The sequence below is a fragment of the Pseudomonas arcuscaelestis genome, assembly GCF_016881005.1.
In the GTDB taxonomy this organism is placed as follows: domain Bacteria; phylum Pseudomonadota; class Gammaproteobacteria; order Pseudomonadales; family Pseudomonadaceae; genus Aquipseudomonas; species Aquipseudomonas arcuscaelestis.
The window spans coordinates 229,335-285,504 of record NZ_JACOPV010000007.1; the positions used below are offsets into that span (position 1 = coordinate 229,335).

Annotated in this window: 58 protein-coding genes (2 of these 58 only partly in view); 32 read left to right on the plus strand and 26 right to left on the minus strand. The window is 58.9% G+C overall.

All coding sequences use genetic code 11. The annotated features are described in order from the left end of the window. From murA to H8F21_RS12955, 7 genes are all read right to left on the minus strand, one after another. On the minus strand, positions 1-104 hold the 5' portion of the coding sequence (gene murA / locus H8F21_RS12925) for a UDP-N-acetylglucosamine 1-carboxyvinyltransferase (protein WP_203476335.1). It extends 1,162 nt beyond the left edge of the window; 104 of the gene's 1,266 nt are visible here — the first part of the coding sequence; its start codon is at positions 102-104; its stop codon lies beyond the left edge, outside the window. Positions 105-128: 24 nt separating this feature from the next. Next, positions 129-368 carry a BolA family protein gene (locus H8F21_RS12930; protein ID WP_028942843.1) on the minus strand — a complete coding sequence of 80 codons (240 nt, stop codon included), beginning with the start codon at positions 366-368 and terminating at the stop codon, positions 129-131. A 115-nt stretch (positions 369-483) separates the two neighbouring features. Further along, positions 484-789 carry an STAS domain-containing protein gene (locus H8F21_RS12935; protein WP_203476336.1) on the minus strand — a complete coding sequence of 102 codons (306 nt, stop codon included), beginning with the start codon at positions 787-789 and terminating at the stop codon, positions 484-486. Continuing rightward, a complete protein-coding gene (locus H8F21_RS12940) occupies positions 786-1,436 on the minus strand; it encodes an MlaC/ttg2D family ABC transporter substrate-binding protein (RefSeq protein ID WP_203476337.1) in 651 nt (216 codons plus the stop codon). The genes H8F21_RS12935 and H8F21_RS12940 overlap by 4 nt, the downstream gene beginning before the upstream one ends. A 9-nt stretch (positions 1,437-1,445) precedes the next feature. Further along, positions 1,446-1,913 (minus strand): outer membrane lipid asymmetry maintenance protein MlaD, encoded by a 468-nt coding sequence (gene mlaD, locus H8F21_RS12945; RefSeq protein ID WP_136477964.1) that lies wholly within the window; start codon positions 1,911-1,913, stop codon positions 1,446-1,448. Further along, positions 1,913-2,710 carry a lipid asymmetry maintenance ABC transporter permease subunit MlaE gene (gene mlaE / locus H8F21_RS12950; RefSeq protein WP_136477965.1) on the minus strand — a complete coding sequence of 266 codons (798 nt, stop codon included), beginning with the start codon at positions 2,708-2,710 and terminating at the stop codon, positions 1,913-1,915. Before mlaE ends, mlaD begins: the two co-directional genes overlap by 1 nt. Further along, a complete protein-coding gene (locus H8F21_RS12955; RefSeq protein WP_136477966.1) occupies positions 2,710-3,519 on the minus strand; it encodes an ATP-binding cassette domain-containing protein in 810 nt (269 codons plus the stop codon). Before H8F21_RS12955 ends, mlaE begins: the two co-directional genes overlap by 1 nt. A gap of 245 nt (positions 3,520-3,764) precedes the next feature. On the opposite strand from H8F21_RS12955, the gene H8F21_RS12960 reads away from it, so the two are divergent. The 10 genes from H8F21_RS12960 (at position 3,765) to H8F21_RS13005 (ending at position 10,767) form a co-directional block, all read left to right on the plus strand. Continuing rightward, positions 3,765-4,739: a KpsF/GutQ family sugar-phosphate isomerase gene (locus H8F21_RS12960; RefSeq protein WP_203476339.1), complete on the plus strand. Its 975-nt coding sequence runs from the start codon at positions 3,765-3,767 to the stop codon at positions 4,737-4,739. After that, positions 4,740-5,264 (plus strand): KdsC family phosphatase, encoded by a 525-nt coding sequence (locus H8F21_RS12965; RefSeq protein WP_203476341.1) that lies wholly within the window; start codon positions 4,740-4,742, stop codon positions 5,262-5,264. It begins immediately after the preceding gene. Between the two features lie 8 nt (positions 5,265-5,272). Beyond that, positions 5,273-5,845, plus strand: a complete 573-nt coding sequence (gene lptC / locus H8F21_RS12970; RefSeq protein ID WP_203476343.1) for an LPS export ABC transporter periplasmic protein LptC — start codon at positions 5,273-5,275, stop codon at positions 5,843-5,845. After that, positions 5,832-6,356: a lipopolysaccharide transport periplasmic protein LptA gene (gene lptA, locus H8F21_RS12975; protein ID WP_203476346.1), complete on the plus strand. Its 525-nt coding sequence runs from the start codon at positions 5,832-5,834 to the stop codon at positions 6,354-6,356. Before lptC ends, lptA begins: the two co-directional genes overlap by 14 nt. After that, positions 6,357-7,082, plus strand: coding sequence for an LPS export ABC transporter ATP-binding protein (gene lptB / locus H8F21_RS12980; protein ID WP_133217061.1), 726 nt, complete (start codon positions 6,357-6,359; stop codon positions 7,080-7,082). It begins immediately after the preceding gene. A 178-nt stretch (positions 7,083-7,260) separates the two neighbouring features. Beyond that, entirely contained in the window at positions 7,261-8,754 is a 1,494-nt protein-coding gene (locus H8F21_RS12985) for an RNA polymerase factor sigma-54 (protein WP_203476348.1), read from the plus strand. Between the two features lie 77 nt (positions 8,755-8,831). Next, complete coding sequence (gene hpf / locus H8F21_RS12990) at positions 8,832-9,140, plus strand: ribosome hibernation-promoting factor, HPF/YfiA family (protein WP_028942831.1); 309 nt, start codon at positions 8,832-8,834, stop codon at positions 9,138-9,140. A 12-nt stretch (positions 9,141-9,152) separates the two neighbouring features. Next, entirely contained in the window at positions 9,153-9,617 is a 465-nt protein-coding gene (gene ptsN, locus H8F21_RS12995) for a PTS IIA-like nitrogen regulatory protein PtsN (protein ID WP_203476350.1), read from the plus strand. A gap of 2 nt (positions 9,618-9,619) precedes the next feature. Beyond that, the gene (gene rapZ, locus H8F21_RS13000) at positions 9,620-10,474 is read left to right on the plus strand and encodes an RNase adapter RapZ (protein WP_203476352.1); all 855 of its coding nucleotides are present in this window, start codon (positions 9,620-9,622) and stop codon (positions 10,472-10,474) included. A 20-nt stretch (positions 10,475-10,494) separates the two neighbouring features. After that, a complete protein-coding gene (locus H8F21_RS13005) occupies positions 10,495-10,767 on the plus strand; it encodes an HPr family phosphocarrier protein (protein ID WP_203476354.1) in 273 nt (90 codons plus the stop codon). 17 nt (positions 10,768-10,784) lie between these two features. Here H8F21_RS13005 and H8F21_RS13010 read toward each other — a convergent pair whose 3' ends face one another. From H8F21_RS13010 to pmbA, 6 genes are all read right to left on the minus strand, one after another. Continuing rightward, positions 10,785-11,678, minus strand: coding sequence for a ZIP family metal transporter (locus tag H8F21_RS13010; RefSeq protein ID WP_203476356.1), 894 nt, complete (start codon positions 11,676-11,678; stop codon positions 10,785-10,787). A gap of 11 nt (positions 11,679-11,689) precedes the next feature. Continuing rightward, complete coding sequence (locus tag H8F21_RS13015; protein ID WP_203476358.1) at positions 11,690-12,301, minus strand: superoxide dismutase; 612 nt, start codon at positions 12,299-12,301, stop codon at positions 11,690-11,692. A 2-nt stretch (positions 12,302-12,303) separates the two neighbouring features. Then, on the minus strand, positions 12,304-12,765 hold the full coding sequence (locus tag H8F21_RS13020) for a hypothetical protein (RefSeq protein ID WP_203476360.1): 462 nt from the start codon (positions 12,763-12,765) through the stop codon (positions 12,304-12,306). Positions 12,766-12,785: 20 nt separating this feature from the next. Then, positions 12,786-14,162, minus strand: a complete 1,377-nt coding sequence (fumC, locus tag H8F21_RS13025) for a class II fumarate hydratase FumC (RefSeq protein WP_203584460.1) — start codon at positions 14,160-14,162, stop codon at positions 12,786-12,788. Beyond that, the gene (locus tag H8F21_RS13030) at positions 14,155-14,556 is read right to left on the minus strand and encodes a FagA protein (protein WP_203476364.1); all 402 of its coding nucleotides are present in this window, start codon (positions 14,554-14,556) and stop codon (positions 14,155-14,157) included. Before H8F21_RS13030 ends, fumC begins: the two co-directional genes overlap by 8 nt. 176 nt (positions 14,557-14,732) lie before the next feature. After that, positions 14,733-16,079 (minus strand): metalloprotease PmbA, encoded by a 1,347-nt coding sequence (gene pmbA, locus H8F21_RS13035; RefSeq protein ID WP_203476366.1) that lies wholly within the window; start codon positions 16,077-16,079, stop codon positions 14,733-14,735. A 108-nt stretch (positions 16,080-16,187) separates the two neighbouring features. On the opposite strand from pmbA, the gene yjgA reads away from it, so the two are divergent. Further along, on the plus strand, positions 16,188-16,709 hold the full coding sequence (gene yjgA, locus H8F21_RS13040; protein ID WP_203476368.1) for a ribosome biogenesis factor YjgA: 522 nt from the start codon (positions 16,188-16,190) through the stop codon (positions 16,707-16,709). A gap of 42 nt (positions 16,710-16,751) precedes the next feature. Here yjgA and tldD read toward each other — a convergent pair whose 3' ends face one another. The 8 genes from tldD to mreB form a co-directional block, all read right to left on the minus strand. After that, the gene (gene tldD, locus H8F21_RS13045) at positions 16,752-18,191 is read right to left on the minus strand and encodes a metalloprotease TldD (RefSeq protein WP_203476373.1); all 1,440 of its coding nucleotides are present in this window, start codon (positions 18,189-18,191) and stop codon (positions 16,752-16,754) included. Between the two features lie 2 nt (positions 18,192-18,193). Further along, positions 18,194-19,045, minus strand: a complete 852-nt coding sequence (locus tag H8F21_RS13050; RefSeq protein ID WP_203584461.1) for a carbon-nitrogen hydrolase family protein — start codon at positions 19,043-19,045, stop codon at positions 18,194-18,196. Between the two features lie 14 nt (positions 19,046-19,059). Next, a complete protein-coding gene (locus tag H8F21_RS13055; RefSeq protein WP_203584462.1) occupies positions 19,060-22,869 on the minus strand; it encodes a YhdP family protein in 3,810 nt (1,269 codons plus the stop codon). A gap of 85 nt (positions 22,870-22,954) precedes the next feature. After that, a complete protein-coding gene (gene rng, locus H8F21_RS13060; RefSeq protein ID WP_045184755.1) occupies positions 22,955-24,412 on the minus strand; it encodes a ribonuclease G in 1,458 nt (485 codons plus the stop codon). A 76-nt stretch (positions 24,413-24,488) separates the two neighbouring features. Continuing rightward, entirely contained in the window at positions 24,489-25,094 is a 606-nt protein-coding gene (locus tag H8F21_RS13065; protein WP_203476377.1) for a Maf family protein, read from the minus strand. 34 nt (positions 25,095-25,128) lie between these two features. After that, positions 25,129-25,617: a rod shape-determining protein MreD gene (gene mreD / locus H8F21_RS13070; protein WP_136477985.1), complete on the minus strand. Its 489-nt coding sequence runs from the start codon at positions 25,615-25,617 to the stop codon at positions 25,129-25,131. Further along, positions 25,617-26,624 (minus strand): rod shape-determining protein MreC, encoded by a 1,008-nt coding sequence (gene mreC / locus H8F21_RS13075; RefSeq protein ID WP_413242970.1) that lies wholly within the window; start codon positions 26,622-26,624, stop codon positions 25,617-25,619. Before mreC ends, mreD begins: the two co-directional genes overlap by 1 nt. 214 nt (positions 26,625-26,838) lie before the next feature. Next, positions 26,839-27,876 (minus strand): rod shape-determining protein MreB, encoded by a 1,038-nt coding sequence (gene mreB, locus H8F21_RS13080; RefSeq protein ID WP_008371426.1) that lies wholly within the window; start codon positions 27,874-27,876, stop codon positions 26,839-26,841. A gap of 203 nt (positions 27,877-28,079) precedes the next feature. Here mreB and gatC point away from each other — a divergent pair, with 203 nt between their 5' ends. The 6 genes from gatC (at position 28,080) to H8F21_RS13110 (ending at position 33,250) form a co-directional block, all read left to right on the plus strand. Further along, positions 28,080-28,367 carry an Asp-tRNA(Asn)/Glu-tRNA(Gln) amidotransferase subunit GatC gene (gatC, locus tag H8F21_RS13085; protein ID WP_136477987.1) on the plus strand — a complete coding sequence of 96 codons (288 nt, stop codon included), beginning with the start codon at positions 28,080-28,082 and terminating at the stop codon, positions 28,365-28,367. 16 nt (positions 28,368-28,383) lie between these two features. Continuing rightward, positions 28,384-29,835, plus strand: a complete 1,452-nt coding sequence (gene gatA, locus H8F21_RS13090; RefSeq protein ID WP_203476381.1) for an Asp-tRNA(Asn)/Glu-tRNA(Gln) amidotransferase subunit GatA — start codon at positions 28,384-28,386, stop codon at positions 29,833-29,835. Between the two features lie 11 nt (positions 29,836-29,846). Beyond that, positions 29,847-31,292, plus strand: a complete 1,446-nt coding sequence (gene gatB / locus H8F21_RS13095; RefSeq protein WP_203476383.1) for an Asp-tRNA(Asn)/Glu-tRNA(Gln) amidotransferase subunit GatB — start codon at positions 29,847-29,849, stop codon at positions 31,290-31,292. Between the two features lie 92 nt (positions 31,293-31,384). Beyond that, positions 31,385-31,756 carry a septal ring lytic transglycosylase RlpA family protein gene (locus H8F21_RS13100; RefSeq protein ID WP_203476385.1) on the plus strand — a complete coding sequence of 124 codons (372 nt, stop codon included), beginning with the start codon at positions 31,385-31,387 and terminating at the stop codon, positions 31,754-31,756. Between the two features lie 62 nt (positions 31,757-31,818). Then, positions 31,819-32,862 (plus strand): calcium/sodium antiporter, encoded by a 1,044-nt coding sequence (locus tag H8F21_RS13105; protein ID WP_203476459.1) that lies wholly within the window; start codon positions 31,819-31,821, stop codon positions 32,860-32,862. A gap of 10 nt (positions 32,863-32,872) precedes the next feature. Continuing rightward, a complete protein-coding gene (locus H8F21_RS13110) occupies positions 32,873-33,250 on the plus strand; it encodes a carboxymuconolactone decarboxylase family protein (protein WP_136477992.1) in 378 nt (125 codons plus the stop codon). Between the two features lie 24 nt (positions 33,251-33,274). Here H8F21_RS13110 and H8F21_RS13115 read toward each other — a convergent pair whose 3' ends face one another. From H8F21_RS13115 to H8F21_RS30005, 4 genes are all read right to left on the minus strand, one after another. Then, a complete protein-coding gene (locus H8F21_RS13115) occupies positions 33,275-34,648 on the minus strand; it encodes an amino acid permease (RefSeq protein ID WP_203476386.1) in 1,374 nt (457 codons plus the stop codon). A gap of 51 nt (positions 34,649-34,699) precedes the next feature. Then, on the minus strand, positions 34,700-35,641 hold the full coding sequence (locus tag H8F21_RS13120) for an AEC family transporter (RefSeq protein WP_203476387.1): 942 nt from the start codon (positions 35,639-35,641) through the stop codon (positions 34,700-34,702). Between the two features lie 107 nt (positions 35,642-35,748). Continuing rightward, positions 35,749-36,309: a response regulator transcription factor gene (locus H8F21_RS13125; protein WP_136477995.1), complete on the minus strand. Its 561-nt coding sequence runs from the start codon at positions 36,307-36,309 to the stop codon at positions 35,749-35,751. Continuing rightward, a complete protein-coding gene (locus H8F21_RS30005; RefSeq protein WP_413242971.1) occupies positions 36,309-36,698 on the minus strand; it encodes an ATP-binding protein in 390 nt (129 codons plus the stop codon). Before H8F21_RS30005 ends, H8F21_RS13125 begins: the two co-directional genes overlap by 1 nt. Before the next feature lie 1,069 nt (positions 36,699-37,767). On the opposite strand from H8F21_RS30005, the gene H8F21_RS13135 reads away from it, so the two are divergent. The 13 genes from H8F21_RS13135 to H8F21_RS13195 all read left to right on the plus strand — a co-directional run bounded on the left by H8F21_RS13135 (position 37,768) and on the right by H8F21_RS13195 (position 53,344). Beyond that, positions 37,768-38,481, plus strand: a complete 714-nt coding sequence (locus H8F21_RS13135; protein ID WP_203476391.1) for an SIMPL domain-containing protein — start codon at positions 37,768-37,770, stop codon at positions 38,479-38,481. A gap of 315 nt (positions 38,482-38,796) precedes the next feature. Beyond that, entirely contained in the window at positions 38,797-40,422 is a 1,626-nt protein-coding gene (locus H8F21_RS13140) for an ABC transporter substrate-binding protein (RefSeq protein ID WP_203476393.1), read from the plus strand. 251 nt (positions 40,423-40,673) lie between these two features. Continuing rightward, positions 40,674-42,266: an ABC transporter substrate-binding protein gene (locus H8F21_RS13145; RefSeq protein WP_203476395.1), complete on the plus strand. Its 1,593-nt coding sequence runs from the start codon at positions 40,674-40,676 to the stop codon at positions 42,264-42,266. Between the two features lie 222 nt (positions 42,267-42,488). Next, the gene (locus H8F21_RS13150) at positions 42,489-43,814 is read left to right on the plus strand and encodes an OprD family porin (RefSeq protein WP_203476464.1); all 1,326 of its coding nucleotides are present in this window, start codon (positions 42,489-42,491) and stop codon (positions 43,812-43,814) included. A gap of 74 nt (positions 43,815-43,888) precedes the next feature. Continuing rightward, positions 43,889-45,484, plus strand: a complete 1,596-nt coding sequence (locus H8F21_RS13155) for an ABC transporter substrate-binding protein (RefSeq protein WP_203476396.1) — start codon at positions 43,889-43,891, stop codon at positions 45,482-45,484. Between the two features lie 74 nt (positions 45,485-45,558). After that, positions 45,559-46,569 (plus strand): ABC transporter permease subunit, encoded by a 1,011-nt coding sequence (locus H8F21_RS13160; RefSeq protein ID WP_136478001.1) that lies wholly within the window; start codon positions 45,559-45,561, stop codon positions 46,567-46,569. Between the two features lie 10 nt (positions 46,570-46,579). Beyond that, on the plus strand, positions 46,580-47,509 hold the full coding sequence (locus H8F21_RS13165) for an ABC transporter permease subunit (RefSeq protein WP_211201858.1): 930 nt from the start codon (positions 46,580-46,582) through the stop codon (positions 47,507-47,509). 10 nt (positions 47,510-47,519) lie between these two features. Beyond that, positions 47,520-48,488: an ABC transporter ATP-binding protein gene (locus H8F21_RS13170; protein ID WP_203476398.1), complete on the plus strand. Its 969-nt coding sequence runs from the start codon at positions 47,520-47,522 to the stop codon at positions 48,486-48,488. Next, positions 48,488-49,456 carry a peptide ABC transporter ATP-binding protein gene (locus tag H8F21_RS13175; RefSeq protein ID WP_203476400.1) on the plus strand — a complete coding sequence of 323 codons (969 nt, stop codon included), beginning with the start codon at positions 48,488-48,490 and terminating at the stop codon, positions 49,454-49,456. The genes H8F21_RS13170 and H8F21_RS13175 overlap by 1 nt, the downstream gene beginning before the upstream one ends. Before the next feature lie 99 nt (positions 49,457-49,555). Further along, positions 49,556-50,365: an AraC family transcriptional regulator gene (locus tag H8F21_RS13180; RefSeq protein ID WP_203476468.1), complete on the plus strand. Its 810-nt coding sequence runs from the start codon at positions 49,556-49,558 to the stop codon at positions 50,363-50,365. Between the two features lie 63 nt (positions 50,366-50,428). After that, on the plus strand, positions 50,429-51,835 hold the full coding sequence (locus H8F21_RS13185; protein ID WP_203476403.1) for an NAD(P)/FAD-dependent oxidoreductase: 1,407 nt from the start codon (positions 50,429-50,431) through the stop codon (positions 51,833-51,835). A gap of 33 nt (positions 51,836-51,868) precedes the next feature. After that, positions 51,869-52,210, plus strand: a complete 342-nt coding sequence (locus H8F21_RS13190; RefSeq protein WP_203476405.1) for a cupin domain-containing protein — start codon at positions 51,869-51,871, stop codon at positions 52,208-52,210. A gap of 54 nt (positions 52,211-52,264) precedes the next feature. Next, a complete protein-coding gene (locus tag H8F21_RS13195) occupies positions 52,265-53,344 on the plus strand; it encodes a polyamine ABC transporter substrate-binding protein (protein ID WP_203476407.1) in 1,080 nt (359 codons plus the stop codon). A 98-nt stretch (positions 53,345-53,442) separates the two neighbouring features. Here the strand turns inward: H8F21_RS13195 and H8F21_RS13200 are convergent, their stop codons facing one another. Continuing rightward, a complete protein-coding gene (locus H8F21_RS13200) occupies positions 53,443-55,026 on the minus strand; it encodes a peptide chain release factor 3 (RefSeq protein ID WP_203476409.1) in 1,584 nt (527 codons plus the stop codon). Positions 55,027-55,359: 333 nt separating this feature from the next. Here H8F21_RS13200 and H8F21_RS13205 point away from each other — a divergent pair, with 333 nt between their 5' ends. Beyond that, a complete protein-coding gene (locus H8F21_RS13205; RefSeq protein WP_136478009.1) occupies positions 55,360-56,073 on the plus strand; it encodes an ABC transporter permease in 714 nt (237 codons plus the stop codon). A gap of 14 nt (positions 56,074-56,087) precedes the next feature. Continuing rightward, positions 56,088-56,170: the beginning of a glycine betaine ABC transporter substrate-binding protein gene (locus H8F21_RS13210; protein WP_136478010.1), read on the plus strand. Its footprint extends 826 nt past the window's final position; the window shows 83 of its 909 coding nt (coding positions 1-83); it begins with the start codon at positions 56,088-56,090; its stop codon lies beyond the right edge, outside the window.

A 56,170-nucleotide genomic window follows, 5' to 3' on the forward strand; every position in this document is an offset into this window, starting at 1 on the left:
CAAAGCAGAGTACCGGCAAGAATCGGCAGAGCCGCGTTCTTGGCACCGGAAATGCGGATTTCGCCATCAAGGCGAACACCGCCAGTAATAATCAGTTTGTCCATTTCTGTCTCGCCGCCAATTTAGGCTCAGTTGCGCTCAGCCCAGGCTGCGCTGCTGAAAAATTTCATGGTTACCGCATGGATGCTGCCATCGGTGATCCACGGATTAAGATGAGCATAGATCTGCTGCTGACGCTTGACCGGGCTCAGGGCCGCCAACTCGTCGCTGATCACGTTCAACTGGAAGTTGCAGCCTTCGCCTTCAACTTCGACCCGGGTTCCCGGCAACTTTTCTTCAAGGAAGTTCTTAACTTCTACGGCCTGCATGCTCAACCTCAATCGGCGCCCTGTGCGCGCGGGTCGGCCATCATACAAAAAAGCCCCTCGCCTGCGAACCCCGTAAACGGAGACTCTGACAGAGGGGCCAGTTATTGGCTGGCGATCATTGACCGACCAGCACCTCATCGAGGTCGTAAACCTCGGCGATTTCACGCATGTCCTGTGGCATCGCACGCAACTCGACAGCCTTGCCGGCCGCTTTGCCATCGCGCATGAACGCCAGCAACAGCGACAGTCCGACGCTGCTCGATTTCTCTACCCTGGAACAATCGAGCACCAGGCTTTCAGCCTTGCAAGCTGCAATCAAAGCCTCGCCTTCCTTGCGCAAGGCTGGACCGCTGCGGTAGTCCAGTACCCCGGCCAGGCTGAGCACGCCGGGCTCGCTCATGGTTACGGCGCTATCACTCATTGTGCTTGCTTCTCGACTGCGTCGTCGGCAGTTTCCTTGGCCTTGGCCACTTCACCTGCCCAGCCATTGATGGTCTTGTCCAGGTCGTTGCCATTACGGTTCATGGCATCGGCGAATTGGTCACGGAACAGTTTGCCGATGTTGATGCCGTTGACGATGACATTACGCACTTTCCATTCGCCACCCAGCTTAGTCATGGTGTAGGACACCGGATAGACGGCGCCATTATTGCCCTTGACCGTCATGTCGACGCTGGCACGATCATCACCGTCAAGCTTGGCATTGCCGACGGTAATGCCCTGGTTGTTGTACTCGAGCAGGGCGTTGCCATAGAACTGCATCAGGCTGCGCTTGAAGTTTTCCTGGAAGCGCTGCATCTGCTCCGGGGTAGCCTTGCGCGAATACTTGACGGTCATGATGCTTTTCGAAATACCGTCGGCGTCCACAACCGGACCCAGGTTGGCATTGAGCGCATCGTAGAACGCACTTGGGTTGGCCTTGTACTGCTCCTTGTTGGCCTTCAGATCAGCCAGCAATTGATTGGTGGTGCCCTGAATCACCTCTTTGGGTGACTGGGCAGCCGCGCCAGCCATCAACGGCAGCGCCGCCAAAATAACCAGCAAACCGCGTCGCAGGATAGAAATCATGGAAACCCCTTATTTAGCTTCTTTGCCAACGGTATTGAGCAGGAACTTGCCAATCAGATCTTCCAGCACCAGCGCCGACTGCGTGTCATGGATGGTCGAACCATCCTTGAGTACTGCATCTTCGCCGCCCACGCTGATCCCGATGTACTTCTCGCCGAGCAACCCAGCGGTGAGGATAGATGCAGTGGAGTCGGTAGGCAGGTTGTCTACGCGTTTTTCCAGTTGCAGCGTCACTCGACCGGTATAGGTGTCACGGTCCAGATCGATGGCTGTGACCTTACCGATGGTTACACCGGCCATGGTCACTTTAGCTCTGACCGTCAAACCGGCGATATTGTCGAAATTTGCATAAACTTTATAGGTATCGCTGCTCGGGCTCGCCGACAGGCCACTGACACGCAGGGCCAGCAGAATCAGCGCCAGGATCCCGGCCAGGAGGAACAGGCCGACACCGATTTCCAGGGTGCGGTTTTGCATCAGAAATCTCCAAACATCAAGGCGGTCAGAATAAAGTCCAGACCCAGGACTGCCAACGAGGCATAGACCACGGTCTTGGTAGTGGCACGACTGATCCCCTCTGACGTGGGCTCGCAGTCATAACCTTGGAATACGGCAATCCAGGTAACAACGAAGGCAAAAACAATACTTTTGATCACGCCATTGAGCACGTCATCGGTAAACGACACGCTATTTTGCATGTTCGCCCAGAACGAGCCTTCATAGACGCCCAGCCAGTCGACTGCCACCCACGACCCACCCCAGATTCCCACCACGCTGAAAATCAGCGCCAGCAATGGCAGCGAGATGAAGCCAGCCCATAGCCGCGGGGCAACAATGTACTTGAGCGGATCAACACCGATCATTTCCAGGCTGGACAACTGCTCGGTGGACTTCATGTTGCCGATTTCGGCGGTAAGCGCCGAACCGGCCCGCCCGGCGAACAACAGCGCAGTGACCACCGGACCCAGCTCTCGCAGCAGGGTCAAGGCAACCATCTGCCCCACCGCCTGTTCCGAGCCGTACTTGGTCAGAATACTGAAGCCCTGCAGCGCCAGCACCATGCCGATGAACACACCGGATACGACGATAATCGCCAGCGACAGGACGCCGACCGAATAAAGTTGCCTGACCAGCAGTTGAAAACCGCCGCCAGTCCCACTGCGCCCTACCAGAGAATGCAGGAGGAACAGGAACGAGCGGCCGAGTATCGCCAGCACATCGATGGCCGAACGGCCAAAGCGGCGAATACGTTCGAGTAAAGATTTTCTGCGCATCAACGCTTCCCCAGAAGATCGGCGCGGTAATCCGGCGCAGGAAAGTGAAAGGGCACCGGGCCATCCGGGTCGCCTTTCATGAATTGACGAATGCGCGGGTTATCCGACCCCATCAGCTCATCCGGTGTACCCTGACCAAGCACCTGGCCATCACCCACCACGTAAATGTAGTCGGCAATACTGGCTGTTTCGGCCAGATCATGGGACACCACGATGCTGGTAATGCCCAACGCATCGTTGAGCAAACGGATCAGGCGCACCAGAACGCCCATGGCAATCGGATCCTGACCGACGAAGGGTTCGTCATACATGAGGATTTGCGGGTCCAGAGCGATGGCACGCGCCAAGGCCACACGACGTTTCATGCCACCGGACAGCTCGTCAGGCATCAATTCGATTGCACCGCGCAAGCCGACGGCCTGTAGCTTCATCAAGACGATATCGCGAATCATCTCGTCAGACAGCTTGGTGTGCACCCGCAGCGGAAACGCGACGTTCTCGAATACATCGAGATCCGTAAACAGCGCACCACTTTGAAACAGCACCCCCATTTGCTTGCGCGCATCGAACAGATCGCTGCGCGACAGCGTCGGCAGATTCTGACCGGCAACCCAGACTTCACCGCTGCTCGGACGCAGCTGTGCGCCCATCAGACGCAACAGTGTGGTCTTGCCGCACCCGGAAGGACCCATGATGCCGGTAACCTTGCCGCGGGGAATGCGTATATCGACATTATTGAAGATGCTGCGCGAACCGCGCTTGAAGGACAGGCCCTTCAATTCGACCGCGTAGGCGTTATCAACGCTCATCTAAACTCCTTGCGATGCACCCTTTTCACTCAGACGCGCGCCCCCTTCATGGAGGCACGAACGCCCGGAGCGGGCCGAACAGGCGGCGAACTATAGCATCGCTGATAGCGGCGCCCCAAGGCCGCCGCTGTGCTTGTTCAGCTACGGTTAAGGTTAATGAGCGAATGTATGACAATCACAAGGTGAGGGTTTTGCGCATTACCGCTATAATCGCCGCCTTTTCATCAGGCAATCCGATTTTCGACATGAGCCAATCCAGCGACCTGATCCAATCCGCGCAACGCACCATCCGTTTCGAACTCGAAGCGGTTGAGGGCTTGCTGGCCCACATCGACGCCGATTTCGTCAAGGCCTGCGAGCTGATCCTGGTCAGCAAAGGCCGAGTGGTAGTGGTCGGCATGGGCAAGTCTGGGCATATCGGCAACAAGATCGCCGCCACCCTGGCAAGTACTGGCACCCCGGCATTCTTCGTGCACCCGGCTGAGGCCAGCCACGGTGACATGGGCATGATCACGCGTGACGACGTCATCCTCGCCCTGTCCAATTCCGGATCTACCGCCGAAATCGTTACCCTGCTGCCGTTGATCAAACGCCTGGGCATCCAGCTGATCAGCCTCACCGGCAACCCGGACTCGCCCCTGGCCAAGGCTGCGGAAGTCAATCTTGATGCTCGCGTCGCCCAGGAGGCCTGCCCGCTCAATCTTGCACCGACGTCCTCGACGACCGCCGCGTTGGTATTGGGCGACGCCCTGGCCATTGCACTGCTCGAAGCGCGCGGTTTCACCGCTGAAGACTTCGCGTTCTCACACCCGGGCGGCGCCCTGGGGCGGCGACTGCTGCTGAAGGTCGAAAACGTCATGCACGCAGGCGAGGAATTGCCCCATGTGCAACGCGGTACCCTGCTCAAGGACGCGCTTCTTGAAATGTCTCGAAAAGGTTTGGGCATGACGGTGGTGCTCGAAGCCGACGGACGGTTGGCCGGGATCTTCACCGACGGTGACTTGCGCCGCAGCCTGGATCGCAGCATCGATGTGCACACAACCCTGATCGAAGACGTCATGACTGCTCATGGCAAGACTGCCCGCGCCGAGATGCTCGCTGCCGAGGCACTGAAAATCATGGAAGACCACAAGATCAGCGCCCTGGTGGTGATCGACAAGGACCAGCGCCCGGTTGGCGCCCTGAACATGCACGATCTGTTGCGTGCGGGAGTGATGTAAATGAGCCAGGACCTGCTTCAACGTGGCAAAGCCATCAAGCTCGCCGTATTCGACGTTGATGGTGTCTTGACCGATGGGCGCTTGTATTTCCTCGAAGATGGCAGCGAGTTCAAGACATTCAACACCCTCGACGGCCAAGGCATTAAAATGCTCATGGCCTCGGGCGTTACCACCGCAATCATTAGTGGGCGCAAGACCCCAGTCGTCGAACGCCGGGCCAAGAACCTCGGTATTCCTCACCTGTATCAAGGCCGCGAAGATAAAATGGTGGTGCTGGACGAACTTCTTGGCCAACTCAACCTAAGCTATGAACAGGTCGCCTATCTGGGCGACGACCTGCCCGACCTGCCGGTGATCCGGCGCGTCGGCCTGGGCATGGCAGTGGCCAATGCCGCAGCCTTCGTACGCGAGCACGCCCACGGGATTACCAAGGCCCGTGGCGGTGAAGGCGCCGCCCGAGAGTTCTGTGAGTTGATCCTGCAAGCCCAGGGCAATCTCGATGCGGCCAATGCCAATTACCTGTAGAGCGACACATGTTCAGTAAAAAGATTCGAACCATTGCGCTGTTCAGTGTGATAGCCGCCTTGCTGGTGGCGGTCGGCTACTGGAACATCAGCCCCGAAAGCTTCCTCGACAAGCCCCAGGCGACCGTCGACAAGAATGCAATCGATTACTACGCCACCAACGCCCACAGCGTGCAGTTCCTGCCAGATGGCAAAATGCAGTACGAGATGACCGCAGACAAGGTCGAGCATCTCATGGTCAGTGAAGTGACCCTGCTGACCAAGCCGGACCTGCAGATGTATCGCGGTACCACCTACCCTTGGCATGTGCAAAGTGAAAAGGGCGAGGTCAACCCTGACGGCACTGAAGTGGAACTGATCGACTCGGTACGGGTTGCCCGTACCGATGAAAAGAACCGCACCATGATCATTACCAGCAGTCGCATGACCGTATTCCCGCAGAAGCAATATGCTCAAACCGAGCAAGCCGTTAGAATCGACGGCGCCGGTGGCGTTACTACGGGCAATGGAATGAAAGCGTATTTGAAAGAAGGCAGGATGGACCTGCTTTCTAACGTAAGAGGACAGTATGAGGCTCGTTAAAACCCTCCCCTTTTTGCTCAGCCTGAGCGCAGCACTGGGAAGCGCGAGCGCCTGGGCCCTGCCGAACGACCGCGATCAGCCTATTCGCATCCAGGCCGACAACGCGCACCTGGATGACAAGAAAGGCGTAGCCACCTATACCGGCGACGTCATCATCACTCAAGGGTCGATGATGATCAAAGGCAATACCGTAACCATCACGCGCGCCCAATCCGGCGACATCGACGTGGTTACTTCGGTGGGCAACCTGGCCTACTTCGAGCAGCAACAAAGCGCCGCCAAGCCCGACAAGATGCAAGGCTATGCCGTGACCATCCAGTACCAGGCGCAAAAAGACCTGGTCGTGCTGACCGACCGCGCCAAGGTGATCAACGAAGGCAATACCACCGAAGGCGAGAAGATCGTCTACAACACCAAGTCCCAAGTAGCGACTGCCGGTCGTGGCGGCAACGTGACCACACCGCGCCAACGTATCGACATGGTGATCCAGCCGAAGAAGAAGGCCGAGTAAATGGCGACCCTCAAAGCTCAGCACCTGGCCAAGAGCTACAAGAGCCGACAAGTGGTACGCGACGTCAGCCTGTCTATCGACAGCGGCCAGATCGTCGGCCTGCTAGGCCCTAACGGCGCCGGCAAGACCACCTGCTTCTACATGATCGTCGGCCTGGTCCAGGCCGATCAGGGCCGCGTCCTGATCGACGACCTGGATGTCAGCCACCAGCCCATGCACGGCCGCGCCCGCGCAGGCATTGGCTACCTGCCGCAAGAAGCATCGATCTTTCGCAAGCTTTCGGTTGCCGACAACATCATGGCGATCCTCGAGACCCGCAAGGACCTCGACGCCGCCGGACGTCGCAAAGAGCTGGAAAGCCTGCTGCAGGAATTTCACATCAGCCACATTCGCGACAACCTTGGCATGAGCCTTTCCGGTGGCGAACGTCGCCGCGTGGAAATCGCCCGCGCCCTGGCTACCGCGCCTAAATTCATCCTGCTCGATGAACCCTTTGCCGGTGTCGACCCGATTTCGGTCGGTGACATCAAGCAGATCATCCACCACCTCAAGGCCAAGGGTATCGGTGTATTGATCACCGACCACAACGTCCGCGAGACCCTGGATATCTGCGAAACAGCTTACATCGTCAATGATGGTCAACTGATTGCCGAAGGCGACGCAGAGACTATCCTGGCCAACGACCTGGTCAAAGAGGTCTACCTGGGCCACGAGTTCCGCTTGTAAGTTCGATGCGACCAGCATTTGCCATGGGCTGCTGATCCGGTGAAATCCGGCTTAATTGATACGGCACCCTAGGCAAACGCTCCAATTTCAGGCATATAACTTGCTTAAAGTTGGCGCTTCGGTGCCCTTGTAGTGGATGGCGCATGTGCGCCGGCGAAAAAGGTGTTAAGCCCCTGCCATGAAACCATCGCTCGTCCTAAGAATGGGCCAGCAACTGACGATGACTCCTCAGTTGCAACAGGCTATCCGACTACTCCAGCTTTCTACCCTGGACCTCCAGCAGGAAATCCAGGAAGCGCTGGAGTCGAACCCGATGCTCGAACGCCAGGAAGAAGGCGAGGATTTCGACAACAGCGACCCGATGGCGGATAACGCCGAAAGTAAACCTGTCGCCGAAGTCCAGGACAGCAGCTTCCAGGAAACCACGCAAACTGTGGATAACCTGGAAGATGGCGAATGGAGCGAGCGCATACCCAACGAACTTCCCGTCGACACCGCCTGGGAAGACATCTACCAGACCAGTGCCAGCAGCCTGCCCAGCAACGACGATGACGAGTGGGACTTCACCACCCGCACGTCGGCGGGCGAGAGCCTGCAAAGCCACCTGCTCTGGCAGTTGAACCTGGCGCCGATGTCCGATACCGACCGGCTCATCGCCGTTACCCTGATCGACTGCATCAACAGCCAGGGCTACCTGGACGAAACCCTCGAGGAAGTCTGCGAGTCCTTCGATCCCGAGCTGGACATCGAACTCGATGAAATCGAAGCCGTCTTGCATCGTATCCAGCAGTTCGAACCGTCCGGAATCGGCGCGCGCAACCTCAGTGAGTGCTTGCTCCTGCAATTGCGCCAGTTGCCAGCCAATACCCCCTGGATGGCCGAATCCCAGCGACTGGTGCGGGACTTCATCGACCTGCTCGGCAGTCGCGACTACAGCCAATTGATGCGCCGGATGAAGCTCAAGGAAGACGAGCTGCGCCAGGTCATTGAGTTGGTCCAGAGCCTCAACCCTCGCCCGGGCTCGCAGATCGAGTCCAGCGAACCCGAATATGTAGTCCCCGACGTAATCGTACGCAAGGACAACGAGCGCTGGCTGGTCGAACTCAACCAGGAGGCCGTGCCGCGCCTGCGGGTCAATCCGCAGTACGCAGGTTTCGTGCGCCGTGCCGACACCAGTGCCGACAACACCTTCATGCGCAACCAGTTGCAAGAGGCCCGATGGTTCATCAAGAGCCTGCAGAGCCGCAACGAAACCTTGATGAAGGTCGCCACCCAGATCGTCGAACACCAGCGCGGTTTCCTCGACCATGGCGACGAAGCAATGAAGCCTTTGGTGCTGCACGACATCGCCGAGGCGGTGGGCATGCACGAGTCGACGATTTCTCGGGTCACCACGCAGAAATACATGCATACACCTCGGGGAATTTACGAGCTGAAGTACTTTTTCTCCAGCCACGTAAGCACCTCTGAAGGCGGCGAATGCTCGTCCACAGCGATTCGCGCGATCATCAAAAAACTGGTTGCCGCTGAAAATCAGAAAAAGCCATTGAGTGACAGCAAGATCGCTGGTTTACTGGAGGCACAAGGCATCCAGGTAGCCCGTCGCACCGTCGCCAAGTACCGCGAGTCCCTCGGCATTGCACCGTCGAGTGAACGCAAGCGACTGATGTAGCCCCTCGGATCGCCACAGCAGTTCAGTGGCAGGCGCAACACCTGCCTCTTATGCACGGGCAACAAAGGAGAAGCTGTATGCAAGTCAATATCAGTGGACAGCATGTAGAAGTCACCCAGCCGCTGCGCGAGTACGTAGAACAGAAACTGAAACGGCTGGAAGGGCACTTTGACAAGATTACCAACGTAACGGTGATCATGAAGGTCGAGAAACTGCAGCAGAAAATTGAAGCAACGCTGTTTATTCCCGGCGGCGAAGTGGTTGCAAATGCCGAACACACAGACATGTATGCAGCGATCGACGCCTTGACCGACAAGCTCGACCGCCAACTGAAAAAACACAAGGAAAAACAGCAAAGCCTGCTGCAAGGTGCAGCGGCCCGCTGATCCCCCTCATCCATGATCCGACTTGAAACCATCCTGACCCCCGGCCGTTCTTTAGTGAACGCGCCGGGTGGCAGTAAAAAGCGCGCACTCCAGGAAATCGCCACCCTGATCCACCGGGAAGTTCCGGACCTGGAGATGCAAATCGTTTTTGAAAGCCTGTTTGCCCGGGAGAAACTCGGGTCGACCGGATTTGGTAATGGCATTGCCATTCCACATTGCCGCCTAAAAGGCTGCACTTCCCCCATCAGCGCCCTGATACACCTGGATGCACCGATCGACTATGACGCCATCGATGGCGCCCCGGTCGATCTGCTGTTTGTCCTGCTGGTTCCCGAAGCGGCCACCGATGCGCACCTTGAACTGTTGCGCCAAATTGCCAGCATGCTCGACCGCAAGGAAGTGCGTGACCGGCTACGTGCCGCCCAGAGCAGTGAAGCCCTGTACCAGGTTGTACTGGACGTACAGAACGAGCACTGAACATGCGCCTGATTATCGTCAGTGGCCGATCCGGCTCCGGCAAGAGCACCGCCCTCGCAGTCCTGGAGGACCACGGCTACTACTGCATCGATAACCTGCCTGCCGGGCTGCTGCCGCAGCTGGCTGAAAACGCCCTGATCAACACCGAGTTGATGCAGCCGAAGGTGGCCGTGTCGATCGATGCGCGTAACCTCCCGAGTCATCTGACTCGATTCCCGGAACTTCTGGAAGACGCCCGAAGCAAGCACATTCAATGTGATGTGCTGTATCTGGATGCCGATGAAGAAACCCTGCTCAAGCGCTTCTCGGAAACCCGCAGGCGCCATCCGCTGACCAACGCCAATCGCTCGCTGGCCGAAGCGATCAAGGTCGAAACCGACCTGTTGGGGCCGATTGCCGACCTTGCCGACCTGAAGATCGACACCACCAATCTGAACCTGTATCAGTTGCGTGACTCGATCAAGCTTCGCCTGCTCAACCAGCCGGAGCCTGGCACTGCATTTTTGGTCGAGTCGTTCGGTTTCAAGCGCGGCATGCCGGTTGATGCCGACCTGGTGTTCGATGTGCGCTGTCTGCCCAATCCTTACTGGAAGCCGGAACTGCGCGATCACTCCGGGCTCGAACAACCTGTTATTGATTACCTGGCTGCACAGCCTGATGTCGAGGAAATGTACCAGGACATCTCCAGCTACCTGCTTAAATGGTTGCCACGCTTTGCCGCCAGCAACCGCGCTTACGTAACCATTGCCATTGGCTGTACCGGGGGACACCACCGTTCGGTTTACTTGACCGAACGCCTGGGCCAGTCGCTGCAGCAATCCTTGAAGAATGTCCAGGTTCGCCACCGCGACCTCTAGCCCACAGGACTACCGCCGCGATGCCCGCTCGTGAAATAACCATCATCAACAAGCTGGGGCTGCACGCCCGGGCTGCGGCAAAGTTCGTCGGCGTGGCCGGACGCTTCCCCTGTACGGTGCGCGTCGGTCGAGCCCCAGACAAACTGGTGGATGGCAAGAGCATCATGGCTGTAATGATGCTCGCCGCGGGCAAAGGCACCCAGGTTCACTTGCACACCGAGGGCGAAGAAGAAGATGCAGCGCTCACGGCACTGGTCGAACTGATCAACAACTACTTCGACGAGGGCGAGTAAGCGCCCTCGCCCGCCTCTTACGACAACGCCGTATCCATCACCATCATCAGGCAGAAGCCAACGCAAAGCCCCAGGCTTGCCAGGCGATGATGACCGTTGCTGCGTGACTCGGGAATGATCTCCTGGGTCACCACCAACAACATGGCCCCAGCCGCAAAGGCCAGGCCAAGTGGCAACAGCATCTGCGCCACCGTCACCAGCCAAGCACAAAGCACCGCCGCCACCGGCTCAACCAGCCCAGAGGCCGCGCCGATGGCGAAAGCCTTGAACCGCGCCATACCGGCTCCGGCGAGGACCAGGGCAATCACCAGGCCCTCAGGCACATCCTGCAACGCGATACCCATCGCCAGACTGTCGGCATCGGCCATCCCTCCGCCTGCCGACACGCCGATAGCCATACCTTCCGGAATGTTGTGAGCAATGATAGCAATGACGAAAACCCAGATCCGCGCCGCAATCACCGGCTGCTGGGTGTTGCCCACCAATGCCTCGGGCGAGGCGCCGGAGACTTTCAGGTCGACCAGGTAAAGGCAAAATGCACCGAACAACAAACCGAAGCTGATCAGCCCCCCGGCGCCCCATTTGCCCAGGCCAATCGCCTGAGCGGCGTCGAGGCCGGGAATGATCAGGGAAAACGCAGTCGCCGCCAGCATTACCCCTGCGCCAAAGCCCAGCAACGTATCGGCCAAGGCTACCGGCATACTGCGGATTACCAGCACCGGTACCGCACCCAGGGCGGTGCCCAGCGCACACAAGGCGCCTCCTTCGAGCGCACGCATCATGCGTGGCTCAAGGTCTAGCCAGGCAAAACCCTGTGCCACCAGCAGCGCGAAGCCAACCAGTAACAACAAAGTACCCAGCGCCAGGCGAAACAAGCGCACGCTGCCAATGGACATCACATCGGAACGCATACCGGAGCGACTCACGCCAGGGCAGTTACATAGCGGCGTTCTACCTCGGACCAATCGATCACGTTGTAGAAAGCATTGATGTATTCAGGGCGACGGTTCTGATACAGCAGGTAATACGCATGCTCCCAGACATCCAGTCCAAGGATTGGCGTATTGCCATTCATCAGCGGGCTGTCCTGGTTGCCACTGCTCTCCACGACCAGGGTCTTTTCCGGCGTTACGCTCAGCCACGCCCAGCCGCTGCCGAAGCGGGTCAACGCAGCCTTGGTGAAAGCATCCTTGAAGGACTCAAAGCCCCCCAACTGTGCATCGATCGCCTCGCCCACCGCCCCAACGGGCTCACCACCACCCTGAGGTGACATTACCGTCCAGAACAGTGAGTGATTGGCATGGCCACCGCCCTGATTGATGACCGCAGCCTGGAGCTTGTGTGGCAGTTGTTTCACTGCAGCGACCAACGCTTCTACCGACCAATCAGCCCACTCGGACCCTTCGACCGCTGCGTTAAGGTTGTTGATGTAGGTCTGGTGGTGCTTGCTGTGGTGGATTTGCATGGTCTGGGTGTCGATGTGCGGTTCCAGCGCATCGTAGGCGTAAGGCAATGCAGGCAAGGTGTAAGGCATTTTCAGTGGATTCCGTAGTGGTGTGCTGAAGACCCGACGCTTTCCTGACCGGCCAGTGCCACCGGTTGCGGGCCATGACTGTGAAGCAGGCGTTCGGTTCGCGGGTACTGGCCGTACTCGCTGATGAAATTCAGTAGTTCGGTATAGGTTTTGCTGCTATGACGCAGCGCCGCTTGGCGCAACGCAGGTGCCAGACGCTGATCCTGCATGGCCTGCAGCAACCGCTGGTGGACAGCGCAGAGGTACTCCGCGCTTTCCTGCGGTTGATTCAGGCGCAAGTGCAGATCGGCCAGGTTGTGATGCGCGATCACGCACACCGCAACCGCTTCGTCGGCGTCATGCCAGCGCTCGAATAACACCTGGGCCAGGGCCAGGGCCTGCAGGTACAACTCGCGGGCGTCTACCAGTTCACCTTGTTCGAACAGGCGGTTGGCGATCTCTGTGGTGCGTTTCCAGTGCTGCATGACAAACCTCCAGGGCGGTGTCAGATACCGCCAGCGGTGAGCTTTTCCGGGTCCAGCAGTACTTCAAGTTGGCTACGCGACAAGTCGGTGTGTTCCAGGGCCACGTCGATAATCGGGCGCCCTTGCTTGTAGGCGGTCTTGGCGATTTCCGCGGCTTTCTGATAGCCGATGATCGGGTTCAAGGCGGTGACCAGAATCGGGTTGCGCGCCAACGCTTCCTTGAGCTTGGGCTCGTTGACCTTGAAGCTGGCAATCGCTTTGTCCGCCAGCAAGCGGCTGACGTTAGCCATGAGCTCGATGCTGCTGAGCAGGTTCTGGGCAATGATTGGCAGCATGACGTTGAGCTCGAAGTTGCCCGACTGCCCCGCCACCGCGATGGTCGCGTCGTTGCCGATAACCTGTGCGGCTACCATCGCGGTGGCTTCCGGAATCACGGGGTTTACTTTGCCGGGCATGATCGAAGAGCCAGGTTGCAGGCCCTCAAGCTCAATTTCGCCCAAGCCTGCCAATGGTCCGGAGTTCATCCAGCGCAAGTCGTTGGCAATTTTCATCAGGGCGACGGCTGTGGTCTTGAGCTGACCCGACACTGCCACGGCGGTGTCCTGCGAGCCGATCAATGCAAACAGGTTTTGCCCCGGTGTAAACGGTATTTGGGTGAGCGTGGAAAGCTGTTGGCTGAAGCGCACGGCAAACTCCGGATGAGCATTGACCCCGGTCCCTACCGCCGTACCGCCCTGGGCCAGCGCCTGTAGGGCGGGCAACGTCGACTCAATGTGTGCGACAGCTGCCCGGACCTGCGCCGCCCATCCACCGAGCACCTGGCTCATGCGCACGGGCATCGCATCCATCAAGTGGGTGCGACCGGTCTTGATGAATGGATGCACCTCAACAGCCTTGCGCTCGATCACCTGAACCAGATGCCTCAAGGCCGGCAGCAGTTGCTCGTGCAATGCCAGAGCGGCACTCACATGAATTGTGGTGGGGATGATGTCGTTGCTGCTCTGCCCGCAATTGACGTGGTCATTGGGGTTGATGTTGTCGCCAAATATGCGACTCGCCAGGGTGGCAATCACCTCGTTGGCGTTCATGTTCGAGCTGGTGCCGGAGCCGGTCTGAAAAATGTCCACCGGGAAGTGCTGGATGAAATCGCCGGACAGAAGCTGCTCTACCGCCTTGACGATAGCCTCGCCCTGCCCTGCTTGCATTTGTTCGAGTTCGACGTTGGCCTTGGCTGCAGCAGCCTTGGCCAGCAACAGTGCACGAATGAACTGTATGGGCATGCGTTGTTGGCTAACCGGGAAGTTGTTTACCGCTCGCTGGGTTTGAGCGCCATAAAGGGCTTCGGCCGGCACCTGCAGTTCACCCATGCTGTCACGCTCGATCCGGGTATTACTCATCATCAAATCCTTGCATCAGTTCAGCGAAAGAAATCGAAGGCAGCAGCGTGCAGTTCGCCAGTTGCAGGGCGAGAGGCTGCCAACGCTGGCCGTGCTCGCCACCATCGAGCTTGCGCAGCTGCAGCAGTGGCTTCCAGGCCTGATCCAGGCACAAGCAGCGCCAATGCCAAGGCAGCATGCGATCGCAGGCGGTATCCAGGAGCAGACGGAATGAGGTCAGGGCGACGGTCCATGCCGAAGTCTCGGTGCAGCACACCAGATAGCGACCTTCAGCCAGGTAATGTTCGATCAAGCGCGGCTCGTCCGGCTCCATCGCGCAACGTATGCGGCGACTGAGCCAGCGCCAGTTTTCGAGGTAGGGCAATTCGTGAAGGACAGGTTTCATGAACATCATCGCCTAGATAATGATATTCATTATTAAATGATAATTATAATCAGTTCAAGTCGAGCAGTGCAGATTAAACAAAAAGCCCGACACATGGCCGGGCTTCTTGGGGAAGGCGCGGGATTGCCCCGCGATGGGTTTTCCTTCAGTGGACACAATCGCAGGGCAAGCCGCGGTTAAGCAAATCAGCTACCGGCGACGGTCATCCGTTCAATCAACACCGAGCCCGTATGAATATTGCTACGGGTTTCCAGGTCATTCCCGATCGCGACAATCTGCTGGAACATATCTTTCATATTGCCGGCGATCGTGACTTCTTGCACGGCGAACTGAATTTCGCCGTTCTCGACCCAGTAACCTGCTGCGCCTCGCGAGTAGTCACCCGTCACCATGTTCAAACCGTGCCCCATCAGCTCAGTTACCAGCAACCCTCGGCCCATGCGCCGAATCAGTGCCGCCTGATCCTCCACACCATGGGTTACGTACAAGTTATGCACTCCACCGGCGTTGGCGGTACTCGGCAAGCCGAGTTTGCGTCCGGAATAAGTCCCCAGTACATAGGACACCAACTCCCCTTTTTCGACGAACGGTTTAGCGTAGGTCGCCAGGCCATCGCCATCGAATGCCGCGCTGCCCAGTGCGCGCATCAGGTGTGGACGCTCATCCAGGGTCAGCCAGCTGGGAAACAGGCGCTGGCCCATGGTTCCTTCCAGGAACGACGACTTTCGATACAGGCTGCCACCGGAAATCGCCGAGAGGAAACTGCCGAACAAGCCACCGGCGAGCTCTGCGGAAAACAACACCGGAACCTCACACGTGGGAACCGGACGGGCGCCCAGCCGGCTGGCCGCCCGCTGCGCGGCACGCTGGCCGATGCTGCGCGGATCGGCGAGCAACTCACCCTGGCGATTGACGTCGTACCAATAATCGCGCTGCATTTGCCCATCGGCTTCGGCAATCATTACGCAACTGAGGCTGTGGCGAGTCGATGCATAGCCGCCAATAAAACCATTGCTGTTGCCATACACACGGCAGCCTTGATGAGTGCTGAGCGTGGTGCCGTCGGCGTTCTTGATTCGCGTGTCGGCCTCGAACGCGGCAGCTTCGCACGCCAGCGCCTTTTCGATGGCCTGCTCAGGGGTGATATCCCAGGCGTGATACAGATCGAAGTCAGTCAGGTCACGCGCCATCAGCGCCGGGTCGGCCAAGCCTGCACAGTCATCTTCAGAGGTGTGCTTGGCGATTGCCAGGGCGGCCGCGACGGTCTCGCGAATAGCGTCGGCGCCACTGGCCGAGGTACTGGCCGAGCCTTTGCGCTGACCGACATACAGGGTGATGCCAAAGCCCTGGTCACGGTTGAATTCCACGGTTTCCACTTCACGCTGGCGCACCGACGTCGACAAACCCTGCTCCAGCGACACTGCCACTTCACAGGCGCTGGCGCCCTGGCGCTTGGCTTCGGCAATAATCTGCTCAACCTGCTCCTGCAAGGCCGGCAGGGCCTGTGGACCTACGCTCTGGACTGCACTCATGGTTTTCTCCACTCAAATTCTGCGTTCGGCACGGGTCAATCTACGACCGGACCGGACAAGCGGCCCCCGACTGGTTATCATGGCGGCGATTCTCAGCGGACTGCCCCCATGGTTGATTCTTACGACACCGCCTTTGACGGCGAAAAAAGCAAAACTCAGGTAAAGCGCGAAATGCAGGCCCTGGTCGAGATGGGCGAGCGCCTCACTACGCTCAAGCCCGATATCCTGGCCAAATTGCCGTTGACCGACGAACTGCGCGCCGCTCTGGAAGAGCACAAGCGGCACACCGCCAACGAGGCGAAAAGACGCCATCGGTCGTTCATCGGCAAGCTCATGCGTGACCAGGACATCGACGCCATCACTGCGCTTCTTGACCAACTCGACGCGTCCTCCCGCCAGTACAACGAGCGTTTCCACAACCTTGAACGCTGGCGCGACCGACTGATCAATGGCACCGACGATGTCCTGGAGAAATTCGTCCAGGAATTCCCGGATGCTGATCGCCAGCAACTGCGCTCGCAAATCCGTCAGGCCCAGCATGAGCTGAAAACCAACAAGACGCCGACCGCTAGCCGCAAGATCTTCAAGTACATCCGCGACCTCGACGAGATCCAACGCGGCCTGCGTTGACCCTCGCTACCGGGCAGGCAACCTGCCCGCCCGGTATCAATTTCATGCGCCCGTGCCACCAACAGTGATCGCATCGATCTTCAACGTCGGCTGGCCCACGCCAACCGGAACCGACTGACCATCCTTGCCACAGGTGCCTACGCCGCTGTCCAGGGATAAATCATTACCCACCATCGACACTCGGCTCATGGCCTCCGGACCATTACCAATCAGGGTTGCGCCTTTGACCGGCGTGGTGATCTTGCCGTCTTCGATCAGATAGGCTTCGCTGGTCGAGAACACGAACTTGCCACTGGTGATATCCACCTGTCCGCCACCAAGGTTGGCGCAATAGATACCGCGCTTGACCGACTTGATGATTTCTTCAGGATCACTTTCACCCGCACGCATGTAAGTATTGGTCATCCGTGGCATCGGCAAGTGCGCATAGGATTCGCGACGACCGTTGCCCGTGACGGCCATACCCATTAGACGCGCGTTGAGTTTGTCTTGCATGTAGCCCTTGAGAATGCCGTTTTCGATCAACGTGGTGCATTCGGTCGGCGTACCTTCGTCATCCACACTCAACGAACCACGACGCCCTTCCAGGGTGCCATCGTCGACAATCGTGCACAGGCTGGAGGCAACCTTCTGGCCCATCATTCCGCTATAGGCTGAACTGCCCTTGCGGTTGAAGTCACCTTCCAGGCCATGGCCTACCGCCTCGTGCAGCAAGACCCCAGACCAACCTGAACCCAGCACCACTGGCAACGTGCCGGCTGGTGCTGGAATGGCGTCGAGATTGACCAATGCCTGGCGCAGCGCTTCACGGGCAAAGCCCATGACCCGCTCATTGGTGAAATAGCGATAGTCGGTGCGACCGCCACCGCCATGGCCACCGCGCTCACGCCGGCCGTTTTGCTCAACGATCACACTGACGTTGAAACGCACCAGTGGACGTACATCCGCAGCCAGGCTGCCATCGGCCGCGGCGATCAAGATACGCTCCCAGACCCCGGCCATGCTCACTGTGACTTGCTGAATACGTGAGTCCAGCGCCCGCGTAGCGATGTCGACACGCTTGAGCAACTCGACCTTTTCTGCCCGGCTGATCACTTCCAGCGGGTTGTCGGTACCGTAAAGCTGGATGATGTCCTGGCTTTTGAAGGCCTGGACACTGCCATTTTGCCCGGCACGGGAAATAGAGCGAGCGGCACGGGCAGCCGACGTCAGCGCTTCGAGGTTGATGGCGTTGCTGTAGGCGAAACCGGTTTTTTCACCGGATTGGGCCCTGACACCTACGCCTTGGTCGAGGTTGAAGCTGCCTTCTTTGACGATTCCGTCTTCAAGTGCCCAGGACTCGGAAATTTGCCCCTGGAAATACAGGTCGGCAGCATCGATACCCGGCCCGGCCAATTCACCCAGCACGGACTGCAGGCTATCGAGGGTGAGCCCCCCCGGTGCCAGCAGGTGCTCGCTGACAGTGGATAACATCTCGCTCATAGTCACTCCGAGGTGTGCGCAGGCCGCAAAGCGTCCTGCGAGAAAAAGCGCCGGTGCAAGGCCACCGGCATCCGCGCCCGTATGGACGCCTGTTCGCTGCTGTCGCGGTCGGCCAGCAGCACCGCCTCACCGCTGGCCTGTTCGGCGACGATACGCCCCCATGGATCAATGATCGCTGCATGACCATAGGTTTCACGCGGCCCTGGGTGAACACCGCCCTGGGCGGCCGCCAACACATAGCATTGGGTTTCAATTGCCCGGGCGCGAATCAATACCTCCCAGTGAGCCGCACCGGTTACCGCAGTGAAAGCCGCAGGCGCACTGATCAACTCGGCCCCGGCGGCGCGCAAGGCGCTGTAGAGTTCAGGAAATCGCAGGTCATAGCATACGCTCAAGCCCAACCGACCGACTGGCGTATCCGCCACTACCACCTGGGCGCCGTGGGCATAATCATCAGACTCTCGATAGCGACCGCGGTTGTCAGCGACATCGACATCGAACAGGTGCAGCTTGTCGTAGCGCGCTACGGTTTGACCGTGATCGTCGATCAACAGCGAACACGCATGCGCTTTGGCGTCGGGAAGGCCTTGCGGTGGCAAAGGCAAGGTGCCGGCCACCACCCATAACTTGAGGTCGCGAGCAGCCTGTTTCAACCAGGGCAGAATCGGCCCTTGTCCGAGTGCTTCGGCGCGGCCGATGGCTGCACTGTCGCGCCGCCCCATCGCGGCAAAGTTTTCCGGCAACACCGCAAGACGCGCACCGTTTTCAGCCGCCTGCTCGAGCAACTGCCGAGCCCGCTCGAGATTGGCCGAAATATCGCTCTGGCTGACCATCTGGATCACTGCTGACTTCATGCGCGCTCCCGAGGCTACTTGTTGAACGGTTTTACAAAGCTGATTTTAGGCTCTTTCCAGGGACCTTCGACGCGATAGTGCACGCTTGCATAGCGAGACACCCGGTCACCCAACAGGCGATCGACCAGAAACAACGCACCACCCACTGCCGGCGCGCCCACAATCAATGCCGCCAGTGGCAAATTGTTGGTCACCGGCAAGCTCACCTGCAGGTTGGCATCCACGCGGTCACGCACCATGTCCAGAGTGCCGTCGAGCTCAAAGTTGCTCGACGGCCCGGTCACGGTGATCGGCTCTCGTGTCACATAGACACCTTCACTGGCCACCAACAGGCCTTTGACTCGATCGTAACTCAAGCCTTTGTCAAACAGATCGGAGAAGTCCAGCCGCAAGCGTCTGCCAATGGAATTGAAGTTGAGCAGGCCAAATACCCGCAACGCCTGGGCGCCGCCTTCGACTTCAACGAACTGACCCTGGCGTAAAGCGGCGTCGAGGCTGCCGGAGAGTCGCGCCAGGCTGACCCAGGCGGGCGAGCCTGGCCAACGCGCATCGACATCCAGACGAAAGTCACGGCTGGTAACGGTCGGAGCAAAGTTCCAGGCTTTAAGGACATCCGCAAGGTTCTTGCCCTCAAGACGTCCCTTGTACCAACTGGTACTGGCGCCCGGTGCGCCTTCCCAGCCTGCGCTACCATCGATCTGCAAGCCCTTGAGGTTGAGGTCCAGGTCATTCAGCGCAATACCCTTGGCCGTTGATCGCACCTTTACTGCCGCACTGCCAAGCAGATCATCGCCACGAAACAGCCTGTCGATGCTCAGGTCGATAGAAGGGATCTTGCGTGGATCGATAGTGGCCATCGGATCGGGAGCATTGGGCACAGTGATTTCGGCCGGATCCTGTGGCGGCAAATGAATAGTCTGCAGATTCACCACCAGCGGTGCACCTTTGGCATCAGGCAGGCGGGCATTACCTATGACCTCCTTGCTGTCCAGACGCAGCGCCCAGTTATTGCTGTTGCGCACCAGGCTTACCACTGCCTGGTTCAGCTCCAGGCCTGCGCCCTTGAGGCGATTGATGCTCAAGTTGACGCCACGCAACAGTTGCCGGGCGCTGCCACTTGGGTCATCGCCACCCAGGCTTTGCGCCTGCTGCTGCCAGGGAGCAAGGTCCAGTTCCGCCAGGCGTCCGCGTACCTGTACGCCCTGGCCGCCAGGCAGTTGTGCATTACCACTGCCAAACACCAGCTCACCACGCCCTTGGTCAAGCTTGTCCATGGGCGCGGCATAGAGCATGTTGGCGACGTCTGCATAGCTGAAGTTGAAGCGTCGCTCAGGCCCCTGCAGGGTCATACCGAACTGGCTGGCACGGGTTTCGTTGGCGGTCTTGCCGAACGGAGCAGGCAGATTGATTGCCAGGCCCTTGAGCGTGGAGTCGACCTTAAGCTGGTTATCACGACTCCCCAGTAACAGTTGCAGCTGATACGGCAGCTCTCCGGCAAGCGGCAAGGTCTGTTTTACCTGCAACCACTGAGTCAATGCCGAGAGCGCAACCTGACCCTTGGCCTGGACCCGGGTCTGCAATTGGCCGGGTTTGCCTTCGGCAAAGATCTGCGCGGTGATCGGTTTGTCGAATACCCGCGCACTGATGTTCTGACCGCTAAGCCCCTTGGCCAAGTCAAAACGGAACGCACCTTTGAGATTGTTCAGCTCAAGCACCGGCGCAGCGATTTTCAAGCGTGCATCACTGGTATTGAAATCCACCACTACTTGCGGCTCTTGACCCTTGGCCAACGGAACATCCAGCTTGAGCTTGCCCTTGAGCCCGCCATGGCCCTCCCAGCCGGCGAACAGGGCTGCGGTACCGATTGGCGCCTCCTGAAGGATTTTCAGGCCGTCACCCAGGCTACCGTCAAAGGCACCATCCAGGTACATATGAGAGTGCTCGCCACTGGCGACATGAGGGATATTGACTTGTACATCACTGACCTTGGTATCGAGTAGCTGTCCGCTCCTGGCGTTGACCCGCACGCCATCGTCGTCGATGAACACTTCACCCTCGACCTTTTGCACTTGCGGCCAACCAGGCTGGAAATCCAGAGCAGCATCATGAACCTTGAAGAACAGGCTGATGCTGCGCGCCTGCTCTGACGCGCCGTGATTGAGCGAGCCCTGGTACTGGAAATAGCCCTCATCGACTGCGCCTTTGACAATCGCTGTACGCAGCCATTCATCCAATGCCGGGCTCAAGACCTCAGGCAAGTACTTGGCGGTATAGCGACCATCGCCGTCGACCAGACCGACACGCAAGTCCATGTAGTCTTCGCGCGCCTCATCGAACAGCAGGCGAATGAGAAAATCACCGGCGATCTTTCCCTCTTCGCCCAGCACCTTCAGGTATGGCGCGACAAGGGTGAAACCTTCCTGGTCGAGGCGCCAGGTGAGCAGTGCATTGGCTTTCTGGTAATTCCAGGGTTTGGCGAAAATCGGGTCCAGGTGCAGCATAAAGGCGTCAGTGTCCAGGCGCAGTTCGCCGTGGCCCAGGTCGCCGCTGATACTGCCACTGACATTTCCGGCCGCCGGTGCGCCGTGATAAGCGTCAAAACCCACTCGCTCAAGGTTGGCAGCGAAACTCAGGCGTTGATCCCCGCTTGCCTTGGGACGGATATCCAGCAAGACATTGCGCAAACTGCCGGTAACCTTGAGCCCGTCGACCACAGCCATGCCCTGTTCGGGCAACGGTGCCAGCGATTCGATAAGCGGCGTAAGCGGGGTCAGGTTCAAGCGATCGGCCTGGACCTTCCAGCTTTCTTCGGCACTTTCACTGGCCGCGGTCTGGCTGAGCTGCAGGCGCGACTCCCAACGTGTCTTACCCAGGCTCATGGCCAGCGAATCGATCTTGGCATCAAAACCCTGCGCCGAACGCTGGAACCAGCCATTGAGCGCCAGGTTCTCCACCTTGGCCTCTTTGCGATCGCCATAGGCTGCGCGCAATTGCGGCGCGTTCAAGCGAACCACGGCGCTCTGCATCTGGCGCTTGTTCCAGTTCAGCCAGAACTCACCACCGGCCTTGAGCTCCTTGGCCCGCCATTGCCCAAGCAGGCGTGTCGGCAACCAGCGAGCCCAATCGCTCTGGGGCAGACTGAGGTAGGCATCGACTTCGCCATCACGCCACTGTTGCGCACGTACACGGCTATGCAAACTCACGGCTACGGGCTGGCCGTCAGGCAGGGTCAGGCGCAGATCCATTCGCTGACGCACACTACCCGTCTGCAGGCCAAGACTGACATAGGTAAGGGTCATTGGATCGTGCTGGAACGGCTCGAGAGTGACCTGACTGTCGAGCACGGTAATCTTCGACACCGCTTGCATGCGCTGCAGCAACTGCTCGGGATCGAGCGGTTGATCATCGGTTTTCGGCAGTCCGTCGAGGCTCCAGGCCCCTTGTTCATCTTCGCGCAGGCTCAAGTGCAGGCCGCCAAGTTCCAGGTTGGCCAGGCGCACTTGTCGCTCGCTCAGGCTTGCCCACAGATCAGGGACTGCCTTGACCCCATCGAGGCGCAACGCTGTAGCGCCCTCGCCCACTTGGATGTCATTGATCACCAGCACCGGGGCCAAGCCAATCCAGTGCCCTTCCAGGCTGCCGATATGCACGGGCATGCCCAAGGCCTGCTGAGCCTTGTCTTCAATCTCGGCACGGTATTCTGCCACCAGCGGCACCAGTTGCCGGCCAAGGCTGACATACAGTGCTACCAGCACCGCCAGCAAGGCACAAATCCCCAGGCCCCAGCGGGTCATCGCGCCAAGAACGCGCATTAGACGTTCCATGGCAATGGCCCTCCAACTCGTGCGTTAACTATGGTCGCAACCGGGTACTTTTCCAGCCCTCGGTGCGACCGGATGCATTCAGACGTCAGAGCAGCACCACATCGTATTGTTCCTGGGAGTACATTGACTCGACCTGGAAACGAATGGTTCGGCCAATGAAGGTTTCAAGCTCGGCTACGTTGCCTGACTCTTCATCAAGCAGACGGTCGACTACCTTCTGATTGGCCAGCACTCTATAGCCTTCAGCCTGATAGGCCCTGGCCTCGCGAAGGATCTCGCGGAAAATCTCGTAACAAACTGTCTCCGGGGTTTTCAACTTGCCCCGGCCCTGGCAGCAATGGCACGGCTCGCACAGTACCTGCTCAAGGCTTTCACGGGTGCGCTTGCGGGTCATCTGCACCAGGCCAAGCTCGGTGATACCGATGATGTTGGTCTTGGCGTGATCGCGCTCCAGTTGCTTTTCCAGGGTCCGCAGCACCTGGCGCTGGTGCTCTTCATCTTCCATGTCGATAAAATCGATGATGATGATGCCGCCAATGTTGCGCAGGCGCAGCTGACGGGCGATGGCGGTGGCCGCTTCGAGGTTGGTCTTGAAAATGGTCTCTTCAAGGTTGCGATGGCCAACGAAGGCCCCGGTGTTGACGTCGATGGTGGTCATCGCTTCTGCCGGGTCTACCACCAGATAGCCACCTGACTTGAGCGGAACCTTGCGGTCCAGCGCACGCTGAATTTCGTCTTCGACGCCGTACAGGTCGAATATCGGCCGTTCGCCGGGATAGTGCTCGAGACGATCGGCAATTTCGGGCATCAATTCGCCGACGAACTGCGTGGTTTTCTGGAAGGTTTCCCGGGAATCAATCCGGATTTTCTCAATTTTCGGGTTGACCAGATCGCGCAGGGTTCGCAACGCCAGACCGAGGTCTTCATAGATTTCCGTTGGTGCCCCAACCGTCTTGATCTGCGCACCGATCTGATCCCAAAGCCTGCGCAGATAACGAATATCCATGAGAATTTCATCAGCGCCCGCACCTTCTGCCGCCGTACGCAGAATAAAACCGCCGGCATCCTGGATGTTTTCCTGGGCAACGCAATCGGTCACTACCTGCTTGAGTCGCTCGCGCTCGGCTTCGTCTTCGATCTTCAGGGAAATGCCGACGTGACTGGTACGCGGCATGTACACCAAGTAACGCGAGGGGATCGACAACTGGGTGGTCAGCCGTGCGCCCTTGGAGCCAATCGGGTCTTTGGTGACCTGCACTACCAGGCTCTGGCCTTCATGCACCAATGCGCTGATGCTTTCCACTGACGACCCTTCGCGCTGGGAAATCTCCGATGCGTGAATGAACGCTGCGCGATCCAGGCCGATGTCGACAAACGCTGCCTGCATTCCAGGCAACACGCGAACCACTTTACCTTTATAGATATTGCCGACTATGCCGCGCCGCTGCGTGCGCTCGACATGCACCTCTTGAAGAACACCGTTTTCCACCACCGCCACGCGTGATTCCATCGGTGTGATATTGATCAGAATCTCTTCACTCATGGCAGGCTCTCGTCAAAGGACTTCAGTAATGATGGATCGCTCTCAGGCGACTGGCTAGCAACTGCATGGTCCTCAATCAACGGGTCGACAACGACTGCCAACAAGGAATGGCAAATTGCCCCAGCAACGCGGCGGTTTCGCTCAGCGGCAAACCCACCACAGCCGAATAACTACCTTCGATGCGCTGTACAAATATCGCACCCAGCCCCTGAATGGCATAGGAACCGGCTTTATCCAATGGTTCGCCGCTGGCCCAATAGGCTTCGGCCTCCTGCCTGGAGATCGTGCGAAAACGCACTTGGCTGGCGACGCAAACACTCAGGCAACGCTGTTGATCTGCCAGCGCAACTGCCGTCAGCACGTTGTGCTCGCGTCCGGAAAGCGCGGCAAGCATCGCCAGGGCGTCTTCGCGATCGACAGGTTTGCCGAGGATCTGGCCATCGAGGACTACGGCGGTGTCTGCACCCAGCACCGCCAGGCGAGCGCTCACGTCCATTGGCGGCAGAACAGCCAGTCCGGCCTTGGCCTTGGCTACGGCCAGGCGCTCGACGTATGCAGGCGCTGCCTCATCGGGCAGAGGACTTTCGTCCACCGCCGCACTAAGGGCAGTGAAGGGCACGCCGATCTGGGTCAGCAACTCGCGGCGGCGGGGTGAACCAGAGGCCAGGTACAGCTGGGTCATCGTGACTTCTCCCTGTCAGCGTCGGGAAGCGGATTCAGTTGATGCTCAGACGCAGTCGCAGTCCACGCAGGGCAAAGCTGATCCACGGCCAAAGCAAGGCACTGATGACAGCCGACCAGATCAAGGCAAGCGTCGGCAGACGGTTACCGGTCAGGGCGCTCAACCATAGCTGTACCAGTTGGGCCAGACCGAAGATCACCAGGATCACCAGGCTCTGCTGCCACATCGGGAACATCCGCAGGCGCTGTTGCAAGGTCAGCACCAGGAACGTAATCAGGGTCAGTACCAGCGCGTTCTGCCCCAGCAAAGTGCCGTACAGCACATCCTCGGCAAGGCCCAGAAAAAAGGCTGTGGTCATGCCGACTTTATGTGGCAGAGCCAGGGTCCAGAAGGCCAGCAACAGTGCCAGCCACATGGGCCGGAAGACTTCCATAAACTGTGGCAATGGCGAAACGCTGAGTAACAGGCCCAGCACAAACGTCAGCCAGACCACCCAGCCGTTACGGCTGCGAGTACTTACCATCAGTGTCTCTCCGGGGTGGATGTCGGGGCAGCTGCGGCCGGAGTTGTCGTCGGTGCGGGCGCTACATCCGGTGCCTGGCCGTTGCTGGCAGGCGTCGCTGGCGCTGTGCCAGTCGCCGGAGCAGGAGGTGTGGCCGCAGCGCCGGGCTGTGCAGCATCACCACTACCCGGCAAGCCTTGACGATCCGCGGCCTCCTGAGCCATGGCAGCATCGGCTGCGCGCTGCTCGGGGGTACGGCTGTCGGTGAACACCAGTAGCAAGTAACGGCTGCGATTGAGCGCTGCAGTCGGGACAGCCCGGACAATGGCGAACGGCTGGCCGGAGTCGTGGATAACTTCCCTTACCGTGGCCACCGGATAACCGGCTGGGAAGCGTTGTCCGAGGCCGGAGCTGACCAACAGGTCGCCTTCCTTGATGTCGGCGGTGTCGGCGACATGCCGCAGTTCCAGGCGCTCGGGATTACCCGTGCCACTGGCAATTGCCCGCAAGCCATTGCGGTTCACCTGCACCGGAATGCTGTGGGTGGTGTCGGTGAGCAACAATACTCGCGCGGTATAGGGCATCAACTCGACCACCTGGCCCATCAGGCCCCGGGCATCGAGGACTGGCTGACCTAGCACCACGCCGTCCCGCTCACCCTTGTTGATCAGGATGCGGTGCGTGAACGGGTTGGGATCGACACCGATCAGCTCGGCGACTTCGACTTTCTCATTGACCAATGCCGAGGAGTTGAGCAGCTCGCGCAAGCGCACGTTCTGCTCGGTAAGGGCGGCGAGTTTCTGTACGCGCCCTTGCATCAGCAAGGCTTCGGTCTTGAGTTTTTCGTTTTCGGCGACCAGCTCCGTACGGCTGCCAAACTGGCTGGCGATACCCTGCCACAGGCTCTGCGGCAAGTCGGTGATGTGATAGGACTCCATCAACACCAGGCCCATCTGGCTGCGTACGGGCTTGAGCAACGGGAAGCGCGCATCAACCACCATCAAGGTGATCGACATCACAACCAGCACGAGCAGGTGCACGCCCAGCGAAGGGCCCTTGGCGAAAAGCGGTTTAATAAGCCGCTCCTCGTGGAAGACGATTCAAGAGGTCATTCATACGGCAAAGCACCGGCCTGCTTGCGGATTGACAGAAAATGACGCCCACGCGGACGTCAGCCCAGCACATACAGGTAGCACTGTGGGCACTACCTGTAAACCGGGCGGCATGTTTACTGCAGCCAGCTTACTCGCTGGAGAGCAGGTCCATGGTGTGTTTATCCATCATTTCCAGGGCACGACCACCGCCACGAGCAACACAGGTCAGCGGGTCTTCGGCAACGATGACCGGCAAGCCGGTTTCCTGGGCAAGCAGCTTGTCCAGATCGCGCAACAAGGCACCACCACCGGTCAGGACCAGACCACGCTCGGCGATGTCCGAAGCCAGCTCCGGAGGCGACTGCTCCAGCGCGCTTTTGACCGCTTGAACGATAGTCGCCAGGGATTCCTGCAGTGCTTCGAGCACTTCGTTGGAGTTCAGGGTGAAGGCACGAGGCACGCCTTCGGCCAGGTTACGGCCGCGAACATCGACTTCACGCACTTCACCACCTGGGTAGGCAGTACCAATTTCCTGCTTGATGCGCTCAGCAGTGGACTCACCGATCAGGCTGCCGTAGTTACGACGCACATAGGTCACGATCGCTTCGTCGAAGCGGTCACCACCCACACGAACGGATTCGGCATAGACCACACCGTTGAGGGAGATCAACGCGATTTCGGTGGTACCACCGCCGATATCGACGACCATCGATCCGCGTGCTTCCTCGACCGGCAGGCCGGCACCGATAGCGGCAGCCATCGGCTCTTCGATCAGGAATACTTCGCGGGCACCGGCGCCCAGCGCCGACTCACGAATCGCACGACGCTCAACCTGGGTCGACTTGCACGGCACACAGATCAGTACCCGCGGGCTTGGCTGCAGGAAGCTGTTCTCGTGAACCTTGTTGATGAAGTACTGCAGCATTTTTTCGCAAACGCTGAAGTCGGCGATGACGCCGTCCTTCATCGGACGAATGGCAGCAATGTTGCCGGGCGTACGGCCCAGCATACGCTTGGCTTCGGTACCTACCGCGACGACACTTTTCTGGTTGCCGTGAGTACGAATGGCCACAACCGAGGGCTCATTCAGGACGATACCGCGCTCACGCACGTAAATAAGGGTGTTGGCAGTGCCCAGGTCGATGGAAAGATCGCTGGAAAACATGCCACGCAGTTTCTTGAACATGGGAAAGTGACCCTAGGCAACGCGTGGGTAAAAAAGTGCGGCAAACTCTAACAACGGCGGGGATTTTGGGCAAGGCGCCAATATGTTAAATTGGCAGTTTTTCCGAGCAAGCCAGCGCACAATCGCGGCCTTATGACCGTAAATCCGCCAGCATGTTCCTCATCGCGGACCAAATCCGTTTTTTGTTTCCCCAGGAGATCCCCATGGCGCTTGAACGCTGCGACGTGGAAAAGATCGCTCATCTGGCCCGACTGGGCCTGAATGAAGCCGATCTACCACGCACTACCGATGCCCTGAACAGTATTCTGGGACTGGTCGACCAGATGCAAGCAGTCGACACCACTGGCATTGAGCCACTGGCGCATCCGCTGGAAGCCAATCAGCGCCTGCGCGCCGATGTGGTAACAGAAAGTAACCATCGAGACAGTTACCAGGCCATCGCCCCGTCGACGGAAAACGGCCTGTACCTGGTTCCGAAAGTCATCGAGTAAGGGAATAGAGCCTGCCATGCATCAATTGACCCTGGCCGAGATCGCCCGCGGACTCGCCGACAAGAGCTTCTCCTCCGAAGAGCTGACCCGCACCCTGCTGGCGCGGATCAACCAGCTCGACCCGCAACTGAACAGCTTCATCAGCGTCACCGAAGAGCTGGCCATCAGCCAGGCTCGCGCGGCTGATGCCCGTCGGGCTGCTGGCGAGAACGGCCCCCTGCTGGGTGCGCCAATCGCCCACAAGGACCTGTTCTGCACCCAAGGGATCCGCACCAGCTGTGGCTCGAAGATGCTCGACAACTTCAAGGCACCCTATGACGCCACCGTCGTCAGCAAGCTGGCCGAAGCCGGCACGGTGACCCTTGGCAAGACCAACATGGACGAGTTCGCCATGGGTTCGGCCAACGAATCCAGCCACTACGGCGCGGTGAAGAACCCATGGAACCTGGAGCACGTACCGGGCGGCTCGTCCGGCGGTTCCGCCGCAGCTGTGGCTGCGCGCCTGCTGCCGGCGACCACCGGCACCGATACTGGCGGATCTATCCGACAGCCGGCTGCATTGACCAACCTCACAGGGCTGAAACCGACGTACGGTCGTGTTTCGCGCTGGGGCATGATTGCCTATGCCTCCAGTCTCGATCAGGGCGGTCCGCTTGCTCGCACTGCCGAAGACTGCGCACTGATGTTGCAAGGCATGGCCGGTTTCGACGCCAAGGACTCCACCTGCATCGATGAGCCGGTACCCGACTACAGCGCCGCCCTGAACGGCTCGCTCGAAGGCCTGCGCATCGGTTTGCCGAAGGAATACTTCGGAGCGGGCCTGGACCCACGTATTGCCGACTTGATCCAGGCCAGCGTCAAGGAACTGGAAAAGCTCGGTGCCGTGGTCAAGGAAATCAGCCTGCCAAACATGCAGCATGGGATTCCGGCCTACTACGTCATCGCCCCTGCTGAAGCCTCGTCCAACCTGTCGCGTTTCGACGGCGTGCGTTTCGGCTACCGCTGCGAGAACCCGGCTGACCTGACCGACCTGTACAAGCGCTCCCGCGGCGAAGGCTTCGGCCCCGAAGTACAACGCCGGATCATGGTCGGTGCCTATGCACTCTCGGCCGGCTACTACGACGCGTATTACCTGCAAGCGCAGAAAATCCGCCGCCTGATCAAGAACGACTTCATGGCAGCGTTCAACGACGTCGATGTGATTCTCGGCCCGACCACGCCAAACCTGGCCTGGAAGATCGGCGCCAAGAACAACGACCCGGTTGCTGCCTACCTGGAAGACGTCTACACCATTACCGCCAACCTGGCGGGGCTGCCGGGCCTGTCGATGCCAGCCGGTTTTGTCGATGGTCTGCCGGTCGGCGTGCAGTTGCTCGCCCCGTATTTCCAGGAAGGCCGCCTGCTCAACGTCGCGCACCGCTATCAGCAAGTGACTGATTGGCACACTCGCGCACCTAACGGCTTCTGAGGGATCACCACATGCAATGGGAAGTTGTCATCGGGCTGGAGATTCACACCCAGCTCGCCACCCAGTCGAAGATTTTCTCCGGCAGCGCCACCACCTTCGGTTCCGAGCCGAACACCCAGGCCAGCCTGATCGACCTGGGCATGCCCGGCGTGCTGCCGGTACTCAACCAGGAAGCCGTGCGCATGGCCTGCATGTTCGGTCTGGCGATTGACGCCGAGATCGGTCATCACAACGTCTTCGCACGCAAGAACTACTTCTATCCTGACTTGCCCAAGGGCTACCAGATCAGCCAGATGGAACTGCCGATTGTCGGCAAGGGCCACCTGGACATCGCCCTTGAAGACGGCACCGTCAAGCGTATCGGCATAACCCGCGCGCACCTCGAAGAAGATGCGGGCAAAAGCCTGCACGAAGACTTCAGCGGTGCCACCGGTATTGATCTGAACCGTGCCGGCACCCCACTGCTGGAAATCGTTTCCGAACCGGAAATGAGCAGTGCCAAGGAAGCGGTCGCCTACGTCAAGGCTATCCACGCACTGGTCCGCTACCTGGGCATCTGCGACGGCAACATGGCCGAAGGCTCGCTGCGCTGCGACTGCAACGTCTCGATCCGACCAAAAGGTCAGGTTGAATTCGGCACCCGCTGCGAGATCAAGAACGTCAACTCGTTCCGCTTCATCGAGCGCGCGATCAACAGCGAAATCCAGCGCCAGATCGAACTGATTGAAGATGGCGGCAAAGTCGTCCAGGAAACCCGTCTGTACGATCCGAACAAGGACGAGACGCGCTCCATGCGCAGCAAGGAGGAAGCCAACGACTACCGTTACTTCCCCGATCCGGACTTGCTGCCAGTGGTCATCGAGGGTGCCTTCCTCGACAGCATTCGCGCCACCCTTCCAGAACTGCCACCGCAGAAGCGCGAGCGCTTCCAGAGCCAGTTCGGCCTATCGGCCTACGACGCCAACGTGCTGGCTTCGAGCCGCGAACAAGCCGACTACTTCGAACAGGTAGTGTCGGTATGCGGCGACGCCAAACTGGCCGCCAACTGGGTCATGGTCGAGCTGGGCAGCCTGCTCAACAAACTTGGCCTGGAAATCGACCAGGCACCGGTCACTGCTGCGCAGTTGGGCGGCATGCTGCAGCGTATTCTCGACAACACCATCAGCGGCAAGATTGCCAAGGTCGTATTCGAGAAGATGGCGGCTGGTGAAGGTGATGCTGACCAGATCATCGAGGCCGAAGGCCTCAAGCAAGTGACTGACAGCGGTGCAATCGAGAAAGTGCTGGATGAAATGCTCGCCGCCAATGCCGAGCAGGTCGAACAGTACCGTGCCGCCGATGAAGCCAAGCGCGGCAAGATGTTCGGCTTCTTCGTCGGTCAGGCCATGAAAGCTTCCAAAGGCAAGGCCAACCCGCAGCAAGTGAACCAATTGCTCAAAAACAAGCTCGAAGGGTAATTCGCGTCACCTGCTTTTCGCCGACACACCGGCTCCCACGCAGTAGGAGCTGGTGTGCGCCGCGAAAGCCACCCCACGGAGCATCTGCACACATGTGGCGTCCTCTCAGCGCATTCGCGCTTTTTGCCCTGCTGGCCGGCTGTGCCAGCCACGATATTGATCCTCGCGGTTACGACAAATCCGGCACTGCCTCCTACTACGGCTCCCGCCATCATGGCAAACGTACTGCCAGTGGCGAGCCCTTCAATCAAAATGCCATGACCGCTGCCCACCGCAGCTTGCCATTTGGCACCCAGGTCAAGGTCACCAATCTCAACAACGACCGTAGCGTAGTTGTGCGCATCAATGACCGTGGTCCCCACACCCGCGGCCGATTGATTGACCTGTCACGGGCTGCCGCAGAAAAACTGGGCATGATCCGTAGCGGAACAGCGCGTGTACGGGTACAAAGTCTCAGCGACTGACCCTGTTACGGAGCACGATCATTTTCGACCTGGCCGCCTTACCCACCTTCAGCCTGCTGCAACTGGCGGTAGGCTTGCTGTTGCTCATCACCGGCGCCGAACTGCTGGTACGTTCGGCCCTGCGCCTTGCCGCCAGCCTGCAGGTTCGCCCACTGATCATCGGTTTGAGCCTGGTAGCCTTCGGCAGCAGCGCACCGCAGCTGACCGTCAGCCTGCAGGCAGCCTACACCGGCGCCCCAGACGTGGCGGTGGGTAGCGTAATCGGCAGCAATATTTTCAATATCCTGGTCATCCTCGGCCTCGCAGCCCTGATCATCCCACTGCGGGTCTCGCGCCAACTGGTGCGCCTGGATATCCCGCTGATGATCGGCGCCAGCCTGCTGGTCTATCTGCTGGCACTCAATGAATTGCTTGGCCGACTCGAAGGTATGCTGCTGTTGATGGCCTTGGTCGCCTATCTGGCGGTCCTCTGGCATCAGTCGCGTCACTATGCCCGCACCTTCCCTGCCCCCGGCCCACGCCCGCAGCAAGGCGGCGGTTTTTGGCTTACCAGCCTGTTGCTGATGCTTGCCGGGTTGGGCTTATTGAGTGTGGCCGGTCATTTGCTGCTGGAGGCCGCTGTTGAGGTTGCCAGCGACCTGGGGCTGTCTGAACGGGTAATCGGCCTGACAGTCGTTGCGGTTTGCACTTCCCTGCCGGAACTGGCCACCTCGCTGATTGCTGCACTGCGCGGCGAGCGGGAAATTGCCGTGGGCAACGTGATTGGCAGCAACTTGTTCAACCTGCTGGGGGTGCTCGGGCTGACCGCCCTGCTAGCACCTGAGCCGCTGTCGATCTCACCCAACGCCCTGGATTTCGACTTGCCGGTAATGCTTGGCGTCGCCGCCTTGAGCCTGCCGGTGTTCTACTCGGGCTATCGCGTGACCCGCGCCGAAGGTCTGGTGTTTCTTGGCTTGTACCTGGCTTATGGTTTGCACGTGGTGGCCTTCACCACCGGCATGCCATTGGCCACCCGCCTGGAAAAACTGATGCTGTTCTATGCGCTGCCAGCACTGGGCGCGCTCTTGCTGTATACCACCCTGCGCGCCTGGCGCCGCCAACACTAAGGAAAACAACATGGGCGACAACACCAAAACCGGCGAGCAGGTCCGCCGCCAAGTCATGGGCGACACCTTTGTCGACCGTGCACTGGGAAATGCCACAGCGTTCACTCAGCCGCTACAGGACTTCGTCAACGAACATGCCTGGGGCAGTGTTTGGAGCCGTGAAGGATTGCCATTGAAAACACGCAGCCTGATTACCCTCGCCGCGCTGACGGCACTCAAATGCCCACAGGAACTCAAGGGCCACGTGCGCGGCGCCTTGAACAATGGCTGCAGTGTCGAAGAGATTCGAGAAGCACTGTTGCATTGCGCAGTGTATGCCGGTGTGCCGGCGGCAATCGACGCGTTTCGCGCCGCCCAGGAAGTGATCGATAGCTACCAGAACAGCTGATCGATCACCCCCAGGCACGGGCCGTCAGTCGGCAGCGACGGCGGCCTTGTGGCCTTTTTTCTTCAACCAGAAAGCCACGCCCAGCACAGCCAGCCAGGCTGGAATCAGCAACACCGAAATACGGATGCCCGGGGTCAAGTACATGATGACCAGAATCAGGGCCAGGAAACCCAGGCACACATAGTTGGTCAGCGGATAGCCCCAGCTTTTGTAGAACGTCGTCTGGCCTGCAGCCTGCTTGGCGCGACGGAACTTCAAGTGGGTAATGCTGATAATGCCCCAGTTGATTACCAGCGATGACACCACCAACGCCATCAGTAAGCCAAAGGCTTCAGCCGGCATAAGGTAGTTGATTACCACACACAAGCCAGTCGCCAGCGCCGAAATCCCCAAGGCCGCCAACGGTACGCCCCTGGCATTGACCTTGAGCAGACGCTTGGGTGCATCACCCTGCACAGCCAGGCCGAAGAGCATGCGGCTGTTGCAGTACACACAACTGTTGTAAACCGAAAGCGCCGCGGTCAACACCACCATGTTGAGGATGGTGGCAACAACGTTGCTGTCCAAGGCATGAAAAATCATCACGAAGGGACTGCCGCCCTGCACTACTTTCTGCCACGGATACAGCGCCAACAGCACTGCCAGGGCACCAATGTAGAAAATCAGGATGCGATAGATAACCTGGTTAGTCGCGCGGGGAATGCTGTGCTTGGGATTGTCGGCTTCAGCGGCAGTGATGCCCACCAGCTCCAGGCCACCGAAGGAAAACATGATCACGGCCAGGGCCATCATCAGGCCGCCGACGCCATTGGGGAAAAAGCCGCCGTGCTGCCACAGGTTGGCAACGCTGGCGTCAGGCCCACCGGTACCACTGATCAGCAGGTAACCACCAAAGGCAATCATGCTGACGATGGCCACAACTTTGATCAGGGCGAACCAGAACTCCATCTCACCAAAGACTTTCACTTGGCTGAGATTGATCAGGTTGATTATCGCGAAGAAAATGGCTGCGGTGGCCCAGGTCGGAAAACCCGGCCACCAATACTGGATGTAGATACCCACGGCGGTGAGTTCGGCCATGCCTACCAGTACGTAGAGCACCCAGTAGTTCCAACCGGACATGAACCCGGCGAACTCGCTCCAGTAGCGATGGGCAAAGTGGCTGAAGGTGCCGGAAACCGGCTCTTCGACCACCATCTCACCCAACTGGCGCATGATGAAAAAGGCAATCACACCGGCAATGGCATAACCGAGCAATACCGAAGGGCCGGCCAGCTGGATTGTTTGCGCAATCCCAAGAAACAGGCCGGTGCCGATAGCGCCCCCCAGCGCAATCAACTGGATGTGGCGGTTTTTCAGCCCCCGGTGCAGCCGTTCTGGGGTGATCTCGTCTTGCATGAAGTGTCCTCGAAGGTAAGAGGCAGTATTGGAATTATTTTTTTACAGAATCTAGATCCAGCCGCCCCACTGCAAGAAAAAGATGCCGATATTGGTGCTAATCGCCGCCATCAGCGTAGTTATCACGATGATCGCCGCAGCCAGTTGATGGTTGCCATTGCTGGATCGGGCCATCACATAGCTTGCCGCTGCTGTGGGACTGCCGAAATAGAGGAATAAAATACCCAGTTCGGCGCCACGAAAACCACAGAGAAAGGCACCCACGGTGGCCAGTAATGGTAGCCAGACCATTTTCAACAGACTGACACTCACCGCCAACCCGCCACTTTGACGCAGGGACGTCAGCGACAAAGTGCCACCGATGCAAATCAGTGCCAGCGGCAAGGTCATTTGTGCAAGGTAATCGCTTGAGGTCAGCAGCCAGTTAGGCAGTGCAACCTGCCCATAAGCGAGCACAGCCGCGAGCAGCACACTGATGATCAGTGGATTGCGCAGAATGCTTTTGCAAATACTCCAGGGGTCGGACTTGGCGCTGGGGCTGTACACCGCAAGCACCACCACCGATAACGAGTTGTAGAGCAAGATAACCAGGCCAGCGAGAACAGCGCCGAGTGAAATGCCGTAGTCGCCATACATACTCCCCGCTAGCGCCAGGCCGATCACCCCGTTGTTGCCACGAAACGCGCCTTGGGTGTAGATCCCGCGGTCTTCCCGCGGGCAACGCCAGATTGCCATGCCCCAGGCCAGGCCAAAGCCGATCAGGGTAGCGGCGGCAAAATAGAGCAGTAATTGCGGCTGTACTGCCGTGCTCAGGTCGGCGTGATAAATCCCCAAGAACAATAGCGCCGGCATACATACGTTGAACACCAGTGCCGAAGCGGTGTGGATAAAGCCGTCGTTGATTGCATGGATACGTTTGAGCAGCACGCCCATGAACAGCATGGCAAACACGGGTGCCGTGATGTTCAGCGTCTGGAGGAAAAGGGCGAGCATGCGCAAGGATTCCGTTGACTGTCGTTAGGCGGCTAATGATACGCCAGCAACAAAGCCACGCAATCGCAGGGCAAGCCCACACTCATCGGGGCAGCCGATAACCAGTCTCAGCGCCGAACCGGACGCTTCTGCAGTTTGCGCTGCAAGGTACGTCGATGCATGCCCAGGGCACGTGCCGTGGCAGAGATATTGCCTTCGTGTTCGGTCAACACGCGCTGAATATGCTCCCACTGCAGACGGTCTACCGACATCGGGTTTTCCGGCACCAGGCTGTCAAGATCTGCGTGGGTGGACAACAAGGCCGCCAGTACATCGTCGGCATCAGCCGGTTTGCACAGGTAGTTGCAGGCGCCGCGCTTGATGGCTTCTACCGCCGTAGCGATGCTCGAGTAACCGGTGAGGATCACCACGCGCATTTCCGGGTCGAGCTCAAGCAGTTTGGGCAACAACACCAGGCCCGAGTCGCCATCCATCTTCAAGTCCAGGGCGGCGTAGTCCGGTACATCCTGCTGGGCCAGCAACAATCCCTCTTCAGCGGAACCCGCCGTGCTCACGCGAAAACCTCGGCGGCTCATGGCCCGCGCCATGACTCGAGTAAAGGTGGCGTCGTCGTCTACCAGCAACAAGTGCGGGAGCTCTTCGCCTTCAACCTGGATTTCATCACTCATCACACATCTCCTCGCGCGTCACGCGGCAGGCGTAGCTCGGTGAGCGTACCGCCCTCTTCATGACTATAGAGTTTTACCGAGCCGCCAGCACGGGTAACGCTGGCCTTGCTCAAGAACAGGCCTAGGCCGAAACCCTTGCCCTTGGTAGTAAAGAAGGGTTTTCCGATCGATTCGGCTATGGCCACCGGCACGCCCGGACCATGATCGCGGATGCTGATCAGTACATCTTGTGCGTCCCAGTCCAGGCGCACTTCAAGGTCGTCCGGACAGGCATCAGCTGCATTGTTCAACAGGTTCAGTAGCGCCTGGGTCAGGTCAGGCGGTGGCGCCAGTTGCGGTACGCTGCCCTGCCCCAGGCGCTGGAAACGGTAGCTGGCCTCGGGACGCATCAAGTGCCAACGGTTGAGTGCCTCATCCAGCCAGGCAGTAACATCTTGAAGCTCCACCGCCATGCGCCGGTTGGCTTCTGCAGCGCGCACCAGATTCTGCAGGGTTTCCTTGCACAACTTGACCTGATCCTGCAGCACCGCCAGGTCTTCCTGCAGCAACGGATCGTGATGGTCCTGGCGCATTTCCTTGATCAGTACGCTCATGGTCGCCAGCGGTGTACCCAGCTCATGGGCAGCACCGGCGGCCTGGGTGGCGACAGCCAGCAACTGTTCGTCGCGCAGCCCTTCTTCGCGCCGCTCTGCACGCAGCTGTTCCTGGCGACGTAGCTCTTCAGCCATCTTCGCCGCAAAAAATGTGATCACTGCAGCGGCCAGGGCAATACTCAACCACATGCCGTAGACCTGCATTTTCTCCCGCGCCATGGGGAAGGTCTCCAGCGGGTAGAACTGCACCAGCAACAAACTGTAGGCCGCCAGGGCGATGCCCGAGAGCACCAATGAATAGACCCAGGGCAAGGTCACCGCGGCAATAGCCAGAGGCACCAGGTAATAAGAAACGAATGGGTTGGTCGAGCCCCCGGAGTAATACAACAAGGCGCTGTGGATCAACAGGTCACAGGCGAGCTGGAAGGCGTATTCAAGTTCAGTGACAGGCAACGACAAACGCAGGCGCAAGGCCGTAAAGGCACACAGCAGGCTCGACAGGCCAAGGGTAATGACCAGCGACAACCAAGGCAGCGGCAGCAAGTCGGTCCAGTAGGCGACGCCCACCGAACCTGCCTGGGCAGCCAGTACCAGAATGCGGATGAAGGTCAGGCGCCAGAGGTTCTGGCGAGTTGCGGAAAGCATTTGTACGGGGGCGAGCATGAGCTCTCCTGATGAGTGCTCCAGGGCGAATCGTGGCGAGTATACCGAAGCTGCACCTTGGTCTGCAGGGATGCGGCAAAGCGCCACACTTTTTTACACAACAATGATGGCCTTTTTGAACCTCACTACACTGTTGCGAGTCTCATGGGCCTGCGTGGAATGGATTTCACAGCGTCCACGCCTCAATTTCAAGGAGTCATACATGCTTAATTCCCGTCGCAGCGCCGCCCTGGTGATGGCCTCCAGCCTGCTTGCCAGTCTTCCAGCATTGGCAGAAGAGCCACGCTACAACCAGATCTCGCTGCGTGCTGAGGTCAGCAAAGAAGTGGCACGCGACCTGATGATCGTGACCTTGTACAGCGAAGCGCAGAATACCGACCCGGGCAAGCTGGCAAAAGAGATCACTGAAACCATGAACAAGGCGGTGCAGCAGGCCCGCGACGTCAAGGAGATCAAAATCAGTCAGGGCAGTCGCAACAGCTACCCGATCTACGACAACAAAGGCCAGAAAATCACCGGCTGGCGTGAACGAGCCGAACTGCGTCTGGAAAGCGCCGACTTCCCGGCCTTGTCGAAGCTTACCGGGACCTTGCTGCAGGACCTGAAAATGGGCGGCATGGATTTCTCCATCGCCCCGGCCACACGCAAGACCAGCGAAGACGACTTGCTCAAGGATGCTGTCAACGCCTTCAAGGCCCGTGCGCAACTGGCCACCGAAGCCCTGGGTGGCAAGGGTTACAAAGTCGTCAACCTGAACCTTAATAGCAGCGGTTATCCGCATCCGTACGCTCGCAGTGCACCGATGATGATGAAAGCGGGCATGGCCGAAGACGCCGCACCAGCACCGGAAATCGAAGCGGGTACCAGCCAGGTCACCCTCAGTGCCGACGGTACCATTGAAATCCAGATGCCCTGAGCAGCGTTACCTTTTGTACTGCTCGCGGTAGCTGAGGCTGCCGCGAGCACCGTTACATGTAGCATTTAAACGCACCAACGTGGTGCTTTAAGTGCCCCCGCCAACATGTAACATCTTCGAAACATCGATAAATTTCGCCGCGCAAACGTTTAACTTCGTAGAAAAATTATACGTATGCGACATTCCTGTACGCTCGTTCCACTGTTTGTCATTACGTCTTAAATTCACTCTTGCATTAGGTACGGGCCCTGCATAAGTATCCAAAGGTCGGCTCACAAGGCCACCTCTATTAAAAATGACAACAATGAGGCCACCATGCTCAAACACGCGGTCATTCCGTTTCTAGTCGGCGCCGGCTTGCTTGCCAGCGCTCCATCCGCCCTAGCGGCGACTAACCTGGTGTTTTGCTCCGAAGGCAGTCCCGCTGGCTTCGACCCGGGGCAGTACACCACCGGAACAGACTTCGATGCGTCAGCCGAGACGGTCTTCAACCGGTTGAGCCAGTTCGAGCGCGGCGGCACGGCGGTAATTCCTGGCCTGGCAACCAGCTGGGACGTTTCCCCTGACGGCCTGACCTACACCTTCCAATTGCGTGAAGGGGTTAAATTCCATACCACCGACTTCTTCAAGCCAACCCGCGAATTCAACGCCGACGACGTCCTGTTCACCTTCAATCGAATGCTCGACAAGGACATGCCGTTTCGCAAGGCCTATCCAACTGAGTTCCCGTACTTCACCGACATGGGCATGGACAAAAACATCGCCAAGGTCGAGAAGGTGGACGATCACACGGTCAAGTTCACCCTCAATGGTGTCGACGCAGCGTTCATCCAGAACATGGCGATGAGCTTCGCCTCGATCCAGTCCGCCGAATACGCCGAGCAGTTGCTCAAGCAGGGCAAACCCGCTGACCTCAATCAGAAACCGATCGGCACCGGTCCGTTCGTGTTCAGCAAGTACCAGAAAGATGCGCAGATCCGCTTCAAGGGCAACAAGGACTACTGGAAGCCCGATGACGTGAAGATCGACAACCTGATCTTCGCCATCACCACCGACGCTTCGGTGCGGATGCAGAAGCTGAAGAAAAACGAATGCCAGGTCACGCTGTTCCCACGACCAGCCGACATCGAGCCACTCAAGGCTGACCCGAACCTGAAGATGCCCGACCAGGCCGGTTTCAACCTCGGCTACATCGCCTACAACGTGATGGACAAGATCAAGGGCAGCAACGAATCCAACCCCATGGCCCAGCTCAAGGTTCGCCAGGCCCTGGACATGGCGGTGAACAAACAGCAGATCATCGACTCGGTCTACCAAGGTGCCGGGCAACTGGCGGTCAACGCCATGCCGCCAACCCAATGGTCCTACGACACCACCATCAAGGATGTGCCGTACGATCCGGAAAAAGCCAAACAGCTGCTCAAGGAAGCCGGCGTCAAAGAAGGCACCGAGATCACCCTGTGGGCCATGCCGGTTCAACGCCCCTACAACCCCAACGCCAAATTGATGGCCGAAATGCTGCAGTCCGATTGGGGCAAGATCGGCATCAAGGCCAAGATCATCAGCTACGAGTGGGGCGAGTACATCAAGCGTTCCAAGGGCGGCGAAAACGGCGCGATGCTGATTGGCTGGAGCGGCGACAACGGCGACCCGGACAACTGGCTTGGCACCCTGTTCGGCTGCGACGCCATCAGCGGCAACAACTTCTCGAAGTGGTGCGACCCTGAATACGACAAGCTGATCAAAGAGGCCAAGGCCACTTCTGACCAGGCCAAGCGTACCGAGCTGTACAAGCAAGCTCAGCATCGCCTCAAAGACCAGGTCCCAATGACACCGATCGCTCACTCGACGGTGTATCAACCTATGCGCACCACCGTACAGGACTTCAAGATCAGCCCGTTCGGCTTGAACTCCTTCTATGGGGTCAGCGTCAGCAAGTAGCCGCCCACTTCTTCGGCCTTGCGACGCATCGGCGTCCAAGGCTGGAGCACGAGGCTTGGCAGGCAGACCGCCCGTGCAACGACAAGGGAAAGTCGTACCGCACTCTCGGAATCCTCCTACACATCTATCCGGAATTGTACCTCGCTGAAGTGCGCTGATGGCCTTACCGTCAAAGCTTCACTTCAGTCGGTGCTATCCGCATGGCTGTGCGCCTTGAACCGCTCAAAACTACAAGAGAGAAGGGATTGTCCATGCGCCATACCTCCATTTTTGCAGCTTTACTGGGCCTCGGCCTGCTCACCCAGGCCCCCCAGGGGCTGGCCAGGAATCTGGTGTTCTGCTCCGAAGGCAGCCCAGGCGGTTTCGACACTGCCCAATACACCAGCGCCACCGACAACGACGCCGCCGAGCCGATCTATAACCGCCTGGTAGAGTTCGAACGCGGAGCTACCGCAGTAAAGCCGGCGCTGGCAAAAAGCTGGGAGGTTTCGCCAGACGGCCTGACCTACACCTTCCACCTGCGCGAAGGGGTCAAGTTTCACAGCAACAAGGAATTCACGCCGACGCGCGAGCTCGACGCCGACGACGTGCTGTTCACGTTCAAGCGCATGCTCGACCGCGAACACCCTTTTCGCAAGGCCTACCCTACCGAGTTTCCCTATTTCACCAGCATGAGCCTGGACAAGAACATTGCCCGGATCGAGAAGATCGATGCAATGACAGTTACCTTCACCCTCAACAGCGTCGATGCCGCCTTCGTGCAAAACCTGGCAATGAGCTTTGCTTCAATCCTTTCCGCCGAATACGCCCACCAACTTATGACCTCCGGCCGACCCAGCGATATCAACCAAAAACCCATCGGCACCGGACCGTTCGTGTTTCAGCGCTATCAGAAGGACTCGCAGATCCGCTACCGCGGCAACAAGGATTACTGGGACCCAAGCCAGGTCAAGATCGAGCAACTGATCTTCTCGATCAACGTCGACCCCTCAGTACGTATCCAGAAACTGCGCAAGAACGAGTGTCAAGTGACCCTCAACCCACGCCCTGCCGACCTCGACAGCCTCAAGCGTGATCCGAACCTGCAGGTCATCGAAAAGCCCGGGTTCAACCTCGGCTACATCGCCTACAACGTTCAACACAAACCGTTCGACCAACTCCAAGTGCGCCAGGCGATGGATATGGCGGTGAACAAGTCAGCCATCGTCAAGGCGGTGTACCAGCATGCTGGACAACTGGCGGTCGGCAGCATGCCGCCCACACAATGGTCCTATGACGACACCATCAAGGATGCAGGCTACAACCCGGACAAGGCCCGCGAGCTGCTCAAGGCTGCAGGCGTCAAAGAAGGCAGCGAAATCACCCTGTGGGCAATGCCTGTGCAACGCCCCTACAACCCCAACGCCAAGCTGATGGCTGAAATGCTCCAGGCTGACTGGAGCAAAATTGGCTTCAAAGTGAAGATTGTCAGCTACGAGTGGGGGGAATATCTCAAGCGCACCAAGGATGGTGAACACGATGTAACGCTGATCGGCTGGACCGGTGACAACGGCGACCCAGACAACTGGCTGGGCACGCTCTACAGCTGTGATGCGATTGGCAGCAACAACTATTCAATGTGGTGTGACCCGCAGTATGACGCTCTGGTCAAGCAAGCCAAGACCGTTACCGACCGCGAGCAACGCACCACTCTCTACAAACAGGCGCAACAACGGCTGCGACAGCAATTGCCTATCACGCCGATTGCGCACTCGACGGTCAACCAGCCGCTCAGTGCCAAGGTCGTGGATTTCAAGGTAAGTCCGTTCGGACGTAACAGCTTCTCAGGCGTCAGCACCGAATAAAAACCGGGATCGTCCAAGGGGGTGAACACCATCCCCACGGGCGATCGTTGCCCGAATAAGACCGTTTGTGCTCAAGCAAACGTTTGCAAGGCTTGCTGCAACCGGCAAGACGCCCAGCTCACGAGGCCAGGCGGCAACTAAAAAAAGAAAAGAAAAGGGAGCTTCAACTTGAGACGAACCCAAACAGCAGTATTAGCCCTGTCCCTTGGTGGCTTGTCAGCCATGGTCCAGGCCGAACCCGCGAGCCAGGACTATGTTCCGCTCAGCGCCAAAACCACCAGTGCCCAAGAACAAGCCACCGGTTTCATCGAGGGACAGAGCCTGTCCGGTTCGACCCGTAACTGGTATGCCCGCGAACGTGCCACCCGCGCACCGCTTTGGAAGTATTACAAGAGCGATGGCACTCGCCACGATACCCACAGCCGCGACAACTGGCTGCAAGGCACCATTCTCAATTACAGCTCCGGCTTCACCCAAGGCACCGTCGGCTTCGCCACAGAAGTCGCCGCCTATAACGCCGTGGCCCTGGAGCAAGGCCGTGCCGCCGTCGCCGGACCGAACAATCGCACCCTTACCCATAGTGACGGTGATGTCATCGGCCAATGGAGCAAGATGGGCCTGGCCAACGTCAAGGCGCGGGTCTCCAACACTACCCTGACCGCCGGCCGCCACTCGGTGGATACACCGGTGATTGCGTACATCGGCAACCGCGCCCTGCCCTCAAGTTTCCAGGGGGTGAGCATTCATAGCGAAGAGTTCAACAACCTGTCGTTCGACGCAGGCTCCTTTGATCGCGTATCGCCACGCACGGAGCAGAGCTTGAGCAAATTCCGCTCCGAGTACGCGGCCATTGGTGTAGAAACCGATCGCATCAGCATGGCCGGCATCACCTACCAGCCGCTGCAAAGCCTGAGGACCAGCCTGTATGCTTCAAAGGTCGAGGACTTCTGGAACCAGTACTACTTCAGTGCCAACCATGAGTTGGGCGACAGTTCGGTAGTGAGCCTGAACACCGGGTTGAACTACTACAAGACCAAGGACGAGGGGCGCAGCAAACTGGGTGAAATCGACAACGACACCTACAGCCTGTCGCTGGGGCTCACGCATCAGGCGCACAACCTGACGTTCTCCTACCAGCAGGTCAACGGTAACGAGTACTTCGACTACCTGCACGAAACCAACGCCATCTTCCTGGCCAACTCCCTGCTTTCGGATTTCAACGGTCCGAACGAAAAGTCGATGCAGATAGCCTATGTACTGAACATGGCCCAGTACGGCGTACCTGGGTTGAAATTCAACCTGTACAACGCACGCGGCTGGGGCATCGATGGCACTCACTACAAGGGCACTGGCTATGACGTGCGCAACCAGGACGGCGAAAACCATTATGAGTGGGGTATCGGTACCAGCTATGCCGTGCAGAGCGGTGCGCTCAGGGACACCACTGTCCGCGCTACCTACACCGCCCACCGGGCGAGCAAGGCCCAGGCTGACGGCAGCCTTGATGAGCTGCGCATCGTGACCACCATTCCGTTCAACATTCTGTAGCTGCGGCGGCCACGACCGGTTCGCTGAATCGGTCGTGGCGACTACGCTGGCTTAATTGATAGCAGGGAGAGTTCATGAAATCGCTACCGCTACAGGCTGCCCTGACAGCCCTCCTGTTGAGCGCCGCTGCAAGCCTGTCGGCCAAGCCGTTGGTGGTCTGTACCGAAGCCAGCCCGGAAGGCTTCGATATCGTCCAGTACACCACCGCGGTGACTGCCGACGCCTCGGCTGAAACCATTTTCAATCGCCTGGTCGACTTCAAACCCGGCACCACTGAAATCCAGCCGGCCCTGGCCGAGCGCTGGGAGATCAGTGCCGACGGCATGACCTATACCTTTCACCTGCGCGAAGGTGTGAAGTTCCACACCACTGCCTACTTCACACCGACTCGCCCACTGAATGCCGACGATGTGCTGTGGAGCTTCCGTCGCCAGCTGGACCCCAACCATCCGTGGCACAACAAGACCAGCATCGGTTTTCCCTATTTTGAAAGCATGGGGTTCAAGGCCCTGATCAAGAGCGTGGAGAAAACCGACGATCACACCGTAGTCTTTACGCTTAATCGCCCAGAAGCGCCGTTCTTGCCTGACCTGGCCATGGCCTTCACCTCGATCTACTCGGCGGAGTACGGCGACCAGTTGCTCAAGGCCGGGCAAACAGCAGCGCTCAACAGCAAACCCATTGGCACCGGCCCGTTCATCTTCCAGCGCTACAACAAGGACGCCCAGGTTCGCTACAAGGCCAATCCAGACTACTTTCGCGGCAAGCCACCCGCCGATGCCCTGATCTTCGCCATCGCCACCGACAACAACGTGCGCCTGCAGAAGCTCAAAGCGAATGAATGCCAGGTGGCGCTCTACCCCAAGCCTGATGACATCGACAGCATCAAGGCAGACCCCACACTCAAGGTTGCCGAAATGGAGGCGTTGACCACCGGCTACATTTCGCTCAATACCGAGCACAAGTACTTGAGTGACGTGCGCGTGCGCAAAGCGATCAACATCGCCTTTGATCGCCAGACCCATGTCGACCAGTTGTTCGGCAAAGGCAACGCACTGGTGGCTATCAACCCCTATCCGCCAACGCTGATGGGCTACAACACCAGTAACCGCAACCCACCCCGCGACCTCGACAAGGCCCGCGGCCTGCTCAAGCAAGCCGGTGTACCGCCAGGCACAGTGCTGACGCTGTTCACCCGCAATGGTGGCGGCCCGACCAACCCCAACCCGCGCCTGAGCGCAGAAATGTTCCAGGCCGACCTTGCCAGGATCGGTTTGAAAGTCGATATCCGCATCATGGAGTGGGCCGAGATGCTGCGCCGGGCGAAGAAGGGTGAAGCCGATATGGTTTCCACCGGCTGGGCAGGCGACAACGGCGATCCGGACAACTTTCTCACGCCCCTGCTCAGTTGCGATGCCGTCAAAAGCGGGGAGAACTATGCGCGCTGGTGCAATCAGACATTCCAGGCATTGATCGACAAGGCACGTACAGTGTCCGACACAGATGAGCGCGCAGCGCTCTATGTAAAGGCCCTGGCGGTGTACGATGAAGACCAACCGTGGATCAGCATGGCGCATCCGAAGATGTTCACTGCCATGCGAAACAATGTGGAGGGGTACCACATCAACCCCCTCACCAATAACAACTTCGCCACCACCCAGGTGAAGTAGAACAAGAACGACCGCCAGCGCCCTACCCGGGCACTGGCGGGAATGCCTGACCGGCTGATGAGGTACACCATAAGATGTTTAGTTTTATTGCCCGGCGCCTGGGACTTTTGATCCCGACTTTTTTCGGCATTACCTTGCTTACCTTCGCACTCATACGCCTGATACCCGGTGACCCGGTGGAGGTGATGATGGGTGAACGCCGGGTTGACCCAGAAATGCATGCCCAGGCCATGGAGCGCCTGGGCCTGAACAAGCCACTGCCAGAGCAGTATCTGGATTACGTCAGCAAACTTGCCCAAGGCGACCTGGGTGAATCGCTGCGTACACGTGAAAGCGTGTGGACCGAGTTTCTCGCCCTGTTTCCGGCGACCCTGGAACTGTCCCTGGCCGCCTTGCTGTTCGCCGGCGTGATAGGCCTGCTGGCGGGGGTAATCGCCGCACTGAAGCGCGGTTCGCTGTTCGATCACGGGGTAATGGGCATTTCCCTGGCAGGGTATTCGATGCCGATCTTCTGGTGGGGGCTTATTCTGATCATGTTCTTCTCCGTAAGCCTTGGCTGGACCCCGGTTTCCGGGCGCATCGACCTGCTCTACGACATCGAGCCGAAAACCGGCTTCATGCTCATCGACACCCTGCTCAGCGATGAGGAAGGCGCGTTCAAGGACGCCGTTATGCACCTGATTCTGCCGGCCATTGTGCTCGGTACCATTCCGTTGGCAGTGATCGCGCGGATGACTCGCTCCTCAATGCTTGAAGTGCTGCGCGAAGATTACATTCGCACAGCCCGGGCCAAGGGCCTGTCGCCTGCTCGGGTGGTATTTGTCCACGGCCTGCGCAATGCGCTGATTCCAGTGCTTACCGTGTTCGGCCTGCAGGTCGGCACCTTGCTCGCAGGTGCGGTACTGACCGAAACCATCTTTTCCTGGCCGGGCATCGGCAAATGGCTGATCGAGGCCATCGGCGCCCGAGACTACCCCGTGGTACAGAACGGCATCCTGTTGATTGCCTGCCTGGTGATTCTGGTCAACTTCGTCGTGGATATTCTCTACGGCCTGGCCAACCCACGCATCCGTCATCAGCGCTGAGGGCCACGTCATGACAACCCCAATAGCCAAATCCAACACCGCCCCGGTCACCGCTGTCGATACCAGCCTGCTCTACCCTTCGCCCTACAAAGAGTTCTGGCAGGCGTTTTCGCGCAACAAGGGCGCGGTCGCCGGGCTGATGTTCATGAGCCTTATCGTGTTCTGTGCCTTGTTCGCCCCCTGGGTGGCGCCCCACGACCCCAGCGAGCAGTACCGCGACTTCCTGCTGACGCCGCCGGTTTGGCTTGAAGGCGGCAACTGGCAATTTATCTTCGGCACCGACGAACTGGGCCGCGATCTGCTTTCGCGCCTCATCCAGGGCTCACGCCTGTCGCTGCTGATCGGCCTGTCTTCGGTGCTGATCTCGCTGATCCCCGGTGTGTTTCTCGGCCTGTTGGCGGGCTTTTTTCCGCGTATTCTCGGCCCCTCGATCATGCGCCTGATGGACGTGATGCTGGCCCTGCCGTCGCTGTTGCTGGCCGTGGCGATTGTCGCCATCCTCGGCCCTGGCCTGATCAACACCGTCATTGCCATTGCTATCGTTTCATTGCCCTCCTACGTGCGACTTACCCGGGCAGCGGTAATGGTTGAACTGAACCGTGACTACGTCACCGCTGCGCGCCTGGCAGGCGCTGGCCTGCCGCGCCTGATGTTTATCACCGTGCTGCCCAACTGCATGGCGCCGCTGATCGTCCAGGCCACCTTGAGTTTTTCCTCGGCGATTCTCGATGCCGCAGCCCTGGGCTTCCTTGGCCTTGGTGTGCAACCTCCGACCCCTGAGTGGGGCACCATGCTGGCCTCGGCCCGTGACTACATAGAACGTGCCTGGTGGGTGGTAAGCCTGCCTGGGCTGACCATTTTGCTCAGCGTGCTGGCAATCAACCTGATGGGTGACGGACTGCGCGATGCGCTCGATCCGAAACTCAAGAATGCCGCCTGAGGAGAACGCCATGTCACTTCTGCAAATCAAGAATTTGAATGTGCGCTTTGGCGATGCCAACGCTGTGCCGGTTGTCGATGGTCTGGACCTTACCGTCAGCGAAGGCGAAGTCCTGGCAATTGTCGGCGAGTCGGGATCGGGCAAATCAGTCACCATGATGGCGCTGATGGGGCTGATCGACGCACCTGGGCGCATCACCGCCGATGCCCTGAGCTTTGACGGCGTCAACATGCTCACCCTCAGCGGTCGGCAACGACGCAAAGTGGTGGGCAAGGATATGGCAATGGTCTTCCAGGACCCAATGACTGCCCTCAATCCCAGCTACACCGTGGGATTCCAGATTGAGGAGGTCCTGCGCCAGCACCTTGGCCTGCGCGGCAAGGCCGCGCGCCAACGCGCGCTTGAGCTGCTCAAGAAAGTCGAAATTCCAGCGGCCGAAAGCCGCCTCAATGCCTACCCTCATCAACTGTCTGGAGGTATGAGTCAGCGCGTGGCCATCGCCATGGCGATCGCTGGCGAACCCAAGCTACTGATCGCCGATGAGCCGACCACCGCTCTGGACGTCACCATTCAGGCGCAGATCATGGAGCTGCTGCTCAACCTGCAGCAAGAGCAAAACATGGCCCTGATCCTGATCACCCACGACCTGGCTGTCGTTGCCGAGACAGCCAAACGCGTCTGCGTGATGTATGCCGGTCAAGCCGTGGAAGTCGGCCAGGTGCCGGCGCTGTTCGAGGTTCCTGCACACCCCTACAGCGAAGCTCTGCTGGCGGCCATTCCAGAACATAGTGAAGGCGCCGAGCGCCTGGCGACCCTGCCCGGAATCGTTCCCGGCCGTTACGACCGCCCTGAAGGCTGCCTGCTTTCACCGCGTTGCCCATACGTTCAGGAAAACTGCCGCCGACAACGCCCGACGCTCGATCCCCAGGCCCATAGCCAGGTGCGTTGTTTTTACCCGTTGAACCAGGAGGTGGCGTGATGACTGTCGTCCTTACCGCCCGTGAACTAACCCGTCACTACGAGGTTTCCCGCGGCCTGTTCAAAGGCCATGCCCTGGTGCGCGCACTCAATGGGGTCTCGTTTGAGCTTGAAGCTGGCAAGACCCTGGCCGTGGTCGGTGAGTCCGGCTGCGGCAAATCAACCCTGGCACGCGCCCTGACGCTGATCGAAGAACCCTCTTCCGGCTCGTTGAAAATTGCCGGTCAGGAAGTGGCCGGCGCCAACAAGGCCGAACGCAAGCAACTGCGCAAAGACGTGCAGATGGTGTTCCAGAGCCCTTACGCTTCACTCAACCCGCGTCAGAAAATCGGAGACCAACTGGCCGAACCGCTGCTGATCAATACCACGCTGTCAAAGAGCGAACGGCGGGAAAAAGTCCAGGCCATGATGCAACAGGTTGGCCTGCGCCCCGAACACTACCAGCGCTACCCGCACATGTTTTCCGGTGGTCAGCGCCAGCGTATTGCCCTGGCCCGGGCGATGATGCTGCAACCCAAGGTACTGGTGGCCGACGAACCCACCTCGGCCCTCGATGTGTCGATTCAGGCCCAGGTGTTGAACTTGTTCATGGACCTGCAGAAAGAGTTCAACACCGCCTACGTATTCATCTCGCATAACCTGGCAGTGGTGCGCCATGTGGCTGACCAGGTACTGGTGATGTACCTGGGGCGTCCGGCGGAAATGGGCCCCAAGGACGATATCTACAACAAGCCCCTGCACCCCTACACCCAGGCCCTGTTGTCGGCCACACCGACCATTCACCCGGACCCGCTCAAGCCGAAGATAAAAATCGTCGGTGAACTGCCCAATCCTCTTGACCCGCCATCTGGCTGCGCTTTCCACAAGCGTTGCCCGTATGCCACCGAGCGCTGTTCCTCCGAAGAGCCAGCGTTCCGGCAGGTGGCGACTCGGCAGGTGGCGTGTCATTACGCCGAGCAGTTCCTCTAGGGCCCTTCACAGGTCAAGCACGCACCCACAGGCCGGATTCGACTCTGGCCTGCGGGAGCGGGCTTGACCCGCGATCAAGCACTCCATCACTATTCCCACATGATCCCTGACCCTATCCCCGACGGCCCGAAACAGACCCCGGAAACCGCCGCTACCGTGCTGCGTTATCATCTGTGCTGGAAGCATCGCGACCTCGACGGGGTGATGGCCTTGTTTCACCCCCACATCCAGTACAACGACTACTTTCAGAACCGTGTACTGCATCTTGCCGAACTGCGTGAATATGTCCGCGCCAGCATGCCTCGTGAAGTGGATGAAGACATCGTGCACAGCGACCGCATCCGCGTCGACGGCTGTACCGCCTTCATCCAGTACCAGGTCACCCTGCAAGGCGGCGAAGGGTTGGTGGCCTTCCAGTCCAGCGAAGCGATTACGGTACGTGACGGTCTGGTCTGGCGGGTCAACGAATACGCGTCTCTGGTGCGCGAACCCAACCCGGAATCGGCCCAGAGCGATGTGCGCCCGACCATCAGCCGCCTCGGCCTGTCGCCACGGCAGCTGAGTTCCATGGCACAAGACCTGGAGCAGTATTTCCAGCGCCAGCAACCCTACCTCGACCCAGAGCTGGACCTGCAACGCGTATCCCAGGAAAGCGGCTACAGCCGCAACCAGATTTCCTATCTGCTCAACCAGGTGTTGGGCCAGAGCTTCTACCGCTACGTCAACCATGCGCGCCTACAACACCTGCTCAATGGCCTGGCGCAAGCGACCTCCAGCGCGAAAATCGATGACTTGGCCTTTGCCGCCGGGTTCAATTCGCTATCGGCGTTCTACAAGTGTTTCCGCCAGCATACGGGCCTCTCGCCAAAAGCCTGGGTGAAGCAAAATTCTCTGCGTGCACGCAGCTAAGACAACACCCCCCGCCTGCTTCTAGGATCACCACAGACCGTAACGGATGTGGAGCCGAACAGAATGCAGCCATGGCGCAAAATCAGCCTTTGGATGGACCAGTTGGACGAGACGCTGACCACCCGCCCAGCCCTGCACAAGGACCTGGACGTGGACGTCTGCATCATCGGCGCCGGCTATACCGGGCTGTGGACCGCCTACTACCTCAAGCAACAAGCCCCGAACCTGAACATCGCCATTGTCGAGGCCAGTATTGCCGGGTTCGGAGCCTCCGGGCGCAACGGTGGCTGGCTGATGGGCAACCTGCTCGGCGAAGATCGCTTGCTGGCTGCCAGCTCCCCCGAACAGCGACGGGCATCCTTCGACTTGCTGCATGGCATACCCGATGAAGTGCAGCGTGTTCTGGAACTAGAGGACATCGACTGCGACTACCGCAAAGGTGGCGTACTGTACTGTGCCGCACGTTATCCGGAGCAGGAAGCCACGCTGCGTGACTACCTGAAAAAGCTCTACAAGCAGGGTCTGACCGAAGACGATTACCGTTGGATGAGCGCGGAAGAACTGGCGACCCAGTTGCGCATCAGCAAGCCTTACGGCGCTATCTTCAACCCGAATGTGGCAACGATCCAGCCGGCCAAGCTGGTTCGCGGCCTGGCCCGTGCCGTCGAACGCCTGGGTGTTCACCTTTACGAGAACAGTCCGGTCATCGACTGGCAACCCGGCGAAGTGCGCACTGCTCAAGCCCGGATCAAATGCCAGTGGGTGGTGCCGGCAGTTGAAGGCTACTCGGTCAACCTGCCGCCGCTTGGTCGATACCAGATGCCGGTGCAAAGCCTGCTGGTGGCAACAGAACCGCTGCCTGAACAGGTCTGGCAAAAAATCGGCCTCAACGGCGGTCAGGCCTTCAGTGAAAACAGTCGCCAGGTTACCTACGGCCAGCGCAGTGCCGATAATCGCCTGGTGTTCGGCGCCCGTGGTGGTTACCGCTTTGCTGGGCGCCTGCGGGAAGATTTCGACCTCACCAGCAGCGAGATTGAACTGCGTCGCTACCTGTTTGGTGAGCTGTTTCCACAGCTCAAAGACGTCGCCATCACTCATTCCTGGGGCGGTAACCTGGGCATGGCCCGACGCTTCCAGCCGCACATGCTCTGTGACCGCAAGCAGCACGTCGCCCTCGCTGGAGGCTACGGTGGCGAAGGCGTCGGTGCCACCAACCTGGCAGGGCGGACCTTGACCGATCTGATTCTTGAGCGCCCGAGCGTGCTTACCCAGCAGCCGTGGGCGCATCCAGACAGAACCTTGTCCAGCCTCGCCGCCTGGGAGCCAGAACCGTGCCGCTGGCTGGGCTACAACGCCATCATCAAAAGTTTTGTCCATGAAGACCAGACCCTCGCCAACCCGGACAGCGCCCCTTGGCGTCGTCGCTTGGCCAGTGGTGTCGCGGACTTCATGGAAGGTTTCATGCGCTGACCTTTTCGTTCCCCCAGTACAGGATCTACCGGTATGAGCATTACCCAGTTCAAGAACACCGACACTGCAGTCCTGCAAGAATCCAATCCGGTTGCCGTGCCACTTGGCGAGCCGGTTTCAATTGCCTCGGTGACGTCTGTCGAGCGCAGCGACGGTGTTGAAACCGGCATCTGGGAATGCACCCCGGGCCGCTGGCGGCGCCAGATTGTGCAGCAAGAGTTCTGTCACTTCATCAAGGGCCGCTGCACCTTTACCCCGGATGGCGGTGAACCACTGACCATCGAGGCCGGTGATGCAGTCATGCTGCCAGCCAATAGCACCGGAATCTGGGATATCCAGGAAACCGTGCGCAAAACCTATGTATTGATTTTCTGATCGTTTGATCGCCTGCCTCCTTCGATAAAAACAGACAAAGCAAGGAATCCAGACATGCGCCCATTGCTCATCGCACCGCTGTTGTTGGCCACCGCCGCTGCCCAGGCAGCCGACTCGGTAAAAATCTACAACTGGTCCAGCTACATTGCCCCCGATACGCTGAAGAACTTCCAGCAAGCCAGCGGTATTGTGCCGACCTACGATGTGTTCGACAGCAACGAAACCCTCGATGGCAAGTTGATGACTGGCAATTCCGGCTACGACGTCGTGTTTCCGTCCAACCACTTTATGGCCCGGCAGATCCAGGGCAAGGCCCTGAAGAAGCTCGACAAGAGCCAACTGCCCAACTGGCAGAACCTCAACCCTGTGCTGCTCAAGGCCCTGGAGGTCAACGACCCGGGCAACCAGTACGGTTTCCCCTACCTGTGGGGCAGTACCGGCATTGGCTACAACATCGACAAGGTCAAGGCGGTTCTGGGCGACAACGCCCCGGTGGACTCCTGGGACCTGATCTTCAAGCCCGAGTACATCAGCAAGCTGAAAAGTTGCGGCGTAGCGGTGCTGGACAACGGCCCCGAGCTGCTACCAATTGCCCTCAACTATCTGGGCTTGCCGCATCACAGCCAGGACCCCAAAGATTACGAAAAGGCCAAGGAATTGCTGATGAAGGCACGCCCTTACATCAACTACTTCCACTCGTCGAAATACACCGGCGACCTGGCCAATGGCGACATCTGCGTCGTAGTGGGTTTCTCGGGTGACGTGCTGCAGGCCAAGAACCGTGCAGAGGAAGCGAAGAATGGTGTGAAGGTGGGCTATTCGATTCCCAAGGAAGGCGCACCGATGTGGTTCGACATGGTTGCCATGCCGGTCGACGCACCCAACGAAAAAGCCGGCTATGCGTACATGAACTATCTGCTGCAACCCGAGGTAATGGCCAACATCAGCGAGCACGTGCAATACGCCAACGGCAACCTCAAGGCGGACGCCCTGGTCGACCCGGCCATGAAGGCCAACACCATGATCTACCCGAGCGAAGAAATGCTCGGCAAGCTGTTCGCCCTGGAAGCCATGCCGGCCAAAATCGACCGCATCCGCACACGAATCTGGACCAGCATCAAAGCGGGAAACTGAAGGCCTTCGGCCAGCTTTAAGCTGCAAGCTGCAAGAAAAAGCAGGCGGATGTCCGGCCTGCTGCCCTCTTGCAGCGTGTAGCTTGAAGCCTGTGGCTTTTAGTGATGCTCGCGGGTTGCGCGGAACTTGACGTCTGGCCAGCGCTCTTCCATCAGCGCCAGGTTGACTCGGGTCGGGGCCAAATAGGTCAGGTGACCACCGCCGTCGATCGCCAGGTTTTCCACTGCCTTGTTCTTGAATTCCTCAAGCTTCTTCTTGTCGTCACAGCTGATCCAGCGCGCGGACCATACGGTGATTGGCTCGTAGGCGCACTCGACCTTGTACTCTTCCTTCAGGCGGCTGGCGACCACATCGAACTGCAGCACACCCACGGCGCCGAGAATGATGTCGTTGCTGCGCTCCGGGAAGAACACCTGGGTGGCGCCCTCTTCAGCCAGTTGCTGCAGGCCCTGGCGCAGTTGCTTGGACTTGAGCGGGTCTTTCAGGCGAACGCGGCGGAACAGCTCCGGGGCGAAGTGCGGAATACCGGTGAAGCCCAGCGCCTCGCCTTCGGTGAAGGTGTCGCCGATCTGGATGGTGCCATGGTTGTGCAAACCAATGATGTCGCCAGCCCAGGCTTCTTCCAGTTGCTCACGCTCGGAGGAGAAGAACGTCAGTGCATCGCCGATGCGCAGGTCCTTGCCGGTGCGCACATGGCGCATTTTCATGCCTTTCTCGTAGCGTCCGGAACAGATACGCATGAACGCGATACGGTCGCGGTGCTTGGGGTCCATGTTCGCCTGGATCTTGAACACGAAGCCGCTGAATTTCTCTTCGGTCGGTTCGACGGTGCGCTCGTTGGCGGCACGTGGCAATGGACGCGGCGCCCAGTTGACGACTGCGTCGAGTACATGGTCGACACCGAAGTTGCCCAATGCAGTACCGAAGAACACCGGGGTCAGCTCACCGCGCATGAATTCGCCCTGGTCGAATTCGTGGCAAGCGCCTTGAACCAGTTCCAGTTGTTCGATGAAGCGCTCGTACTCGTCACCCAGGTGGGCCCGGGCTTCATCGGAATCGAGCTTCTCGATGATCTTCACCTCGGTACGCTCGTGGCCGTGACCTGGGGTGTAGACAATGATGTAGTCACCCGCCAGGTGATACACACCCTTGAAATCGCGGTAGCAACCAATCGGCCAGGTGATCGGCGCAGCCTTGATTTTCAATACTGCCTCGATCTCGTCGAGCAGTTCGATCGGATCACGGATGTCACGGTCGAGTTTGTTGATGAAGCTGACAATCGGCGTGTCACGCAGACGGCAGACATCCATCAGGGCGATGGTGCGCGGCTCAACACCTTTACCGCCGTCGAGCACCATCAGCGCCGAGTCCACCGCCGTGAGCGTACGGTAGGTATCTTCGGAGAAGTCTTCGTGACCGGGGGTGTCGAGCAGGTTGATCATGTGCTCGCGGTACGGGAACTGCATCACCGAGGTGGTGATGGAGATACCCCGTTGCTTCTCCATTTCCATCCAGTCGGAGGTGGCATGGCGGTCGGACTTTCGCGATTTCACCGTACCGGCAACGGCAATCGCCTTGCCCATCAGCAACAGCTTCTCGGTGATGGTGGTCTTACCCGCATCGGGGTGGGAAATAATAGCGAAGGTGCGGCGTTTCGCGACTTCGGCGGCCTGGTTGGTCATGGGAAATCGCCTGGCAGGTGATTCAAAAAAAGGGCGCAGATTATAGCCCAATTTAACCTGCGAACTGAACCGTTGGGTCGATTAACGCTGGCCAAATGCCGCTTCAGATGGGAACCTTTAGGGCTGTGGAGGCGTCCACTGCCCTGATTCGCAATTGGTTTTAACCATTCGTCAGGGCTGATTTCACTGGCAACACGAGCCTGACGAGGCTTCGCTTATGGCGTGTTTCGCTCCGATCCGGGCCACACGCTGCTTATCGCGATCACACTGCCTGCCGCCTGGAATGGTGGCCGCCACGGGAGTGTGTTCGCCGACAACAAAAGGAGTCCGCCTGTGGCTAAAAGCTATGGCAAGGGGCTGATGGGATGTGCCTTCGCGCTCGTCATCCTGGCCCTGCTGATCCACTGGATCGGCATTGATACGATCGCGCACTACCGTGCCGATCTATGGTTCTACCTGCAAGCACACCTGGTGTTGGTGCTGCTGTCGATGGTGGCGGCGTTAGCCGTGGGCATACCCGCTGGAATTGCCTTGAGTCGACCGCACAGAGTCGACCGCGCCGAACGTTTCATGCAGTTTTTCAACATTGGCAACACCATCCCCCCCTTGGCCGTTCTGGCCATTGCCCTGAGTTTTCTGGGCATCGGCGCAGGCCCCGCGATCTTCGCATTGTTCCTCGCCTCTCTCTTGCCCATCGTGCGCAACACCTACGAGGGCCTGAAAAACGTTCCCGCCTCGCTCAAGGAAGCCGCCACCGGCATCGGCATGACGCCTCGTCAAAGCTTATGGCGTGTCGAGCTGCCCAATGCCGTGCCGATCATCGTCGGCGGTGTGCGCGTCGCCCTGGCAATCAACGTAGGCACCGCACCGCTGTCGTTTCTGATTGGCGCCAATAGCCTGGGCAGTCTGATTTTCCCTGGCATTGCCCTGAACAATCAGCCGCAACTGCTGCTCGGCGCGGCCTGCACCGCTTTGCTCGCCCTCTTGCTCGACGCCCTGGTGGCCCAAGGCAGTCGGCGTTGGCTTGAACGCGGCCTGGCCCACTAAGCGAAGGAACTCCAATGAAAAGAATCGCCTTGTTTCTGGGCGCGGCCCTGCTGTTCTCCGGATTTGCCCAAGCCGCGACAAAACCTGTAATTCGCCT

What these genes read in the sequence shown, in the direction of transcription:
- H8F21_RS12930 (WP_028942843.1), bottom strand. Translation starts at nt 368, where the DNA reads ATGCAGGCCGTAGAAGTTAAGAACTTCCTTGAAGAAAAGTTGCCGGGA.
- H8F21_RS12935 (WP_203476336.1), bottom strand. Translation starts at nt 789, where the DNA reads ATGAGTGATAGCGCCGTAACCATGAGCGAGCCCGGCGTGCTCAGCCTG.
- H8F21_RS12940 (WP_203476337.1), bottom strand. Translation starts at nt 1,436, where the DNA reads ATGATTTCTATCCTGCGACGCGGTTTGCTGGTTATTTTGGCGGCGCTG.
- mlaD (WP_136477964.1), bottom strand. Translation starts at nt 1,913, where the DNA reads ATGCAAAACCGCACCCTGGAAATCGGTGTCGGCCTGTTCCTCCTGGCC.
- mlaE (WP_136477965.1), bottom strand. Translation starts at nt 2,710, where the DNA reads ATGCGCAGAAAATCTTTACTCGAACGTATTCGCCGCTTTGGCCGTTCG.
- H8F21_RS12955 (WP_136477966.1), bottom strand. Translation starts at nt 3,519, where the DNA reads ATGAGCGTTGATAACGCCTACGCGGTCGAATTGAAGGGCCTGTCCTTC.
- H8F21_RS12960 (WP_203476339.1), top strand. Translation starts at nt 3,765, where the DNA reads ATGAGCCAATCCAGCGACCTGATCCAATCCGCGCAACGCACCATCCGT.
- H8F21_RS12965 (WP_203476341.1), top strand. Translation starts at nt 4,740, where the DNA reads ATGAGCCAGGACCTGCTTCAACGTGGCAAAGCCATCAAGCTCGCCGTA.
- lptC (WP_203476343.1), top strand. Translation starts at nt 5,273, where the DNA reads ATGTTCAGTAAAAAGATTCGAACCATTGCGCTGTTCAGTGTGATAGCC.
- lptA (WP_203476346.1), top strand. Translation starts at nt 5,832, where the DNA reads ATGAGGCTCGTTAAAACCCTCCCCTTTTTGCTCAGCCTGAGCGCAGCA.
- lptB (WP_133217061.1), top strand. Translation starts at nt 6,357, where the DNA reads ATGGCGACCCTCAAAGCTCAGCACCTGGCCAAGAGCTACAAGAGCCGA.
- H8F21_RS12985 (WP_203476348.1), top strand. Translation starts at nt 7,261, where the DNA reads ATGAAACCATCGCTCGTCCTAAGAATGGGCCAGCAACTGACGATGACT.
- hpf (WP_028942831.1), top strand. Translation starts at nt 8,832, where the DNA reads ATGCAAGTCAATATCAGTGGACAGCATGTAGAAGTCACCCAGCCGCTG.
- ptsN (WP_203476350.1), top strand. Translation starts at nt 9,153, where the DNA reads ATGATCCGACTTGAAACCATCCTGACCCCCGGCCGTTCTTTAGTGAAC.
- rapZ (WP_203476352.1), top strand. Translation starts at nt 9,620, where the DNA reads ATGCGCCTGATTATCGTCAGTGGCCGATCCGGCTCCGGCAAGAGCACC.
- H8F21_RS13005 (WP_203476354.1), top strand. Translation starts at nt 10,495, where the DNA reads ATGCCCGCTCGTGAAATAACCATCATCAACAAGCTGGGGCTGCACGCC.
- H8F21_RS13010 (WP_203476356.1), bottom strand. Translation starts at nt 11,678, where the DNA reads ATGCGTTCCGATGTGATGTCCATTGGCAGCGTGCGCTTGTTTCGCCTG.
- H8F21_RS13015 (WP_203476358.1), bottom strand. Translation starts at nt 12,301, where the DNA reads ATGCCTTACACCTTGCCTGCATTGCCTTACGCCTACGATGCGCTGGAA.
- H8F21_RS13020 (WP_203476360.1), bottom strand. Translation starts at nt 12,765, where the DNA reads ATGCAGCACTGGAAACGCACCACAGAGATCGCCAACCGCCTGTTCGAA.
- fumC (WP_203584460.1), bottom strand. Translation starts at nt 14,162, where the DNA reads ATGAGTAATACCCGGATCGAGCGTGACAGCATGGGTGAACTGCAGGTG.
- H8F21_RS13030 (WP_203476364.1), bottom strand. Translation starts at nt 14,556, where the DNA reads ATGATGTTCATGAAACCTGTCCTTCACGAATTGCCCTACCTCGAAAAC.
- pmbA (WP_203476366.1), bottom strand. Translation starts at nt 16,079, where the DNA reads ATGAGTGCAGTCCAGAGCGTAGGTCCACAGGCCCTGCCGGCCTTGCAG.
- yjgA (WP_203476368.1), top strand. Translation starts at nt 16,188, where the DNA reads ATGGTTGATTCTTACGACACCGCCTTTGACGGCGAAAAAAGCAAAACT.
- tldD (WP_203476373.1), bottom strand. Translation starts at nt 18,191, where the DNA reads ATGAGCGAGATGTTATCCACTGTCAGCGAGCACCTGCTGGCACCGGGG.
- H8F21_RS13050 (WP_203584461.1), bottom strand. Translation starts at nt 19,045, where the DNA reads ATGAAGTCAGCAGTGATCCAGATGGTCAGCCAGAGCGATATTTCGGCC.
- H8F21_RS13055 (WP_203584462.1), bottom strand. Translation starts at nt 22,869, where the DNA reads ATGGAACGTCTAATGCGCGTTCTTGGCGCGATGACCCGCTGGGGCCTG.
- rng (WP_045184755.1), bottom strand. Translation starts at nt 24,412, where the DNA reads ATGAGTGAAGAGATTCTGATCAATATCACACCGATGGAATCACGCGTG.
- H8F21_RS13065 (WP_203476377.1), bottom strand. Translation starts at nt 25,094, where the DNA reads ATGACCCAGCTGTACCTGGCCTCTGGTTCACCCCGCCGCCGCGAGTTG.
- mreD (WP_136477985.1), bottom strand. Translation starts at nt 25,617, where the DNA reads ATGGTAAGTACTCGCAGCCGTAACGGCTGGGTGGTCTGGCTGACGTTT.
- mreB (WP_008371426.1), bottom strand. Translation starts at nt 27,876, where the DNA reads ATGTTCAAGAAACTGCGTGGCATGTTTTCCAGCGATCTTTCCATCGAC.
- gatC (WP_136477987.1), top strand. Translation starts at nt 28,080, where the DNA reads ATGGCGCTTGAACGCTGCGACGTGGAAAAGATCGCTCATCTGGCCCGA.
- gatA (WP_203476381.1), top strand. Translation starts at nt 28,384, where the DNA reads ATGCATCAATTGACCCTGGCCGAGATCGCCCGCGGACTCGCCGACAAG.
- gatB (WP_203476383.1), top strand. Translation starts at nt 29,847, where the DNA reads ATGCAATGGGAAGTTGTCATCGGGCTGGAGATTCACACCCAGCTCGCC.
- H8F21_RS13100 (WP_203476385.1), top strand. Translation starts at nt 31,385, where the DNA reads ATGTGGCGTCCTCTCAGCGCATTCGCGCTTTTTGCCCTGCTGGCCGGC.
- H8F21_RS13110 (WP_136477992.1), top strand. Translation starts at nt 32,873, where the DNA reads ATGGGCGACAACACCAAAACCGGCGAGCAGGTCCGCCGCCAAGTCATG.
- H8F21_RS13115 (WP_203476386.1), bottom strand. Translation starts at nt 34,648, where the DNA reads ATGCAAGACGAGATCACCCCAGAACGGCTGCACCGGGGGCTGAAAAAC.
- H8F21_RS13120 (WP_203476387.1), bottom strand. Translation starts at nt 35,641, where the DNA reads ATGCTCGCCCTTTTCCTCCAGACGCTGAACATCACGGCACCCGTGTTT.
- H8F21_RS13125 (WP_136477995.1), bottom strand. Translation starts at nt 36,309, where the DNA reads ATGAGTGATGAAATCCAGGTTGAAGGCGAAGAGCTCCCGCACTTGTTG.
- H8F21_RS30005 (WP_413242971.1), bottom strand. Translation starts at nt 36,698, where the DNA reads ATGCGTCCCGAGGCCAGCTACCGTTTCCAGCGCCTGGGGCAGGGCAGC.
- H8F21_RS13135 (WP_203476391.1), top strand. Translation starts at nt 37,768, where the DNA reads ATGCTTAATTCCCGTCGCAGCGCCGCCCTGGTGATGGCCTCCAGCCTG.
- H8F21_RS13140 (WP_203476393.1), top strand. Translation starts at nt 38,797, where the DNA reads ATGCTCAAACACGCGGTCATTCCGTTTCTAGTCGGCGCCGGCTTGCTT.
- H8F21_RS13145 (WP_203476395.1), top strand. Translation starts at nt 40,674, where the DNA reads ATGCGCCATACCTCCATTTTTGCAGCTTTACTGGGCCTCGGCCTGCTC.
- H8F21_RS13150 (WP_203476464.1), top strand. Translation starts at nt 42,489, where the DNA reads ATGGTCCAGGCCGAACCCGCGAGCCAGGACTATGTTCCGCTCAGCGCC.
- H8F21_RS13155 (WP_203476396.1), top strand. Translation starts at nt 43,889, where the DNA reads ATGAAATCGCTACCGCTACAGGCTGCCCTGACAGCCCTCCTGTTGAGC.
- H8F21_RS13160 (WP_136478001.1), top strand. Translation starts at nt 45,559, where the DNA reads ATGTTTAGTTTTATTGCCCGGCGCCTGGGACTTTTGATCCCGACTTTT.
- H8F21_RS13165 (WP_211201858.1), top strand. Translation starts at nt 46,580, where the DNA reads ATGACAACCCCAATAGCCAAATCCAACACCGCCCCGGTCACCGCTGTC.
- H8F21_RS13170 (WP_203476398.1), top strand. Translation starts at nt 47,520, where the DNA reads ATGTCACTTCTGCAAATCAAGAATTTGAATGTGCGCTTTGGCGATGCC.
- H8F21_RS13175 (WP_203476400.1), top strand. Translation starts at nt 48,488, where the DNA reads ATGACTGTCGTCCTTACCGCCCGTGAACTAACCCGTCACTACGAGGTT.
- H8F21_RS13180 (WP_203476468.1), top strand. Translation starts at nt 49,556, where the DNA reads ATGATCCCTGACCCTATCCCCGACGGCCCGAAACAGACCCCGGAAACC.
- H8F21_RS13185 (WP_203476403.1), top strand. Translation starts at nt 50,429, where the DNA reads ATGCAGCCATGGCGCAAAATCAGCCTTTGGATGGACCAGTTGGACGAG.
- H8F21_RS13190 (WP_203476405.1), top strand. Translation starts at nt 51,869, where the DNA reads ATGAGCATTACCCAGTTCAAGAACACCGACACTGCAGTCCTGCAAGAA.
- H8F21_RS13195 (WP_203476407.1), top strand. Translation starts at nt 52,265, where the DNA reads ATGCGCCCATTGCTCATCGCACCGCTGTTGTTGGCCACCGCCGCTGCC.
- H8F21_RS13200 (WP_203476409.1), bottom strand. Translation starts at nt 55,026, where the DNA reads ATGACCAACCAGGCCGCCGAAGTCGCGAAACGCCGCACCTTCGCTATT.